Origin of the sequence: Pseudomonas sp. P7758 (genome assembly GCF_013386485.1) — a bacterium.
Taxonomy (GTDB): Bacteria; Pseudomonadota; Gammaproteobacteria; order Pseudomonadales; family Pseudomonadaceae; genus Aquipseudomonas.
On the sequence record NZ_JACARS010000023.1, the window covers coordinates 1 to 57,472 of the forward strand.

A 57,472-nucleotide genomic window follows, 5' to 3' on the forward strand; every position below is an offset into this window, starting at 1 on the left:
AACCAATAGTCGCCGTTACCCAAACAACGGATATGTACCCTCAACCGTGCTTCTTGTAACGACGAATCCGAATATCCGCCTGCTCCTTGTGCCCCGCAAACCCTTCCATCCCGCAAAGCCGCGAGCAGTATTCCCCTACCAACACCGAAGCCTCATCCGTCAGCACCCGCTGATACGTGCACGTCTTGATGAACTTGCCGACCCACAGCCCGCCGGTGTACCGCGCAGTCCCGGTGGTAGGCAATGTGTGGTTGGTCCCAATCACCTTGTCGCCATAGGAAACGTTGGTGCGCTCACCAAGGAACAACGCGCCGTAATTGGTCATGTGCTCCAGGAAATACAACGGATCGCGGGTCATCACCTGCACGTGCTCGGAGGCGATGCGATCGGCTTCCTGCACCAGCTCGTCGACGCTGTCGCACAGGATGATTTCGCCATAGTCGCGCCAGGCGACAGAAGCAACCGGTGCGGTGGACAGGATCGCCAACTGCCGCTCGATCTCCGCCGGCAGGGTTTGCGCCAACTCCGCACTGTTCGTCAAAAACACCGCAGGCGAATTAACCCCATGCTCCGCCTGCCCCAACAAATCGGCAGCGATGATTTCAACATCGCTGCTGTCATCAGCAATCACCAGTGTCTCTGTAGGCCCGGCAATCAAGTCGATACCAATCTTGCCGAACAACTGACGCTTGGCCTCGGCCACATACGCATTACCCGGCCCAACGATCATATCCACCGGCTTGAACGTATCGGTGCCCAACGCAAACGCAGCAATCGCCTGCACCCCGCCCACGCAATAGATCTCATCGGCACCCGCCAAATACATCGCCGTCACAATGGCCGGATGAGGCTTGCCATCAAACGGCGGCGCGGCCGCAACAACGCGCTTCACCCCGGCCACCTTGGCCGTCAGCACGCTCATATGCGCCGACGCCAGCAACGGGTACTTGCCGCCCGGAATGTAGCAAGCCACCGAGTTCACCGGAATATTGCGATGCCCAAGGATCACGCCAGGCAAGGTCTCGACTTCCACATCGTGCATCGAGGCTTTTTGCACCTCGGCGAAGCGCCGGACCTGGGCCTGGGCAAAGGTGATATCGCCGATTTCCTGCTCGGACAGGCTCGCCACGCAGGCGGCAATTTCTTCGTCGCTCAGCCGGAAAGATACAGGCGACCACTGATCAAACTGCTTCGAGTATTCACGTACGGCCGCATCGCCGTTACGGGCGACGTTGGCGATGATGCGCTCAACGGTATCGCGGACTTGGGCGGCAATCTCGGCTTGGGCTTCGACCGGTTTAGGCGTTTTCAGGTAACGAATCATCAGTGGCTCCAGGTGGCTCTTGAGGGCACGCGACATGCCCCCGGCATTGGCAACCATCTTTTCCTACCCCCCTGCCCCGGGCAATTTCGCAGCCTCCCTATTGGTGACGCAACCTGACGCAACACAGACGCAGTGTTGAAGCACTGCGGCGGGCTGCTGACGTTATTCGTATAACCCCCGATGAAAAACATGTAAGCCCCATTGACTTAGGGATTCGGAGTGATAGGTTAAATAAGCGGTTATACGTATAACCTAACAATCACACCCAACGTAAAGAGGTGATCAACCGTGAGTCGAGTCTTGTATCTATTCGGTGGCTGGCCCGGCCATTTCCCCTACGAAATTGCGGCATGGGCGCGCACCGTTTTCCAGGAACTGGATTTCGAGGTCGAAGAGTCCACCGACATCTTCACACTGGACAGGGACTTGACCGGTTATGACCTGATCGTGATCGGCTGGAACAACGCCGTCACCACCGAGACGCTCACCGCGTCCCAGGAAAACCGCCTGCTGGAAGCGATCGAAAGCGGCACCGGCCTGGTGGGTTGGCACGGCGCAGGCGCGGCGTTTCGCGCCAGCCTCAAATATCACTGGGTGCTCGGCGGCTCATTCCTCGAACACCCGATGGGTGAAGGCTTTCCCCACCCGTACCAGGTCAACGTCATCGACCACAGCCACGAGGTGACCCAGGGCGTCGAGGATTTCGAGGTACGGTCCGAGCAGTACTACATGCAGGTCGACCCGAACATTCATGTGCTGGCTGAAACCACCTTCGACGGCAACCCCTTCCCCTGGCTCAACGGCCATCGCAGCCCGGTGGCCTGGGTGCGCCAGTGGGGCCAGGGGCGGGTGTTCTATCACTCCATCGGGCACGACACCAGCAACCTCGCCGACCCGAATATCCGCCGCCTGACCAAGCAAGGCCTGAACTGGGCGACACGCGGGCGTGCAGCCAGTACCGCCGAGGCAACCCCCTCCGTTTCATCAACCCAAGGAGTCCTGTCATGACTAAATTGACCGGCAGCCAGATCGTGGCTCAAACCCTGAAAAACTATGGCGTCGAATACGTCGCCGGTATTCCCGGCCACGGTATCTGGACCCTGACCGACGCCTTCCTCGAAGAAGACTCCAAGCTCAAGTTCATCCAGGTGTTCCATGAGCAGAGCGCGGTGCACCTCGCCGACGGTTACTACCGGGTGAGCGGCAAGCCGATGGCGGCAGTGACGTCCATCGGTGCCGGCGCCGCCAACACGGTAATCGGCATGGCCACCGCGTTTACCGACTCCACCAGCCTGATGCTGATCACCGGCGGGCCACCCACCCACATGCGTGGCCATGGCTTGCTGCAGGAGCTGGAGCGCTACACCGACAACGACTTCCCGAAAATCGCCGAGGCCGTGACCAAGCGTCATTGGGTGGCGACCCGTGTTGAAGAGTTGCCGTTCATGATGCACCGCGCCTGGAGCGCAATGGTCACCGGACGCCCCGGGCCGGTGCACCTGGAAATCCCGATGGATGTGCAGGCCGAGGCCGCTGAAGTGACCCTGCATGCCCTCGAAGAGCGCACCCCGATCGGCAAATGCTTCCCGGACCCGGCAGCCACCGCACGCGCAGTGGAAGAGCTGAAACTGAGCAAGCGCCCGGTGCTGGTGATCGGCGGCGGCGTGATTACCGGCGAAGCCAGCGCAGAATTGTTCGCCCTGGCCGAAGCCTGGAAGATCCCGGTGGTCACCACTTGGAACGGCAAGAGCGGCTTCCCGGAAGATCACCCGTTGTTCGCCGGCAGTGTCGGCCAGACCGGCACCCTGTGCGGCAATAAAGTCGCGTCCACCGCAGACGTGATCATCGCCGTGGGCTGCCGTTTCACCGACTGGTCGTCGTCCAGCTACGCCAAGGGCGTGACCTTCGCGATCCCGCCGTCGAAGCTGATCCACATCGACATCGACCCGCATGAAATCGGCAAGAACTACCCGGTGACCGTGGGCATTTGTGCCGACGCCAAATACGCCCTCGCCGCCATTGTCGAAAGCCTGAAAGGCGAGACGGTTGAGCGCGAAGAGTACCTGAGCGACCTGCGCGGTTATCAGGAAGAATGGGAAACCAAACTGGCGGGCCGTCGTGACTCCGATCGCTTTCCGTTCACCTCGCAACGCCCCCTCGGCGCGCTGCGCAAAGTGTTCCCGCGGGACACCATCGTGGTGGTTGGCTCGGGCAACACCCAGGGCGCGGTCAAGCAGACTTTCCCGGTCTATACGCCACGTACCCACCTGACCTCCGGCGGCTTCTCGTCCATGGGCTGGGCCGTACCTGCGGCCATCGGTGCGAAGCTGGCGGCGCCTGACCAGCCGGTGGTGTGCATCCTCGGGGATGGCGATTTCCTGATGACCTCCCAGGAAATTGCGATCTGCGTGACCAACAATATCCCTGTGGTGTTCCTGATCCAGAACAACGCCGGCTACATGTCGATTCGCGGTGGCCAGCGCAAGCAGACCAGCCGCCATATCGGCACTGAATTCAACCACCCGGACGGCACGCCATACAGCCCGGACTTCAAGGCGGTGGGCGAAGCCTTCGGCCTCAAATCCTACCGTGTGGAGCGCCCGGAAGACCTTGAGCCTATCCTGCAGGAAGCGCTGGATTTGAATGTGCCGGTGCTGATCGAAGTACCCACCGACCGCGATGCGGCTGGCCCTTGGGTGCCCGGCTGGTGGGACTTCCCGATTCCGGAATACATCACCGACGAACGCCAGGATGAGTACTGGCAAATCCGTAATTCCGAACAACACCTGTAAATGCCGGAGCGGCTCACATGAGTGATGCATTGATTTCGCATCATGCAGAGCTGAATCCACAACCGGGGGCGCCGCGCGAACCGCGCGCCCTCGACGTGGTGACACCTGATGCAGATGGCACGATCAACTGTGACGTGGTGATTATCGGCTCGGGCATGGGCGGTTCGACCTTCGCCCATGCCCTGCGTGACAGCGGGCTGGATATTGTGATCGTCGAACGAGGGGATTTCCTGCCCCGGGAAATCCAGAACTGGAGCGCTGAAGCGGTGTTCGGCCAAGGACGCTATCGCAATGCCGAACCGTGGCTGGACCAGGCCAACCAAGCATTTTCGCCGGGGGTGTTTTATTACGTCGGCGGCAACACCAAATTCTACGGCGCCATGCTGCCACGGTTTCGCGAGGCGGACTTTGGCGAGATCCAGCATGCCGAGGGCGTGTCGCCTGCGTGGCCCGTCAGCTACGCCGAGTTTGAACCCTGGTACGCCGAAGCGGAAAAGCTCTACCGCGTGCATGGCCAGGCCGGCATTGACCCCAGCGAACCCTGGCGTTCAGGACCCTTCCCGCAACCGGCACTCAAGCACGACCCGGCCCTGGTTGCGCTGGAACAAAGCATGCAGCGTGCCGGACTCAAGCCGTTCGTGATGCCGGCGGCGGTGGACTATGGCGATGGCGGCGATTGCGTATTGTGCTCAACCTGCGATGGCTATCCGTGCCTGGTGGAGGCCAAGGCCGACGCTGAAGTTTCTGCGCTCAGGCCCGCCCTGCGCAGTGGCAGCATTCGGCTGATGACTCGCACCACGATCCGGCAGTTGAACACCGATAACGATGGCAAAACCGTGACTCAAGCGCGGGGTCTGTTCGATGGACGCGAGGTGACACTGCGTGCCAAACGCTTCGTGCTGGCGTGCGGCGCAGTCAACAGTGCGGCATTGCTGTTCAAGTCTGCGAACGCTCAACATCCTCATGGCCTGGGCAATAGCTCTGGGCAGTTGGGGCGTAACTACATGGTGCACAACTGCACCTTCATGCTGGCGGTGGACCCGCGACGCAAGAACAACGTGACCTTCCAGAAAACCCTGGCCATCAACGACTGGTACAGCGCCAGCCCGCACAACGCATTCCCCTTGGGTAACGTGCAGATGCTGGGGAAAATCCGCGAGCCGATGATCAGTGCCATGCGGCCCTGGCTGCCGAAATTCGCTTCACGCTATATCACTGACCACAGCGTAGACCTGTACCTGACCTCGGAAGATCTGCCGACCCAGGACAACCGCGTCACCTACGACACACAGCGCGGTGCGATCAAGGTTCACTGGACGCCGAACAACCTCAAGGCCCATGAAGGACTGGTGAGCAAGGCCACCCAAACCATGCGTGATGCAGGGTATCCGCTGATCCTCAAGGCGCGCATGGGCATCGCGACGAACTCCCACCAGTGCGGCACTGCCGTGATGGGCAAGGACCCAACCACCAGCGTGCTGGACCTGAACTGCAAGCTGCATGACATGGAGAATGTATGGGTGGTGGACAGCTCGTTCTTCCCGTCGTCGGCGGCGGTTAATCCGGCACTGACCATCGCGGCGAATGCCCTCAGAGTAGCGGCACACTTCAAGGGGCAGCCCGGGTAAAGGTGGGAGCTGGCTTGCCTGCGATGCAGTCGACTCGGTCTGTCAGTGGTATTGAGTCGATACCATCGCAGGCAAGCCAGCCCCTACAGCGATCCCTTACCAACGGGATCAGGCGTCTGCCTGCTGGATACTGCGGGTCGAGGTACGCACCACCAGCTTGGTGGCGAAAATCTTCTGCTCGGGCGCCAGCGGCGCATCAGCCGGGGCATTCAATTGCTCGGTCAGCATGCGTGCGGCGTACACGCCCTTCTCCACCATGGGTTGGGCAATGGTGGTCAAACCGAGTTGCACCGCCTCCGGAATATCGTCGAAGCCGATCACCGAAAGCGTCTGCGGGACTTGGCGACTGAGGGCGTGGGCGGTTTTCATGCAGGCAATCGCCATCACATCCGAGCACGCCACCACTGCCGTGACGTCGTTGGAGGTCAGCAATGTGAACGCTGCGGCCTGGCCGGACGTGGAATCCAGCCCACCGGCCTCGATCACGCTCAGGTCTTCAAACGCCAGGCCCGCGGCGGTGGCCGCCTCCACGTAACCGGTGAGGCGTTCGCGGACAATCCGCTCACTGGCACTTTTGAAGCGTTGCAGGTCAATCGGGCCGCGGTAACCATCCGGGTTGAGGCGGTCAATGATGACGCCGATCTTGCGGTGGCCCAGGTCCAGCAGATGCTGCATTTGCGTGCGAGCCGCACCGCGATCGTCGATGCCGACAAAAAACGAATTCTCGACCAGCGGCGAGTCGATCACCACGAACGGAATACTGTGCTTCACCACCGCCAGCACCGCCGGGTGATCATCGGGCAGGGTCGAGATAATCAGGCCATCCACTAGCCCGCGCAGGGCCAGGCTGCCGTGGCTCGCCGCCGGGCCCCGGCCTACCAGGCGGTTGTTGTTGAGCGGAAACAGTGTCAGTGCGACATTTTCCAACTCGCCCACTTCACTGATGCCGCGCAGCATGGCGATGGTGCACGGGTCGGCAAAGGCCAGGGACAACTTGTCCATCATCATCAACCCGATGGCGCCGATCTTGCCCGAGCGCAGGCTGCGGCCCAGCACATTGGGGCCCGGGTAGCCCAATGAAGCGGCCACCTCGAGGATATGCTCGCGCTGGGCCGGGGACAGTTTGGAAGGTCGGTTGTAGGCGTAAGACACCGCAGGCTGGGACACCCCTGCCGCCAGTGCTACGTCTTTCATTGAAACGGCCATCGCTTGCTTCCCAATCCTTTTGAAACCTCATGCGAGGTCATGAAAAAACAGGCGCTCAGTGTACCCGTTGAGGGGAAACCTTCGGAACCAGTCGTGTGGCACTGAACATGATTGCGACCATCAGCGAGGCAACCGCCAGCAGCGCCCAGGATAGATTCGTCGCGTGGGCGAACAAGCCGATCACCGCCGGGCCCATCAGGATACCCAGATAACCGAGGCTGGTGGCAGCGGCAATCGCCAGTTCCCCCGGCATGGTCTTTTGCGCGCCCGCCAGCGACAGGTACACCGGCGCGATGTTGGCCAAACCGATGCCGATGACCGCAAACCCCACCAGGTTCACCTGCCAGTTCGTCGCGAGCACCACCGTGAGAAAGCCCAGGATTACAATCAGGCCACCGCCCACCAGTACTAGCCGGGCGCCGAGCCTGAGCAGAATCCGGTCGCCACTCAAGCGCCCCAACGCCATCATCACGGCGAAGCAGGCGTAGCCCAGGCCTGCAATGGAAGGCTCGACATCACGCACCTGGGTCAGGAACACCGCGCTCCAGTCGAGAATCGCACCTTCGGCCAGGAACGCGAACAGGCACAGCATCCCCAGCACCAGGACTTTACGCGTGGGCCGCACAAAGATCGGGCTGCCCTCTTCGCCGCTGCGCCCGAGCATCTGGCGCCCGTAACTCAGGACAAACACAGCCAGTGCCGTCATCACCGCGCTGCTGGCCAGCAACGGCGTGGCGCCCAGCCAGAGCAGCGCGGTGATCCCCGCCGCACTGACAATCGTGCCCAGGCTGAACAAGCCATGAAAACCCGACATCAAGGACCGCCCGGTCGCACGCTCAACCATCACGCCCTGTACGTTCATCGTCACATCCACTGCGCCGCACCCTGCACCGAACACGGTCAGGGCAAACATCAAGCCCAAGAATGAATGTGTGGTCGCCAGCAGAGGCAGCGTCAGAAACACCAGGGCGATGCCGAAGTGCATGGTAAAGCGGCAACCTTTGCGGGCGTTCAGGATGCCCGCCAGCGGCATCATCACCAGTGAGCCGAGGCCCAGGCACAGCAACAGGACGCCCAATGCGCCGTCGTCCACCCCGGCCCGGCTGCGCGCATAGGGAACCAGCGGCGCCCAGGCGCCCATGCACAGGCCGGACAGCAGAAACGTCAAGCGGTAGGCCGACATATGCGGCGTGGAGCACGGCAATAACAACTCTTGAGACGACACGGAAACTCCAATACCTGGACAGCTGGAGTTATACGTATAACTTAAAACTCAAGCGCCAGCCACTGCCTTGTGACTGTTACATATTCTGGATTGATAAAGCATTGACAGCCTACAGGGTGCAGGTTTTACTTCCGCAAGGTTATTCGTATAACCCAAAATTGCATAACCACCCCACAAAAACAAAAGGGACCATGCAGCGTGATAAGCACTTTCCAGAAAACCCCGATCCCCCCGCGTATTCGCAAGGCACGTATCGCCACCTTTCTCGGCTTCATGATGATCGGCGCCATGATGTACATCTGGTCCACCGGTGTAAGCGTGTTCAGGACCCAGCTTGGCCTGACGGGAGAACTCGGGGACTCGAGTTTCGGCCTGATTGCCCTCGGGGTCGGTGTCGGTTCCGCAGCCGGTGCGCTGCTGGTCGGGCGGCTGCTGGACACCTTCGGCGCCAAGCCGGTAATTACCCTTGGCGCCCTCGCCTATCCCCTTTCGATTATCCCGCTGGGCTTCGTCAACGGTTTCTGGTTTGCGCTGTGTTTCGGCTCTGTGCTGGGGCTGTTGCGCGGCGCCCTGGATACCGCCTTGAATGCCCACGGCGTGCAGGTTGAACGGTTTTATCGACGCTCGATCATGTCCGGCTTCCATGCCTTCTATTCCCTGGGCGGCTTCCTGCTGGGCATGGCATGCAGTTGGCTGACCCGGTTCTACACCGACAGCGTGCTGGTGCCTTACACCCTACTGGGCCTGGCGATGTTCATTCTGGGCTGTGTGTTCAGCCGATGGTTGCTGGGCAAGCATGATGTGCCCGACGCCCAGCTCGACGACTGGCAAGCCGGCACCCAGTCCCGGGACGAAACCGGCAAGGGCCCTTCGGCCAAGACACTGCTGGTGATGATCGCTCTCGGCACCTTGCTGCTGGGCAGCATGATGGGCGAAAACGCAATTGCCGACTGGGGCCAGGAATACATTCGCCGGGAGTTCGCGACCACCACCTCGACCGCAGGCATGGCGGTCTCACTGTTCGTCGGTGCGTCATTCGTGGGGCGCCTTTTTGGCGACCGCCTGGCCGCTGCGTTCGGTAATGCGCAGGTGGTGTTTGGATGCGGTACGTTGTGCGTCCTCGGCATGATCACCACGATATTGGGCGGTACGGCCGTGACCGGCGTTGTCGGCTTCGCGCTGTTTGGCCTCGGCCTTTCGTGCATCGCACCGTTGATGATCTCCGCCGCCGGACGCCGGGACCCGGCACATGCCGGGCGCAATATCGGCATCGTCAACTGCATCGGATTTTCCGGGATGCTGGTGGGCCCCGCCGTCATCACCGTCATCGTCAGCAACTTCGGCCTGAGCAAGCTGATGTTCTTCCCGCTGGTGATGCTCGGTTTGCTCGCGACGTTCGGCCCACTGCTGATGCGCGCGCCGAAGAAAACCGTTGCCCGCGGCAAAGCGCAAACCGAGGTGTGAGGGAGGCACGCATCGTCACTGCACCGGCAGGAAATTCATCAGCAGCAAGCTTTGCGCGTAGTTGAGCCCGATGCGCCGGTAGCGTTCGTCGAGCATCTGGGTCAACAGGTCGAGGCGCGCGACGATCTTGCCGAACTCCACGGCAAAGCTGAGGTTGCTGCCCGCCTCCGAGATCTCGTTGGAGAACAGCAACAGCGAGCCATTGGCATCCTGGCGCTGACTGAGCAGCCAGGTGGCCTTCTCGATATTGCGCGCGGCATTGCTGACGAACTGCGGGTTGATCGAGTCCGTTATATAAAACTCGGTGCGCCCGCCGTGTGCCGTCACCAGCATGCTGCCGATCGCGTAGATGAAGGCGCCTACCCGGTCGCCGCGAAACTCCGGGCTCAGGGAATAGCTCAGCGCCGCCAGGTCGCGACGATCCCCCAGGGCAGGTAGCGGTTGGCGAAGTTCGATGGCCTGGCGGATTTGCCGGGCGGCGGTCACCGCGTCGGTGTAACCCGATTGACGCCACTGGTTGGGGTTGCGCAGGTAGAGCTTGCTCATCAGCAGATACAGGCTTTGCAGGTTGTCGCGCATGCTCAGGGTGGCCATGCGATCAACGCTGGTCTGGAAGAACTCGTCGGGCTTGCCGTTGCTGAACTGCGTGGCAATATCGCGCCCCTGCTGCTGGCTGCAACCATTGGCGCAAAGCATCAAAACGGCAGCCAGCCACAGCGGCTGACGCATCCATCGGGTGATAAAAACAGGTAACGTGCGATCCATCGGCACCAGGTCTGGGTCTGCTGTCCACGCCGGAAATTGGTGTGGTCGGGACAGAGATAGATCGGAAGAACGGGAAAAAGTGCAGTGAGGGCGGCAAACCAATAATTTTTCCAGAGGTGCATCCACTTTGATCCTTGGTACGTAGATTCAATACCCTCACCCGGAGGGCACAAGCACCAAGGAGATACATCATGCACGCCATCTACAAAAAAATTGCTGCCGTTGCCTGCTTTACGTTCCTCTCCGTCACCACATCCCTAAGTTTTGCCGCCGACACCGTAATGGTGGGCGGCGCGGCGATGTATCCGACGAAAACCATCGTCGAAAACGCAGTCAACTCAAAGGACCACACCACTCTGGTGGCGGCGGTCAAGGCAGCCGGACTGGTGGATACCCTTAACAGCAAAGGCCCGTTCACCGTATTCGCACCGACCAACGAAGCTTTCGCCAAGCTCCCCGCAGGCACCGTGGATACGCTTGTGAAACCTGAGCACAAAGCCGATCTCACAAAAATCCTGACCTATCACGTGGTGGCTGGCACTCATACCTCTGCACAACTGATGGCCGACGCCAAGAAGAACGGCGGTACCGTGATGTTGAAAACCGTGCAGGGTGAGTCGCTGACGATCAAGCTGCATGACGGCAAACTGTGGGTGGTGGATGCCAAGGGTGGCAAGGCCAGCATCAGCATTGCGGATGTGATGCAGTCCAATGGCGTGATTCATGTGGTTGATTCGGTGCTGATGCCGTAATCGTCGCTTGACACCGAAAAGCCCGACGCAGTGTGCGTCGGGCTGATTCGGATGCTTCAGTTGTCGGGGTGTTCACTCGCGACAGAATCAGCCGCATCCACATCCGACATATCCTCTTCCAGAGGGGCGTCATCGTCCGGCGGTAGAGGCGCTTCAGGTTGATCGCGCCGAGGATCATGCCCAGTTTCATTGTCTGTACCGCGCGTTACGCCTTGCTGGGATACATTCCCAGGGGCCTTCTCGTTAATTTCCATGCTGGCTCTCCGTTCTAGCGCGGGATGTCCGTGCTTGAACATGAGAAACGGTGCGGTGTCGCGAGTGCCGGACGATGGACGAACGGTGTGGATCAATTTCATAACGGCCCTAACGCTCCGAGAGACTCTATCCACCGCAGGATCGCGGGTTTCTCTGCTGGTTTTTCGCCAATGCAACACACCTCCGGGTCGGTGAGAGAACACCAGACAGACACCGGGTCTCCCACTCGCAAGCCATACGAAGCTTTACGAAGCGTCGTCGTTGACCAAGCGTCAACCGTCTCGTTGAGAGACTTGTGAAAGTGCTGCCCATTGACGCTATAGCTGAAGCTCATGAATTGGCGTCCGGCCCACGATGCCTCACGCCCGACGAAGGTTACGTAGCCAGGCACCACTTGCCCCGCGTCCATGGCACTCATGAGTTCTCTCCTGAAAACAGCCCGGAAACACGTTTGTTTTTTGTGCTTTTACACTGTTATAGCTCAGAGGCCCGCAGCGCGACAGGTCCTTGGTCGCCGCCTCCGTTGAGGCCTGAAACTGACTACCCTTTATATCTGACACACATTGACATATCGATAATTCTCGATATGATCGCGCCATGGACTTACTCGAAATATTCAAAGCCCTCTCAAACCAGACACGCCTCGAAATCCTGAAAGGTTTGAAAGACCCCGAAAAGAACTTCCCTGCACAAGATGAAGGGGACGTTCACACGGTGGGCGTGTGCGTCAGCAGTATTCAGGAAGGCATCGGGCTCTCGCAGTCGACGGTGTCCGGTTACCTGGCAACGCTGCAACGGGTGGGTCTGGTCGAGGTCAGGCGCATCGGCCAGTGGACTTACTACAAGCGCAATGAAGCCACCATCCGCAGGCTTGCCGAGATAATAGGGAAAGATTTGTAGTTTTTTTACCACAGAATATCGAGATTTCGCGATATCCCTTTTTGTCGAAACGAGGAAATGCAATGAAGGCGTTGATACTCAAGTCATTTGGCGGCCCGGAATCATTCGAACTTCGCGACGTTCCCAAGCCCGTTCCGCACACGGGGCAAGTCCTGGTCCGCGTACACGCAACCTCCATCAACCCGCTGGATTACCAGGTCCGACGTGGCGACTACGCTGACCTGGTGCCGCTACCGGCGATTACCGGGCATGACGTATCGGGGGTCGTTGAGGAAGTCGGGCCGGGGGTTACGTCCTTCGCGCCAGGCGACGAAGTCTGGTACACCCCGCAAATATTTGACGGACCCGGCAGCTATGCCGAATACCACGTGGCGGCCGAAGGCATTATCGGGAAGAAGCCCCCTGCCCTGAGTCACCTTGAAGCGGCAAGCCTGAGCCTGGTCGGCGGCACCGCCTGGGAAGCGCTGGTGGTGCGTGCAGCCCTCAGGGTGGGAGAAAGCATCCTGGTGCACGGCGGCGCGGGCGGCGTCGGCCATGTGGCGATCCAACTGGCGAAAGCCATTGGCGCCCAGGTGTTCACCACCGTACGCGACGTCAATGTCGAGTTCGCGCGAAGCCTGGGTGCGGACGTAATCATCGACTACGAAAAGGAAGATTACGTCGACGCCATCCTGCGGGAAACGGGTGGCCGTGGCGTTGATGTGGTGTTCGATACCATCGGCGGCACCACATTGTCCCGTAGCCCGGACGCGCTTGCGCAACTGGGTCGCGTGGTCACGATTGTGGACACGGCGCACCCCCAGAACCTCGTCCAGGCCTGGGGCAGGAACGCGAGTTATCACTTCGTTTTCACACGACAGAACCGCGGCAAGCTGGATGAAATGAGCGCACTGATCGCCAACGGTCAACTGCGGCCACACGTTGGCGCGGTCTATTCCCTTGCCGACATCCCGCTCGCCCATTCCCGCCTTGAAAGCCCCAACAACGGCATTCAAGGGAAAATCGCGATTGCCGTGTTTGCCGGCTTACAGGAGGATTGGCGCAACGGTGCTTGAGTTGATCGCACTGAACCACTTTTTTGGAGAGCACGGGTAAATGGCAGAACTGATGGAAATGCTCGACGGCCCAAGGACCGCACAGCAGGAACTGTTCTACGACCTCGAAGATGCGACGGCCGTTATCGCCTGGTCGGTCAATCAATTGGCCACTATCGCCGGGGTCGCCAAATCACCCGACGAAGCAGTCGCCCTGATGAAGATGGGTGCACTGCTCGCGGCTCAGCAGGAAAAGCTCAGCGGGTACGCGGATGAGGTGAAGGCCGGAAGGATTGTGCGAGGAGAGGATCACTCGTGATAAATACGCTACGCACCCAACAACCTTTCACATCCCTTTCACACTCGAGCGCTTATCGTCACTCCAGCTCCTAAGTGAACACCTTTAAGCCCGCACTCCCCATCGCGGGCTTTTCTTTGCCTGGAATTTGGTAAAAGGGATATCAAAACCTTCATCCAGTTTCATTTGTTGATGGCCTGGGCTGTCGCCTTAATGCTCCCACACGAACTCGTGCACAGGAGCAAAATATAATGAAAAAACGTCAACCGTTACTTCAGCTCAATACCTTGGCCGTGGCGCTGGCATTTGCCTTGCCGGCCATGAGCTATGCCAGCGATCAGTCCGACTCCAAGGGCTTTGTCGCCGACAGCAGCTTGAATATCCTCAACCGCAACCTGTTCTGGAACCAGAACGGCAACGGCGCCCACACCCGTGACTGGAGCCAGGCGCTGATGGCGACCTACAGCTCGGGCTTCACTCAAGGCACCATTGGCATCGGCATTGATGCGTTTGCCGACCTGGCGTTGCGCATCGACGGGGACACCGACCGCGCCGGTGGCCCGAACATACCGTCCGACGCCAATGGCAATCCGGATCATGGCTTCGCGAAGGCCGGTGGTGACGTCAAGTTCCGTATTTCCAATACCACGCTCAAGGTCGGCGACCTGCAGCCTACGTCGCCGGTGTTCGCCACCGCCGATAACTACCTGATGCCACAGACCGCAACAGGCTTCCAGATCGACAGCCATGAAATCACCGGCCTGAACCTGGAGGCCGGCCATTACACCTCCGGCACCGGTACCACCACCACCTCGCGCAGCGGCGACATTCTCGCCAGCTATGCGGGCGTGGAAGCGTCGTCGGCCAGCTTCGCGGGCGGCAAATACCAGTTCAGCAAGGAATTCACCGCGTCGCTGTACGGAGCACACCTGGAAGACGTGTGGAATCAGTACTACGTCAACCTGAACCTTGTTCATCCACTGACCGATGACCAATCCGTCGCGCTGGACTTCAACCTCTATCGCACACTGGACGACGGCAGCGCCAAGGCCGGGACCATCGACACCACCGCAGCCTCGCTGGCGGCTGCCTACACCCTGGGTGCACAGACCTTCACCCTGGCCGGGCAGAAAGTGCATGGTGACGAGCCGTTCGACTACGTCGGCTTTGGGGAGACCAATGCCGGCGTCGGTGCCGGGCGCTACGGCAACTCGATCAACCTGGCTGACTCGGTGCAATACTCCGACTTCAACGGCCCGGGCGAGCGGTCCTGGCAGATGCGCTATGACCTGGACATGGGAGCCTTTGGCGCCCCCGGCCTGAGCTTCATGGCCCGCCATATTCGCGGTGCTGGCATCGACGGTACGCATACCCCCGGCAATTCGGCCTACACCGGGTTCTATGGCGCCAACGACCAGGAACACGAAACCGACGCCGAAGTGAAATACGTCGTGCAGAGTGGCCCGGCCAAGAAGCTGTCCTTCCGCCTGAGGGAAGCCTGGCACGATGGTGATGCGTCCACCGGGGGGCATCTGGTGCAGACACGCCTGATTACCGAGTACCCGTTGAATATCTTCTAAACAGGCGGGAGTGCCCGGTTGATGGATCTACCGGGTACTCTGCGTAGCCAGGTATTGATCGGTAGGCGTTTTGATTCCACACACAAAAAAAGGCGCTACCAAGAGCGCCTTTTTTGTTACCGCTGACTTATTGCAAACTAACCTGACGCAGTTCGGGCTCTTTCCCGCTGCCAATCGTGATGCGCTTGGGCTTGGCCTCTTCAGGAACCACGCGCAGCAAGTCGATGCTTAACAGCCCGTTGTTCATCGAAGCACCGCGCACCTCGATATGATCTGCCAGCCGGAACGACAGCCGAAATGCTCGTTGCGCGATGCCCTGGTGCAGATAAGTGACTGCTTTCTCGGTTTCGCGCTTGTCGCCAACGACTGTCAAAACGCCCTTCTCGACCTGAATATCCAGATTCGCTTCAGTAAGCCCAGCGACAGCAATGACAATGCGATATTCGTCATCACCGTGCTTTTCCACATTGTGAGGCGGATAAGTGTTCGGAGCCTCGCTGCGAAGCGCCGACTCAAACAGGTCATTGAAGCGATCGAAGCCCACGGATTGACGGAACAAAGGGGCCAAGGAAAGGGTAGTAGCCATCTCAAAATCTCCTGATTAAATCCAAGTGATTAAGTGCGCGACCCGCATTCGGCGTCGCGTGATAAAAATTTATGTTCGCCGGGAAAATTTTCAAGAGGGCAGATAAAAATTTTTACATTTGAGTACCAGCCGGGAACGGCTTGCTCGGTTGGATAGACAGGCCGCCCTCAGGCTGCGATGCGTAGTCAGCCCACCTTTCTCTTGAGTGCTTGCCTGGGTCGGGTTCAGCAAGCGGTGGCTTCTTGGAACTCTCTGGCATGTTCGCCATTACTCGCGGCATGTCTTAAAATATCCGGTTGCCGAAGAACCGCCATGACATATCCATGAAGGGCTTCAATCCTTTACAAATAAGTGTGGTCAAGATGAACAAGCCTTTCATTTCGCTGTGCCCTGAAATTACGCGGGCGCACGCGCTGACGTTGGTGGATTGGTTAGAGGATGAACGCATCACCTGCTATCTGAGCGATTCGCGTCATGTCTCCCGCTCAATTGAGCAAGTCATTGATCGGACTCAGTTGCCGATCCTGACTCATCTATTCAACCAGGGCGGCAGATTCTTTATGGCCTATGACCGGCATGACGCCCCGGTGGGCTTTGTCCGTCTCATCAAGACCGGCTCAAATTGCGAGATTGTCCTGGTCATCGGAGACAGCGACAAATGGGGCCGGAACCTGGGCGCCAGCACGATCCGCGAAGGCATGAAACTGGCCTTCCTCGACATGCGGGCCGAGAAGCTCATCGCCAAGATTCACCCGGACAACTCGCGCTCGCTGAAAGCCTTTCTGCGCAGCGGCTTTATGCTGGAGAGCGAAACGCCGACATTGACGTCATTTTCCATGACGGCGGCAAGCTATTTCCAGTTCTTGCGCGAAGGCGCCGGTGGCGACTCCACCAGGATCTACATCACTGAAATCGACAAGGCCAGGCTCGAGGATCTGATCGCGTTCGAGCAAGGCCCGGCGGTTGTTGAACTCGAACATGAGCTTGAGCGGGCCATCGTCGTCAAGCCGCAGCAGGTGGCGTGCAATGTCATCACGATGAACTCCAGGGCCTTGCTGCAACTGGACGATGAAGAGTTCGAAGTGGCCTTGGTCTACCCTGAAGACGCGGACAGCAACGCAGCAAAGCATTCCGTGTATTCCGACATAGGCACCGCCATCCTTGGCTATCAGGAGGGAGACGCCATCGACTGGCGAATTGCTGACCGGACCCGCCGGATTGAGATCAAGAAAGTGCTTTACCAGCCGGAGGCTGCGGGCGACTTCCACCTGTAATTGCGCCTTTTCTCAGTAACGAATCACGCCAGTCAGCGCGCCCGGCTTGGGTGCCTGACTTCTCCGGCGTGAACTGATAACCGAGACGGTTATCGGCGCGGGGGGTGAGATCGTGAAACCTACCCGCTGACGCCCACTTTTTGCAGAGTTGCGGAAACTGCCTGAAATGATACGGAAACGATTAGAGGTGTATTCCTGAACCCCAGAAACGCAAAAGCCCCGCAATAGCGGGGCTCTTGAGTAAATCTTGGCGGGAAACCAGGGATTCGAACCCTGGAGACGCTATTAACGTCCGCCGGTTTTCAAGACCGGTGCATTCAACCACTCTGCCAATTTCCCTTGTGCAACACAGGATTAGCGTAGCTCATCCTGCCTCAGCGGGCGCCATAATACCCGAATGAAACACACTGTCAAACTCTCGCCATAGCTTGTTACAGAGCGTCTGTTATGATCCTTGCGACTGAATGTTTCAAAACTGAAGGAGTGTCGCCATGCGCGAACAAAATTACGCAGTGAATGGAAACGCGCAGGCTGAGCAGCTAGAAGTTAGCCGCGTCCTGCGCAATACGTACGGCTTGCTCGCTCTCACCCTCGCGTTCAGCGGCGTGATGGCCTTCGTAGCCCAGCAAATGCGCGTCGGCTACCCGAATATCTTCGTCGTGCTGATCGGCTTCTACGGTCTGTTCTTCCTGACCAACAAGCTGCGCGACTCGGCCTGGGGCCTGGTGTCGGCGTTTGCCCTGACCGGTTTCATGGGCTTTATCCTCGGCCCGATCCTTAACCGTTACCTCGGCATGGCCGGCGGCGCGGAAGTGGTCAGCTCGGCATTTGCCATGACTGCCCTGGTATTTGGCGGCCTGTCGGCCTACGTGCTGATCTCCCGCAAGGACATGAGCTTCCTGGGTGGTTTCATCACCGCCGGTTTCTTCGTGTTGCTGGCTGCGGTACTGGCAGGCATGTTCTTCCAGATCAGCGGCCTGCAACTGGCGATCAGCGCAGGTTTCGTGCTGTTCTCCTCGGCCTGCATCCTGTTCCAGACCAGCGCAATCATCCAGGGTGGCGAGCGTAACTACATCATGGCCACCATCAGCCTGTATGTATCGATCTACAACCTGTTTATCAGCCTGTTGCAGATCTTCGGCATCATGGGCCGCGACGACTGATCGCAGCCGCATGCAAAAAGCCCGCTTCGGCGGGCTTTTTGTTGCCTGCGGCTTTATCATTGCCACAGGTTTTGCCTTCAGAGTGTTCCATGAAGTTCGCGATTGCGCTTTTTTCCGCCGCCCATGCGCCCTCCTCGCGCCGTGCCTTGCTGTTCGCCCAGGCGGCGCTGGCGGGTGGGCATGAGATTGTGCGGCTGTTTTTTTATCAGGATGGCGTCTACAGCGCGTCCACTAACATTGTTGCGCCGCAGGATGAGCAGGATATCGCCCGTCAGTGGCGCGAGTTTGTCAGCGAGCATCAGCTCGATGGCGTGGTGTGCATCGCCGCGGCCCTGCGCCGTGGCGTGCTGAATGCCGAAGAGGCCACCCGTTATCAGCGCAGCGCGGTGAACCTGGACGCGCCTTGGGCATTGTCCGGGCTTGGGCAGTTGCATGACGCCGCCCAGTCCGCTGACCGCTTGATCTGCTTCGGAGGGCCGTGACATGTCGAAATCCTTGCTGGTGATCAGCCGACAGGCGCCGTGGTCCGGCCCCAGCGCCCGTGAAGCGCTGGATATCGTATTGGCTGGCGGCGCGTTTGATTTGCCGATTGGCCTGTTGTTTCTGGATGACGGCGTGTTTCAACTGGCCGCGAGCCAGGACGCCAGGGCCGTGCAACAGAAAGACCTGAGCGCCAACCTCCAGGCCCTGGAATTATTTGGCGTCGAAGAGGTGTTTGCCTGCAGCCATAGCCTCGCCGTGCGCGGGCTGGCCACCTCCGGCAACGCACAGCCGCTGAGCAGTGAACAAATTTCACAGATGATTGACCGTTACGACCAGGTGATTACCCTCTGATGTCGACCTTGCATGTGGTATCCCACTCGCCTTTTACCGACAGCCGGCTGGACAGCTGCCTGCGCCTCTGTGGCACCCAGGATGCGATCCTGCTGTGCGGCGACGGCGCCTACGCCCTGCAACCCGCCAGCGCGCCTTGCCAGGCCCTGCAGGCCAGGGGCGTGAAAGTGTTTGTACTGGCCGAAGACAGCCAGGCGCGTAACCTCGCCGTGCCTGAATGGGCCGGCAGTGTCGATTACCCGGCGTTCGTCCAGCTGTCGATCGACTATGACAAGGTCAACACCTGGCTATGAACACTTTGACCGTAGGTGAACGCACCCTCGAACTGGACAAGGACGGCTACCTCGTCGACCTGACCGAGTGGTCCAGCGACGTGGCCAACGCCCTCGCCACTACCGAAGCGCTGGAGCTGACCCCGGAACACTGGGAAATCCTCGAACTGCTGCGCGGCTTTTACGACGAATTCCAGCTGTCGCCCGCCACCCGCCCGCTGATCAAGTACACCGCCTTGAAGCTGGGCCCGGAAAAGGGCAACAGCCTGCACCTCAACCGACTGTTCAAAGGCACTCCCGCCAAACTCGCCGCCAAGCTGGCGGGCCTGCCCAGGCCGACGAATTGCTTATGACTGATTTTGCCCCGTTGATCACTGAAACCCCTGCCGAGCACCCGTTCGCGCCGTTCGTGCGCATCCTCGGCAAAGGCAAGCGCGGCGCCCGCAACCTCACCCGTGAGGAAGCCCGGGAAGCCATGGGCATGTTGCTGGACGAGAAGGTCGAAGACACCCAGCTCGGCGCCTTCCTCATGCTGCTGCGGCACAAGGAAGAAAGCCCGGAGGAACTCGCCGGTTTCACCGAAGCCGTGCGCGAGCGCCTGAATGCACCGTCGCTCAATGTGGATGTCGACTGGCCGACCTACGCCGGTAAAAAACGCCACCTGCCGTGGTACCTGCTGGCAGCCAAGTGCCTGGCACAGAACGGCGTGCGTATCCTGATGCACGGCGGCGGCGCGCATACGGCAGGCCGGCTCTACACCGAGCAGTTGCTGGATGGCTTGCAGATTCCGTTGTGCCGCAATTGGCAACAGGTGGAAGCGGCCCTTGAACAGGGCAACCTGGCGTTTATTCCCCTGGGGGACTGGGCGCCGCAACTGCAGCGCATGATCGACCTGCGCAACACCCTGGGCCTGCGCTCGCCGATCCATTCACTGGCGCGCATCCTCAACCCGTTGAGTGCCCGCTGCGGCCTGCAAAGCATCTTCCACCCGGGCTACCAGGGCGTACACCGCGATGCCAGCGGCTTGCTTGGCGACAACAGCATCGTGGTCAAGGGCGACGGCGGCGAGATCGAGATCAACCCGGACACCATCAGCCACCTGTACGGCACTACCGGCGGCGAAAGCTGGGATGAAGAGTGGCCCGCCCTCTCCGCCCAGCGCCACGTCAAGCCTGCGGCCCTGGAGCCCGAGCATTTGAAGGCGCTATGGCGCGGTGAGGTGCAGGACAGCTACCCGCAACTGGCACTGATCGCCACCATGGCCCTGGCCTTGCGCGGCCTCGGCCACCCGCGGGAACAGGCGTTCGAACTGGCCCAACAGTACTGGGATGCCCGGGACAAATCGATTTAGTCGATCATTAACCCCCAGCCTTTGCGCTTTTTGTTCGAACTCAGACCTTTAGACTGCACTCCAACGCTTATTAGCCAAGGAGTCAGTCATGGGTTTGCTGATCGAAGGACGCTGGCATGACCAGTGGTACGAAAGTAGCGCAGACGGCGCCTTCCAACGGGAGCAGGCGCAACGCCGCAACTGGGTGACCGCCGATGGTGAACCCGGCCCGACCGGCGAAGGCGGTTTCGCGGCTGAAGCCGGTCGTTACCATTTATACGTATCCCTCGCCTGCCCCTGGGCGCACCGCACATTGATCCTGCGCAAGCTCAAAGGCTTGGAAAGCCTGATCGACGTGTCGGTGGTCAGTTGGCTGATGCTGGAAAACGGCTGGACCTTCGACAAGGCCCATGGCTCCAGCGGCGACAAGCTTGACGACTTTACCTTCATGCACCAACGCTACACCGCCGACACCGCCAGCTACACCGGGCGGGTCACAGTGCCGGTGTTGTGGGACAAGAAGCTCAAGCGGATTGTCAGCAATGAGTCGGCGGAGATTATTCGCATGTTCAACAGTGCGTTTAATGAACTGACCGGCAATCAACTGGATTTCTATCCCGAAGCCCAGCGCTCGACCATTGATGCACTGAACGATCGAATCTATCCCGCCGTGAACAACGGTGTGTACCGCGCAGGCTTTGCCACGTCACAAAAGGCTTATGAGGCCGCATTTGATGATGTGTTTGCCGAACTGGATCACCTTGAGCAGCACTTGGGTGAGCATCGTTACCTGGCGGGAGAATACCTGACTGAAGCCGATGTAAGGCTTTTCACCACGGCGATTCGGTTTGATGCGGTGTACTACAGCCACTTCAAATGCAACCTGCGGCGAATTGCGGATTATCCGAACCTGTCGAACTGGCTAAGGGAGTTGTATCAGTGGCCGGGGATTGCCGAGACGGTGGATTTTGCTCACATCAAGGGGCATTACTACGCCAGTCACCGCACGATTAATCCGACGGGGATTGTGCCGAAGGGGCCGTTGCAGACGTTTGAGGCGGAGCATGACCGGGAGCGGTTGAGCGGGAAAGGGATTTGGAGTTGATCCAAGCCCTGTAGGAGCAAGCTTGCTCGCGAAGGTCGTCAACGATAACGCGCTCATGCTGAATGAACGCGGTGACCTTGAGTTTTTCGCGAGCAAGCTCGCTCCTACAGTTGAACATCTGTCGCGGTTATCAGACTTGCGACTGAGCGCCTTCAAACCACTTCAGCTTCTCACGCAACTGCACCACTTCTCCCACAATCACCAGTGTCGGCGCATGAACCTCATGTTCCGCCACCATGCGTGGCAGGTCAGCCAGGGTGCCGGTAAACACCCGCTGGTTGGACGTGGTGCCCTGCTGGATCAACGCCGCCGGCGTATCCGCCGAACGACCATGCTTGATCAGCTGTTCGCAGATGATCGGCAACCCGATCAAGCCCATGTAGAACACCAGGGTCTGCGAAGGGCCCACCAGGTCACTCCACGGCAGGTCCGAAGTCCCGTCCTTCAAGTGCCCGGTAATGAAGCGAACCGATTGCGCATAGTCGCGGTGGGTCAGCGGAATACCGGCATACGCCGCGCAACCACTGGCCGCGGTAATACCCGGCACCACCTGGAACGGGATGCCATGGGCCGCCAGCTCTTCGATCTCTTCACCGCCACGCCCAAAGATGAACGGATCGCCACCCTTGAGCCGCAGCACGCGCTTGCCTTGCCTGGCCAGGTCCACCAGTTGCTGGTTGATCTGGTCCTGCGGCACCGCATGGTCGGCGCGACGCTTGCCGACATACACCCGCTCGGCATCGCGACGGCACAATTCAAGAATCGCCGGCGCCACCAGGCGGTCGTACAGCACCACGTCGGCCTGTTGCATCAAGCGCAAGGCGCGGAACGTCAGCAGGTCCGGATCACCCGGGCCTGCGCCCACCAGGTAGACTTCGCCCGGTGCGTGGGGCGGCGCGCCGTTGATTTTCTCCACCAGCAGACGCTCGGCTTCATCGCCCTGCCCGGCCAGTTGCCGATCAGCAATCGGGCCCTGGAAGACATCTTCCCAGAACGCGCGACGTTGCTGCACATCCGGGAACAAGCCTTTGACCTGGCTGCGAAACCGCGCCGCCAGCCCGGCCAACTGGCCGTAAGTCGACGGAATCCAGGTTTCCAGCTTGGCGCGGATCAAGCGTGCCAGCACCGGCGCATCGCCGCCGCTGGACACTGCGATCACCAACGGCGAACGGTCGACAATCGCCGGGAAGATCACGCTGCACAAGGCCGGCGCATCCACCACATTGACCGGTACGCAACGACGCCGGGCATCGCTGGACACTTGCGCGTTCAGCGGCTCGTCGTCGGTCGCCGCGATGATCAGGGTGCAACCGTCGAGGTCGGCCTCCTGATAACCACGCAAAATCAGTTCACCGCCACTGCCCTGCACCAGTTCACGCAACTGGTCTTCAATCTGGGGAGCAACCACCCGCAACAACGCGCCGGCGTCGGCCAGCAGCCGGGATTTGCGCAAGGCAATCTCCCCGCCACCGACGACCAACACACGACTGCCGCGCAGGTTATGAAACAGCGGCAGAAATTCCATTTAGCCGATGACCTCAACGCCCGCCATGTACGGCTTGAGCACTTCAGGCACGCGGATCGAACCGTCAGCCTGCTGGTAGTTTTCCAGCACGGCCACCAGGGTACGGCCTACTGCCAGGCCCGAACCGTTGAGGGTGTGGACCAGCTCGGGCTTGCCGGTTTCCGGGTTACGGAAACGCGCCTGCATGCGACGGGCCTGGAAATCACCGCAGTTGGAGCACGACGAAATCTCGCGGTATTTGTCCTGGCTCGGCACCCACACTTCCAGGTCGTAAGTCTTCACGGCACTGAAACCCATGTCGCCGGTGCACAGCGCCAGAACGCGGTACGGCAGCTCCAGCAGTTGCAGGACGCGTTCGGCGTTGGCGGTCAGGCCTTCCAGCGCTTCCATGGAAGTCGACGGCTCGACAACCTGCACCATCTCGACCTTGTCGAACTGGTGCTGGCGAATCATGCCGCGGGTGTCGCGGCCCGATGCACCGGCTTCGCTGCGAAAGCATGGCGAGTGGGCGACAAACTTGATCGGCAACTGCTTGGCGTCGAGGATTTCCCCGGCCACGATATTGGTCAGCGATACTTCGGCGGTCGGGATCAGGTACAAGTCGGCTTCGCCATCGCGGCTGATCTTGAACAGGTCTTCCTCGAATTTCGGCAGCTGGCTGGTGCCCATCAGCGCCGGAGCCTGGACCAGGTACGGGGTGTAAGCCTCTTCGTAGCCGTGCTCGCCGGTGTGCAGGTTGATCATGAACTGCGCCAGGGCGCGGTGCATGCGTGCAATCGGGCCACGCAGCAAGGCAAAGCGCGCGCCGGACATTTTGGCCGCCGTTTCGAAGTCCAGGCCACCGGTCAGTTCGCCCAGGGCGACGTGGTCCTTGATCTCGAAATCGAAGGCTTTTGGCGTGCCCCAGCGACGGACTTCGACGTTGCCGTCTTCGTCTTCGCCGATCGGCACGGATTCGTGCGGCAGGTTCGGGATGCCCAGCAGGATCGAGTCCAGTTCGGTCTGGATAACGTCCAGCTCGACTTTGCCGGAAGCCAACTCGCCAGCCATACGCTCGACGTCCGCCATCAACGGCGCGATGTCTTCGCCGCGCTGCTTGGCCTGACCGATGGATTTGGAACGCGCATTACGCTCAGCCTGCAGTGCTTCGGTGCGGGTCTGGACGGTCTTGCGCTGTTCTTCCAGCGCTTCGATGCGCGCAACATCCAAGGCAAAGCCACGGGATGCCAGGCGGTCCGCTACGTCCTGAAGGTTGCTACGTAACAGTTTGGAATCGAGCATGTCGGTCTCTCGTTTATCAAAGTTTGGTCAAGGACAGGCCAGCCCAGGTGGCGAGCAGCCCGCCGAACACGCTGACGGCCAGGTACCCGAAGGCGACCGGTGCCTGCCCGCTTTCCAGCAGGCGTAGCGTGTCCAGTGAAAAGGATGAAAAGGTCGTCAGACCGCCTACAAAACCGACAATCAAGCCGGCACGAATCTCAATCGGCACTTCCGGGCGAAGCAGAAACCACCCGTACAACAAGCCGATGATCAAACAGCCCACCAGGTTGACCGCCAGGGTCGCCGCATAAAAATGCTTCGGCCAATTGGCGCTGACCCACGTGCTGGTGGCGAAACGCAATAATGTACCAGCGATGCCGGCCACGGACACGGCAAGAATCGTTCTGAGCACTACTTTCTCCGCTGTTTCGGACTGAGCCGGTCAAGTTGGGCGAGGTGATTGAGCTTTTCGCCGATCTTCAGCTCCAGGCCGCGGGGCACCGGCTGGTAGAACGGCTGCGGCTCAAGGTCATCCGGGAAGTAATCTTCGCCAGCCGCATAGGCGTCCGGCTCATCGTGGGCGTAGCGGTATTCATCGCCGTAGCCGAGTTGCTTCATCAGCTTGGTCGGCGCATTGCGCAGGTGCAGCGGCACTTCCAGGGAACCATGCTCGGCGGCAGCACGCAGGGCGGACTTGAAGCCCATGTACACCGCGTTGCTCTTCGGTGCGCAGGCCAGATAGGTGATGGCCTGGGCCACCGCCAACTCGCCTTCCGGGCTGCCCAGGCGTTCCTGCACTTCCCAGGCGGCCAGGCACAGGCTCAGCGCACGCGGGTCGGCATTGCCGATATCTTCGCTGGCCATGCGCACCACGCGCCGGGCCAGGTACAGCGGGTCGCAACCGCCGTCGATCATCCGCGCAAACCAGTACAGCGCGCCGTCGGGGTTGGAGCCGCGCACAGATTTGTGCAGCGCGGAAATCTGGTCGTAGAACGCTTCGCCGCCCTTGTCGAAACGCCGGCGGGTGTCGCCCAACAGGCTCTGCAGCAAGTCGACGCCGATTTCGCTGCCATCCTCGGCCAGGTCGGAAGCGTTTTCCAGCAGATTGAGAAAACGTCGACCGTCGCCATCCGCAGCAGTCAGCAGGATCTTGAAGCCTTCCTCACTGACATTCAACTGGCGCTTGCCCAGGCCCTTGTCTTCGTTCAGCGCACGCTGCAAGAGCTTCTGCATCGCGGCTTCATCGAGGCTCTTGAGCACATAGACACGCGCCCGGGACAGCAAGGCATTGTTCAGTTCAAAAGACGGGTTTTCGGTGGTGGCACCAATAAAGATCAGCGTGCCGTCTTCGACATACGGCAAGAACGCATCCTGCTGCGACTTGTTGAAGCGATGCACTTCGTCGACGAACAGGATGGTGCGCTTGCCGTACTGCCCGGCCTGCTGCTTGGCGACTTCCACCGCCTGGCGGATCTCCTTGACCCCGGCCAGCACCGCCGAGACCGTCTCGAAGTGTGCATCCGAGACTTTTGCCAGGAGCCGCGCCAGGGTGGTTTTACCCACGCCCGGCGGCCCCCAGAAAATCATCGAGTGCAGCGCACCCTGCTCAAGGGCCTCGCGCAAAGGCTTGCCGCGGGCGAGCAGGTGTTCCTGCCCGACGTACTCGTCCAGGTTGGTCGAGCGCAGGCGCGCCGCCAGAGGCTGAGCAATCGGGTCACTTCGAAACAGGTCCATGGGCAGCGTTTGAAACCTCTGGGCAGTTTATTCCTGGATCACGTCGGCACCCTTCGGGATGTCGAACTTGAACTTGGATGCCGGTACCGGCTGGTTGGCCTTGACCCCGGAGAACAGGATATCGGTGCGCTGGCCGACGCTGTCAATCAGACGCATGTTGTTGATCACGCCGTTGCCAAACGACAGGGACAGCGTGTCAAAGAGCGTGTCCTTGGATTTCGGCTTAAGGGTGAATTCAATCACGTTGCTGGTCTGCTTGGAGGTAATGTCGAAGCTGTCGTTGATCTTCGACACATCGCCCGACAGCAAGAGCGCTGGCGTCTGGTTCAGGCGCGGGTCGAGCTTCTTGATGGTCGCCTGCTCCAGGTCCGGGTCCCACAGGGTGACTTTTTGGCCGTCAGAGACGATGGTCTGCTCGGCCTTGCCTTCTGTGTGCCAGTAGAACAGCCCTGGGCGCTGCACAGCCATCTCGCCGGCGGTTTCCTGCAACTGGGTGCCACCGGCATCCAGCGTGAGCTGGGAGAAGCGCGCGGTCAGGGTCTGGGATTTGTCCAACAGGTTTTTCAGGCTGGCGACGGAAGCCGGGTCAGCATGAGCCGAAACAGCAGTCAGGGCCAATGCAGGCAACAACAGCATGCGGATAAGACGCATGGGAGTCCTCTTAGATTCGGTTGCAAGGCGTGCCGCGTGTTGCCACGCGGCACGTAATCAGTCACGCATCTGCGCTGGCGCAATCACTTCGCGCGAGCCGTTGGTGTTCATCGAGGTGACCACGCCGGCCATTTCCATGGCTTCGATCATGCGGGCAGCGCGGTTGTAGCCAATCTTCAGCTTGCGCTGTACGGCGGAGATCGAGGCGCGGCGGCTTTCAAGCACGAACTGCACCGCTTCGTCGTAGAGCGCATCGGTCTCGGCATCATCGTCGCCACCGCCGCTGCCACCGTCGAAGCCGCTGCCGGCCTCTTCGACGCCGGCGAGGATGTCGTCGTTGTATTCCGGCGCGCCACGCAGTTTCCAGGCCTCCACCACACGGTGCACCTCATCGTCGGAGACGAACGCGCCGTGGACACGGATCGGCAAACTGGTGCCCGGCGGCATGTAGAGCATGTCACCGTGGCCCAGCAGTTGCTCGGCGCCGCCCTGGTCGATGATGGTCCGGGAATCGATCTTGCTCGACACCTGGAACGCCATGCGGGTCGGGATGTTGGCCTTGATCAGGCCGGTGATCACGTCCACCGACGGACGCTGGGTCGCGAGGATCAAGTGGATCCCGGCGGCCCGCGCCTTCTGGGCGATACGGGCGATCAGTTCTTCGACCTTCTTGCCGACGATCATCATCATGTCGGCAAATTCGTCGACCACCACCACGATGGTCGGCAATTTGGTCAACAGCGGCGCTTCGTCGTGGATGCTTTCACGCTTGTACAACGGGTCGGTCAGCGGCGTGCCGGCGTCCTGGGCTTCCTTGACCTTGGCGTTGAAGCCCGACAGGTTACGCACGCCCATCTTCGCCATCAGCTTGTAGCGCCGCTCCATCTCGGCAACGCTCCAGCGCAGGGCGTTCGCCGCATCCTTCATGTCGGTCACCACCGGGCACAGCAAGTGCGGAATGCCTTCGTAGATGGACAGCTCAAGCATTTTCGGGTCGATCATGATCAGCTTGGCGTCATCCGGGCCCGACTTGAACAGGATCGACAGGATCATCGCGTTCACACCCACCGACTTACCGGAACCGGTGGTACCGGCGACCAGCAAGTGGGGCATTTTCGCCAGGTCGGTGATCACCGGCTTGCCGCCGATGTCGTGGCCCAGGGCCAGGGTGACCGGCGACTTGAAGTTGTCGTACTCCGGGGTCGACAGCACTTCGGAGAAGCGCACGATCTGCCGGTCTTCGTTGGGAATCTCGATACCGACGGTGGTCTTGCCCGGAATCACTTCCACCACCCGCACGCTGGTCACGGCCAGCGAACGCGCCAGATCCTTGGCCAGGTTGGAAATGCGGCTGACCTTGACGCCGGCAGCCGGCTGGATTTCGTAGCGGGTAATCACCGGGCCCGGGTGGATCGAATCCACCGAGACTTCGACGCCGAATTCCTTGAGCTTGATTTCCAGCAGGTGGCCGACGGCCGCCAGGGATTCAGGGGAATAATTGAGCTGTTTCTTTTCCGCAGGATCAAGAATCGAGATCGGCGGCAAGGTGCCTTCCACGGCGCTGTCGACAAACAACGGCGCCTGTTTCTCTTTCTGCACGCGGTGGCTCGGCTCGGGGGTCTTCGGCGGCGCAGGGGCAATCACCGGCGGCACTTGCTTCTCGCGGTCCGACATGTGCTTGGTCAGGGCCTGCTCGCGTTCGATCAGGCGTTCCTTGACCTTGGCCTGCTCACGCCGGTCCGGCGTGCTCGGGGCTACCACCTCGTTGACGCGGGTATCCACCTCGCGCAGTTGCGCAACCATGCGTTTGCGGTCCACCCGGGCCGACCACCAGCGATTGGCGGCGCCCTGGAACAGTTCGAGCAGGTCGAGGGTGATCTTGCCGGTCACGTCCATGACCTTGAACCAGGACAGGTCGGTAAACACGGTGAGGCCGAACAGGAACAGCGCAATAAACATCAGGGTGCTGCCCTGGATGTTCAAGGTCCTGCGGGCCAGGTCGCCGAGGCTTTCGCCCAGAGCGCCGCCGGCACCGGCCGGCAGACCGGTAGGTGCGTGGAAATGGATATGGGCCAGGGCCGCGCCGGACAACACCAGGAACACCAGGCCGATCAGGCGCCAGGAGAACAGCCAGCCGCTCCATTGCCACGGCTCGTGACGCTGGCGGAAGATCTGCCAGGTCTTGATGGCCAGCAGCAACGGGAAGATGTAAGCGAAGTAACCCAGCACCATGAACAGGATGTCGGCGCTGTAGGAGCCGGCCGGACCACCGAAGTTCTGCACGTCTTCGATCTTGCTGTTGTGGCTCCAGCCTGGATCGTCCTTGCCATAGGTGAGCAAGGCCATCATCAGGAACAGGCACAGCGCGCCGATGGCGATCAGTGCACCTTCCTTGAGTCGGTAGTGCAGGTGCTGGCGCCAGGCGGGCACGACTGCGGCTTTAGGTGTTGCGGCGGATTTCTTCAAAACGGGTCTTTTCCTGCGCCTTTAGCGCGTCCATCTGTTGAATGACTGCAAAACACTGCCCAATCCGGGCAGGTAAAAAATGAACGAGTGCCAGTGGAGCTACTTTTAACACCCTGCTACTGATTCATGAAACGGCGATAACGCCCCAATGGCCGCATTGTACGGGTTTGTGTGCGCGATGCCACGCACTTGGCCCTACGTTACACAGCATAGCCAATGTTCAATTTCATAACGTTCAATTTGAGCATGCATTGTCTTTACTGACAAAGGCTTATGAGTTGTTTTTGCCAATCCAGGCTAGCTTGCCGACCGACGTACGCGATTACGACCACGCCCCCGGCATAGAGTTGCAGAAACACCCGTTCATGCTTATCTGCACCGATCCCATGTTCGGGGTAGCCCCAGAGCGTTTCGTCGACAATAATCACAGCTCTTGCAACGGACAACATCGCCGTTACCGCCCTCCCCTTCCGTAAGCCTGGATGCCATGCTGACCTGGTTACAACGCAACACCCTGACCTTCCCACCGCTGGCCAAGGCCATGCGCGAACCCAATGGCCTGCTCGCTGCCGGTGGCGACCTGTCGGCCGACCGCCTGATCCAGGCCTACCGCCACGGCTGCTTTCCCTGGTTCTCGGAAGGCCAGCCCATCCTCTGGTGGTCGCCCGACCCACGCACCGTATTGTTCCCCGATGAGCTGCACGTTTCCCGCAGCCTCGGCAAATTGTTGCGCCAGCAGCGTTACACAGTGACCTTCGACCAGGACTTCGCTGCGGTCATCCAGGCGTGCGCGGCGCCGCGCAGTTATGCCGATGGCACCTGGATCACCGAAGCCATGCAGAACGCCTACCTGCAACTGCACCAGCGCGGTTATGCGCATTCGGTGGAGGTGTGGGACGCGGGCGAACTGGTGGGCGGCCTGTACGGCCTGGCGATGGGCCAGTTGTTTTTCGGCGAGTCCATGTTCAGTCGCGCCGACAACGCCTCGAAATACGGCTTTGCCACCCTGGTTCGGCAACTACAGGCCTGGGGCTTTGTGCTGATCGACTGCCAGATGCCCACCGATCACCTGCACAGCCTCGGCGCCCGCGCCATTCCCCGCAGCGACTTCGCCAACTACCTGCGCGACCATTTGGACCAAACCAGCTCTGCTCCGTGGGTTTCCTAGGCGACTTCCCCGCACCTGGCTTACACTTATTTCAAAGCTTATCCGAGGGTTGATCATGACCGAGCTGGCGCGTTTGAAGTTTTATGCCACTCAACCCCACTCATGCAGCTATCTGCCCGATGAGCAGGCCACCACGCTGTTCCTCGACCCCAGCCAGCCGATGGACGTGCATGTGTATGCCGATTTGTCGGAAATGGGCTTCCGGCGCAGCGGCGACCACCTTTACCGGCCGCACTGCCAGAACTGCAACGCCTGCGTACCGGCGCGCATCCCGGTGGCGCAGTTCCTGCCGGACCGCAACCAGAAACGCATCCTGAAGCGCAACGCCGACCTGACCGTTACCGCCACCAAACCCGGCTTCAGCGAAGAATATTTCGACCTTTACCAACGCTACATCGAACAGCGCCACGCCGACGGCGACATGTTCCCGCCCAGCCGCGACCAGTTTTCCACCTTCCTGGTGCGCGACCTGCCCTTCTCGCGCTTCTATGAGTTTCGGCTCGAGGGACGACTGGTGGCGGTCGCCGTGACTGACCTGCTGCCCAATGGCCTGTCGGCGGTCTACACCTTTTATGAGCCCGCCGAGGAACGGCGCAGCCTGGGACGCTTTGCGATCCTGTGGCAGATCGGTGAAGCCTTGCGCCTGGAATTGGAGGCGGTGTACCTCGGATACTGGATAAAAAACTGCAAAAAGATGAACTACAAGACCCAATATCGGCCCATTGAGCTGCTAATTAACCAAAGATGGGTCACGTTGAACTAGAACCTCTTGGCTTAAACACCCTTTTTCGGGCACAATGCACGCCGCTTTTGCCTGGCGCAGTTGCACCGGGCCATTCACTGGATACCGAGGGCTTTACTGCATGTCGAAAGAAGACAGCTTCGAAATGGAAGGCACTGTCGTCGACACCCTGCCCAACACCATGTTTCGTGTGGAGTTGGAAAATGGGCACGTCGTAACCGCGCATATCTCCGGCAAGATGCGCAAGAACTACATTCGTATTCTTACCGGTGACAAAGTGCGCGTCGAACTGACGCCCTATGACCTGAGCAAAGGGCGCATCACTTACCGCGCCCGTTAATCAAGTCAATACAAAACGCCCGGTTATGCCGGGCGTTTTTGTGTGCGCGATTTACCTGAAACCAGCAATCCCTTGTGGGAGCGGGCTTGCTCGCGAATGCAGCGTGTCAGTCACTGATTATGTCGACTGGCACACCGCATTCGCGAGCAAGCCCGCTCCCACATTTGATCTGCATCGGTTTCAAGGCAGCAAAAAGGCGCCTCTCGGCGCCTTTTTGTTTTGTTGCGTCAGCTATCAGGCCATTTCAGCCGTGGTTTCGAAGTCGAAGGTCAGCTCGCCGTCCTTCAGATCGATGTGCACCACGCCACCATGGTCTGCCAGTTCGCCGAACAGGATCTCTTCCGCCAGTGGGCGCTTGATCTTGTCCTGGATCAGGCGAGCCATTGGCCGAGCGCCCATTGCCGCGTCGTAGCCACCTTCCGCCAGCCAGTTGCGCGCCGCGTCCGAGACTTCCAGCTGCACGCGCTTGTCTTCCAACTGCGCCTGGAGCTCGGTGAGGAACTTGTCCACCACGCTTTTGATGACCTCATGGCTGAGGCGACCAAACTGGATGATGGTGTCCAGGCGGTTGCGGAATTCCGGCGTGAAACTCTTCTTGATCACTTCCATGGCGTCGGAAGAGTGATCCTGATGAGTAAAGCCAATGGAAGCCCGCGCGGCCGTTTCGGCACCGGCGTTGGTGGTCATGATCACGATCACGTTGCGGAAGTCCGCCTTGCGCCCGTTGTTGTCGGTCAGGGTGCCGTGGTCCATGACCTGCAACAGCAGGTTGAAGACTTCCGGGTGCGCCTTCTCGATTTCATCGAGCAGCAGTACGCAATGTGGCTGCTTGGTGATCGCCTCGGTCAACAGGCCGCCCTGGTCGAAGCCGACATAGCCCGGAGGCGCACCGATCAGGCGCGACACGGTGTGACGCTCCATGTACTCGGACATGTCGAAACGCACCAGCTCGATCCCCATGGCCTTGGCCAATTGCCGCGCCGCTTCGGTCTTGCCGACGCCGGTAGGCCCGGCGAACAGGAACGAACCGACCGGCTTGTCCGGCGACTTGAGGCCAGCGCGGGACAGCTTGATCGCGGTGGACAGCGAGTCGATCGCCGCATCCTGACCAAACACGGTCAGCTTGAGGTCGCGCTCCAGGTTACGCAGCAGCTCCCGATCGGAGGTGTTGACGTGTTTTGGCGGAATCCGCGCGATCTTCGCCACGATATCCTCGACCTGAGGCACGTCGATGCGTTTCACACGCTTCTCTACCGGCTGCAGGCGCTGGTAGGCACCCGCCTCGTCGATCACGTCGATGGCCTTGTCCGGCATGTGCCGGTCATTGATGTAGCGCGATGCCAGCTCGGCGGCTGCACGCAGCGCCTCATCGGTGTACTCGATGCCATGGTGCGCTTCAAAGCGCCCCTTGAGCCCGCGCAGGATGCCAATGGTGTCTTCTACCGAAGGCTCGGACACATCCACTTTCTGGAAGCGGCGCGCCAGGGCACGGTCTTTTTCGAAGATCCCGCGGAATTCCTGGAACGTGGTCGAACCGATGCAACGGATATCGCCCGAAGACAGCAGCGGCTTGAGCAGGTTCGACGCATCCATCACGCCACCGGAAGCCGCACCGGCACCGATGATGGTGTGGATTTCGTCAATGAACAGGATCGCCTGCGGGCGTTTTTTCAGCTCGCCGAGCAACGCCTTGAAGCGCTTCTCGAAATCGCCACGGTACTTGGTCCCGGCGAGCAATGCGCCCAGGTCAAGGGAGTAGACGACGCTGTTGGCCAGCAGGTCGGGCACCTGGTTATCAACAATGCGTTTGGCCAGGCCTTCGGCAATCGCGGTTTTACCCACGCCTGCCTCACCGACCAACAACGGGTTGTTCTTGCGGCGACGCGCCAGGATCTGCGCCACGCGCTCAACTTCCAGCTCACGCCCTACCAGCGGATCGATCCGCCCCTGGCGCGCCAGTTCGTTGAGGTTGCTGGCATAAGCGTCCAGCGGGTTGCTCGAAGAAGAAGACTCACCGCCCTCGTCATCCTGCATATCCTGCTCACCTTCCGAGTGATCGCCATGCCCCGGCACCTTGGAAATGCCATGGGCGATGTAGTTGACGACATCAATACGGGCAACGCTTTGCTGCTTGAGCAGGAAGACGGCCTGGCTTTCCTGCTCGCTGAAGATCGCCACGAGCACATTGGCCCCTGTGACTTCGCGCTTGCCGGAGCTCTGTACGTGGAAAACGGCACGCTGCAGTACCCGCTGGAAGCCCAGGGTTGGCTGGGTCTCGCGGTCCTCGTCATGAACGGGGATCAACGGCGTGGTGGAGTCGATAAACTCCTGCAGGTCATGCTTGAGTTTGTCGAGATTGGCACCACACGCACGCAGTACGGTGGCGGCAGCTTCGTTATCCAAAAGTGCCAGCAGCAGGTGCTCGACGGTCATGAATTCATGACGCTTCGAACGGGCCTCCTTGAAGGCAAGATTGAGGGTGACTTCGAGCTCGCGGTTTAACATAGCTTCACCTCATACCCAAGTGGTCGGAGTTAACCGTCCTTCTCGATTTCACAGAGTAGCGGATGCTGGCTTTCCCTGGCGTACTGGTTGACCTGCATGGCCTTTGTCTCGGCGATGTCGCGGGTAAACACTCCACATACTGCCCGTCCTTCTGTGTGAACGGCCAGCATTACCTTGGTCGCCAACTCGCGGTTCAGGTTAAAAAACACCTCGAGCACTTCGACGACGAAATCCATCGGTGTGTAGTCATCATTGAACAAAACCACCTTGTACATCGGCGGCGCCTGTAAAGCAGGCTTGGCCTCCTGGACAGCAATGCCTGCAGAACCGTCGTCGTCTTCTTGATGATCCGGGCGATCCTGATTGAATGTTAGTCGAATCTGGCTGATTGCATGCATGGAAAGAAAGGTTCGTCAGTGGTTCAAATACAGTGGTGGGGGCGACCTGTCAGAATTTCAACTCTGACCGACTGGTCGCCTTGACTATCGGCAAATCAGTGTTACAACCAATAGAACCCACAGTGGGTAAAAAAGGTCCGCGCAGTCAACCTTATTTATTCGGGTTAGGACGGATAAACTGGATGATACTCCAGTGATGGAGTCTGGTGCAGAGGGATATGGGCATGGCGAGCGGTAAGGTCAAGTGGTTCAACAATGCCAAGGGTTACGGCTTCATCAACGAAGACGACAAGACTGACGACCTATTTGCGCATTACTCGGCTATCCAAATGGATGGCTACAAGACACTAAAGGCAGGGCAACCGGTTTCCTTCGACATCATTCAGGGACCCAAGGGCTTGCACGCAGTGAATATCAGCGCTCCAGTCAGCGCCACTACCCCCAAAGAGGGCGTTGCTCAAAAATCAAAAAGACAACTGGCCTGATCAGCCACTGAGCAAACGCTCTAAAAAAAACCGGCCCATCAGGCCGGTTTTTTTACGCCCCTGTATCAGCTTACATATGCGAAATCAGCGCATCCCCGAACGCCGACGACGACAGCAACTTGGCGCCGTCCATCAAGCGGTGGAAGTCATAGGTCACGGTCTTGGCCGAAATTGCGCCGTTGGTGCCCTTGATGATCAGGTCGGCCGCTTCGGTCCAGCCCATGTGGCGCAACATCATTTCCGCCGACAGGATCAGCGAACCCGGGTTGACCTGGTCCTTGCCGGCATACTTCGGCGCAGTACCGTGGGTGGCTTCGAACATCGCCACGGTGTCGGACAGGTTGGCGCCCGGCGCAATACCGATACCGCCCACTTCCGCCGCCAGTGCGTCGGACAGATAGTCACCGTTAAGGTTAAGGGTGGCGATCACGTCGTATTCGGCCGGGCGCAGCAGGATCTGCTGGAGCATGGCGTCGGCAATGGCGTCCTTGACCACCACATTCTTGCCGGTGCGCGGGTTCTTGAATTGCATCCACGGGCCGCCATCCAACAGGGTCGCGCCGAACTCTTCGGCCGCCACTTCGTAGGCCCATTCCTTGAAGGCACCTTCGGTGAACTTCATGATGTTGCCTTTGTGCACAATGGTCAGCGAGTCGCGGTCGTTATCCACGACATACTGCAAGGCCTTGCGCGCCAGACGCTTGGTGCCTTCCAGGGACACCGGCTTGATGCCGATCCCGCAGTTCTGGTCGAAACGGATCTTGGTGACGCCCATCTCTTCCTTCAGGAACTTGATGACCTTGATCGCTTCCGGGGAGCCGGCTTTCCACTCGATGCCGGCGTAAATATCCTCGGAGTTCTCGCGGAAGATGGTCATGTCCACATCGCCTGGCTTCTTGACCGGGCTTGGCACGCCTTCGAACCAGCGCACCGGGCGCAGGCACACATAAAGGTCGAGCTGTTGGCGCAGGGCCACGTTCAGCGAACGGATACCGCCACCGACTGGGGTGGTCAGCGGGCCCTTGATGGAAACCACGTAGTCCTTGACCGCATCCAGGGTTTCCTGGGGCAGCCAGGTGTCCTGGTCGTAAACCTGGGTGGCCTTTTCGCCGGCATACACCTCCATCCAGGAGATTTTGCGCTTGCCGCCATAAGCCTTGTTAACAGCTGCATCGACCACCTTGATCATCACCGGGCTGATGTCGACGCCAATACCGTCACCCTCGATGAAGGGGATGATCGGGTTGTCAGGAACATTGAGAGAATGGTCTGCATTGACGGTGATTTTGTCGCCGACTGCCGGAACCTGAATCTTCTTGTATCCCATGCTGAACTCCATCTATGGATTGAACATCTGGCTGCGTTCGAGCCTACTCCAGATAAATGAGGACTGAAACCTCAGGCCCTGCACATTTGCGTCGAAAACAGCACATTTAGCGGCCTACAAGCTTGAAAGCAAAGGGAAAAGCGCCAATCTTGAGCACATCATGCGACTTTAGGCGCAACCCGCTGCCTGCGACCTTTAGACCAATGGACGACACACCTTTTGTATGAAGGCTCGGCGTAAGCATAGCGACCTATGTATAATGCCGCCGCTGACCAAAGAGTCACGACGGCCGACCGCTCTAGACAGACGCCCTCCGCCAGAAAAGCCGAGCTACTACAGTAGCTCACCCGCTTGACGCTCGACTGATGCAACCCAACATCACCGCGAAGAAACTTCGACATTTCGCTCATGGATGACTTTGAACGAACGCGCTTTACCCGGCGCATCTCGAGTTTCTGCGCATGCTTTCAGCAAAGAAGAGAGTTAATCCGAATATGCCCACCCGCTCGAAGATCATCTACACCTTCACCGACGAAGCACCAGCCCTCGCCACCTATTCACTGCTGCCTATCGTAGAGGCCTTCACCGCTTCCGCTGATATTGCCGTGGAAACCCGCGACATTTCCCTGGCCGCGCGCATCCTCGCAAGCTTCCCCGAGCAACTGGGCGCCAAGGCCGTGCCGGACCACCTCGCCGAACTGGGCGACCTGGCCGTTACCCCTGAAGCCAACATCATCAAGCTGCCGAACATCAGTGCCTCGACCCCTCAGCTGCAAGCTGCGATCAAGGAACTGCAGGCCCAGGGCTACGCCCTGCCGGACTACCCGGAAACCGTAACCACCGACGCGGAAAAAGAAACCCGTGCACGTTACGACAAGGTCAAGGGCAGCGCCGTGAACCCGGTACTGCGCGAAGGCAACTCCGACCGCCGCGCCCCGCTGTCGGTCAAGAACTACGCTCGCAAGCACCCGCACAAAATGGGTGCCTGGGCTGCCGACTCCAAGTCCCACGTTGCCCACATGAGCACCGGCGACTTCTACGGCAGCGAGAAAGCCGTTCAGATCGAAGGCGCTGATGCCGTCAAGATCGAACTGATCGCCAAGGACGGTACTGCTACCGTGCTGAAGGAAAAAACCAGCGTACAAGCTGGCGAGATCATCGACACCGCCGTGCTGAGCAAGAAAGCCCTGCGCAGCTTCATCGCCGCTGAAATCGAAGACGCCAAGAAACAAGGCGTGCTGCTGTCGGTTCACCTGAAAGCCACCATGATGAAGGTTTCCGACCCGATCATGTTCGGCCAGATCGTTGCCGAGTTCTATAAAGACGCGCTGGCCAAGCACGCTGTGGTGCTGGAGCAGATCGGCTTCAACCTGAACAACGGCATCGGCGACCTGTACGCTCGCATCAAGGCCCTGCCGGCCGATCAGCAAGCGCAGATCGAAGCCGACATCCAGGCGGTATACGCTGCTCGCCCTTCCCTGGCGATGGTCAACTCCGACAAAGGCATCACCAACCTGCACGTGCCGAGCGACGTCATCGTCGACGCATCGATGCCTGCCATGATCCGTGACTCCGGCAAGATGTGGGGCACCGACGGCCAGCTGCACGACACCAAGGCTGTGATCCCGGATCGCTGCTACGCCACTATCTACCAGGCAGTGATCGAAGACTGCAAGGCCAATGGCGCCTTCGACCCAACCACCATGGGCAGCGTGCCAAATGTTGGCCTGATGGCGAAAAAAGCCGAAGAGTACGGTTCCCACGACAAGACCTTCCAGATCAAGGCTGACGGCGTAGTCCGCGTCACCGACAGCAAGGGCAACCTGCTGATGGAACAGGCTGTTGAAGCCGGCGACATCTTCCGCATGTGCCAGACCAAAGACGCGCCGATCCAGGACTGGGTCAAACTGGCCGTCAACCGCGCCCGCGCCAGCAACACCCCGGCCATCTTCTGGCTGGACCCACAGCGCGCGCACGATGGCGTCGTGGTCGAGAAAGTTCAGGCTTACCTGAAAGACCACAACACCGAAGGCCTGGACATCCGCATCATGTCGCCGGTCGACGCGATGAAGTTCACCCTGGAGCGTACCCGCAAGGGCCTGGACACCATCTCGGTGACCGGCAACGTTCTGCGCGACTACCTGACCGACCTGTTCCCGATCATGGAACTGGGCACCAGCGCCAAGATGCTGTCGATCGTGCCGCTGATGAACGGTGGCGGCCTGTTCGAAACCGGCGCTGGCGGCTCGGCTCCGAAGCACGTGCAGCAACTGGTTGAAGAGAACTTCCTGCGCTGGGATTCCCTGGGCGAGTTCCTCGCCCTGGCCGCATCCCTCGAGCATTTGGGTGTGACGTACAACAACCCGAAAGCCCTGGTACTGTCCAAGACCCTGGACCAGGCCACCGGCCAGTTCCTCGACAACAACAAGTCGCCATCGCGCAAAGTCGGCAACATCGACAACCGCGGCAGCCACTTCTACCTGGCGCTGTACTGGGCTCAAGCCCTGGCGGCCCAGACCGAAGACACTGCACTGCAAGCGCAGTTTGGCGAACTGGCCAAGACCCTGACCGCGAATGAGGCAACCATCGTTGCCGAGCTCAACGCTGTCCAGGGCAAGCCAGTGGACATCGGTGGCTACTACGCACCGAACGCCGAGCTGACCAGCAAGGCCATGCGCCCAAGCGCCACCCTCAACGCGGCAATCGCTGCGCTGGTGTAAGGTTGTAAGGATGCAAAGAAGCCCCGGCCCTGTGCCGGGGTTTCTGTTTCTGGACATGGCGCTTTTATTGAAGAACCCCAATCAAAATGTGGGAGCGGGCTTGCTCGCGAATGCGGTGGATCAGTCAATACCTCTTTAACTGACACGCCGTATTCGCGAGCAAGCCCGCTCCCACACTGAATGCAATCGCGCCTGAAGACAGCGTTACACCTTGAATCGAGGCACTTTATGACCTGGCTACCTCACATCACCGTCGCCACCATCGTCGAAGACAACGGCCGCTTCCTGATGGTCGAAGAACTCAAGGGCGGCCGCGCCGTGCTCAACCAGCCCGCCGGTCACCTCGACCCGAACGAAACCCTGACCGAGGCCGCCGTGCGCGAAACCCTCGAAGAGACCGGCTGGGACGTCGAAGCCACCGGGATTGTCGGGATTTACCTGTACACCGCTCCCAGCAATGGCGTGACCTATCAGCGCGTATGCTTCATCGCCAAGGCCCTGCAACACCACCCGGACTACCCACTGGACGACGGTATTCTGCGCGCCCGCTGGCTGACCCGTGACGAATTGATGGCCCTGCGCGAAGACTGGCGCAGCGAGCTGATTATCCGCTGTATCGATGATTATCTGGCCGGCCAACGCCACAGCCTCGAATTGATCCGCCCTTCTCTTTAGCCTTGCAGACGCGAGCCTGCTAGAATCGCGTCCTTTTTAAAGACTCCCGTTGAAATCCTATGCGTGATCCAGCCCCTTCTGACACACAAAAGAAGCGCGTCATCGTCGGTATGTCCGGCGGCGTGGATTCTTCCGTTTCCGCCGTTCTGCTCATGGAGCAGGGTTATGAGGTGGAAGGCCTGTTCATGAAGAACTGGGAAGAAGACGATGGAACGGAATATTGCACCGCCATGGACGACCTGGCGGATGCCCAGGCCGTCTGCGACAAAATCGGCATCAAGCTGCACACCGCCAACTTCGCCGCCGAGTACTGGGACAACGTGTTCGAGCACTTCCTGGCCGAATACAAGGCCGGCCGCACGCCGAACCCGGACATCCTGTGTAACCGCGAGATCAAGTTCAAGGCGTTCCTCGACTACGCGATGATCCTCGGTGCCGATCTGATTGCTACTGGCCACTACGTGCGCCGTCGCGACATCGATGGCCGCACCGAACTGCTCAAGGGCCTGGACGCCAACAAGGACCAGAGCTACTTCCTGCACGCCGTCGGCGGCGAACAGATCGCCAAGACACTGTTCCCGGTGGGCGAGCTGGAAAAGCCCGAAGTGCGCGCCATTGCCGAGAAACACGGCCTGGCCACCGCCAAGAAGAAGGATTCCACCGGGATCTGCTTTATCGGCGAGCGCCGTTTCAGCGACTTCCTCAAGCAGTACCTGCCGGCGCAACCGGGCGAGATCAAGACCACCGAAGGCGAGATCATCGGCCGTCACCACGGCTTGATGTACCACACCATCGGCCAGCGCCAGGGCCTGGGCATCGGCGGCTTGAAAGACGCCGGCGAAGAGCCGTGGTACGTGCTGGTCAAGGACCTGGAGCACAACGAGCTGATCGTGGGCCAGGGCAATGACCACCCATGGCTGTTCTCCCGCGCCCTGCTCGCCTCGGACATCTACTGGGTCAACCCGGTGGACCTCAGCAGCCCGCGCCGCCTCACGGCCAAAGTGCGCTATCGCCAGAGCGACCAGCCCTGCACCCTGGAAAAAACCGCCACCGGCTATCGCGCCACCTTCGACGACCCGCAGCGCGCCGTAACACCGGGCCAATCGGTAGTGTTCTACGACGGAGAGATTTGCCTGGGGGGCGGTGTGATCGAAGTTGCCGAACCCTGGAGCAGCCAGGCATGAGCCCGACCCAGGAGCAACTGACGGCACTGGGCGGCGTATTTCTCGCCGCGGTGCTGGTGGACAAGATCGCCAAGACCGGCCAGGTCACCGAGGCCGGCCTGACCTGCATGCTCGGCAGCCTGCTGATCCGCGACCCGAAGGACACCCTGGAAGTCTACGGCGGCGACGACCTGGCCCTGCGCGAAGGTTATCGCGCACTGGTCGGTGCCCTCGAGCGCGACCCAAGCACCTTGCAGCGCGAGCCGCTGCGCTACGCCCTGTCGATGCTCGGCCTGGAGCGTCAATTGGCCAAGCGCGACGACCTGCTGGACACCATCGGCAAGCGCCTGCCGCAGATCCAGTCCCAGGTCGAGCATTTTGGCCCGGCCCACGAAAACGTGATCGCAGCCTGTGGCGCCCTGTACCAGGACACCCTGAGCACCTTGCGCCAGCGGATCCAGGTGCACGGCGATATGCGCAACCTGCAACAACCAAACAACGCCTCGAAAATCCGCGCCCTGCTGTTGGCCGGTATTCGTTCGGCGCGGTTATGGCGCCAATTGGGCGGTCATCGCTGGCAGTTGGTGGTCAGCCGACGCAAATTGCTGAAAGAGCTTTACCCGTTGATGCGCAACGAATAAGTCGCAGCAACCGATTTTTTTATAGCCCCACGCGTAATACGCCGGTCAGTTGGCAACGGACCGGCGGATTTTTTCATGTATGATACGCGCCCCATTTCGTTGCCCGACTGTCCGAGAACACCCCATGCAGCTTTCTTCGCTCACTGCGGTTTCCCCTGTTGACGGCCGCTACGCCGGCAAAACCCAGGCCCTGCGCCCTATTTTCAGCGAATACGGCTTGATCCGTGCTCGTGTTCTGGTTGAAGTGCGCTGGCTCCAGCGCCTGGCCGCTCACCCTGGCATCAGCGAAGTGCCGGCGTTCTCTGCCGAAGCCAACGCTGTGCTGAACGCCCTGGCGGAAAACTTCGCTCTGGAGCACGCCGAGCGTGTCAAAGAGATCGAGCGCACCACCAACCACGACGTTAAAGCCATCGAATACCTGCTCAAAGAGCAAGCGGCCAAGCTGCCGGAACTGGCCAAGGTCAGCGAGTTCATCCACTTTGCCTGCACCAGCGAGGACATCAACAACCTGTCCCACGCCCTGATGCTGCGCGAAGGCCGTGATGACGTGATGCTGCCACTGATGCGCCAGACTGCCGACGCCATCCGCGAACTGGCGATCCGTTTCGCCGACGTTCCGATGCTGTCGCGCACCCACGGCCAGCCGGCTTCGCCGACCACCCTGGGTAAAGAACTGGCCAACGTGGTGTACCGCCTGGAGCGCCAGATCGCTCAAGTCGCGGCCGTACCGCTGCTGGGCAAGATCAACGGCGCCGTAGGCAACTACAACGCCCACCTGTCGGCCTATCCTGAGATCGACTGGGAAGAAAACGCCCGCGCCTTCATCGAAGACGAACTGGGCCTGGGTTTCAACCCGTACACCACGCAAATCGAACCCCACGACTACATCGCCGAGCTGTTCGACGCGATTGCGCGCTTCAATACCATCCTGATCGACTTCGATCGCGATATCTGGGGCTACATATCCCTGGGCTACTTCAAGCAGCGCACCATTGCCGGCGAAATCGGTTCATCGACCATGCCGCACAAGGTCAACCCGATCGACTTCGAAAACTCCGAAGGCAACCTCGGGATCGCCAACGCCCTGTTCCAGCACCTGGCCAGCAAGTTGCCAATCTCCCGCTGGCAGCGCGACCTGACCGACTCCACCGTACTGCGCAACCTCGGCGTGGGCTTCGCCCACAGCGTGATCGCGTACGAAGCCAGCCTCAAAGGCATCAGCAAACTGGAGCTCAACGAGCAGAAGATCGCCGCTGACCTGGACGCTTGCTGGGAAGTGCTGGCCGAGCCGATCCAGACCGTGATGCGCCGCTACAACATCGAAAACCCGTACGAGAAGCTCAAAGAGCTGACCCGCGGCAAAGGCATCACCTCCGAAGCGCTGCAAACTTTCATTGACGGCCTGGACATGCCAGCCGCCGCCAAGGCCGAGCTGAAACTGCTCACCCCGGCCAACTACATCGGCAACGCTGTGGCTCAAGCCAAACGCATCTGATAGAAGCTTGACCCCTTGAGACGCCCGGCAGCGCCGGGCGTTTTTATTCCCGTCTGAAAAGTGCTTTTTTTCAATAGGTTACACATGAATCCTGACATTCCTCTTCAACTTCTGGGCGGCATCACGGCACGGGAATTCCTGCGCGACTACTGGCAGAAAAAACCCCTGCTGATCCGCCAGGCCATCCCTGACTTCGAAAGCCCGATCGACGCCGACGAACTGGCCGGCCTGGCGCTGGAAGAAGAAGTCGAGTCGCGCCTGATCATCGAACACGGCGAACGCCCGTGGGAGTTGCGCCGCGGCCCGTTCGCCGAAGATGCCTTCAGCACCCTGCCCGAGCGCGAGTGGACCCTGCTGGTGCAGGCGGTCGACCAGTTCGTGCCGGAAGTGGCCGAACTGCTGGAAAACTTCCGCTTCCTGCCAAGCTGGCGCATTGACGATGTGATGATCAGCTACGCCGCCCCGGGTGGCAGCGTGGGCCCGCACTTCGACAACTACGACGTGTTCCTGCTGCAAGGTTCCGGCAAGCGCAACTGGAAGATCGGCCAGATGTGCAACTCCGAAAGCCCGCTGTTGCAACACGCGGACCTGCGCATCCTCGCCGAATTCGAAGAAACCGCCGAATGGGTGCTGGAACCGGGCGACATGCTCTACCTGCCGCCACGCCTGGCCCACTGCGGCGTGGCCGTGGATGATTGCATGACCTACTCCGTAGGCTTCCGCGCCCCGAGCGCCGCTGAAGTGCTGACCCACTTCACCGACTTCCTCAGCCAGTACCTGACTGACGAAGAGCGCTACACCGACGCCGATGCCCAGCCGGTCAGCGACCCGCACCAGATCCAGGGCGACGCCCTCGACCGCCTGAAAAGCCTGTTGGCCGAGCACATGAGCGACGAGCGCATGCTGCTGACCTGGTTCGGCCAGTTCATGACCGAGCCGCGCTACCCGGAACTGGTCGCCGGCCCGGAAGTGGAAGAAGAAGACCTGCTGGGCAGCCTGGAAAACGGCGCCGTGCTGATCCGCAACCCGAGCGCCCGCCTGGCCTGGTCCGAAGTCGACGACGACCTGCTGCTGTTCGCCAGCGGCCAGAGCCGCCTGTTGCCGGGCAAGCTGCGGGAACTGCTGAAGCTGGTGTGCGCCGCCGACGCCCTGCACATCGACAACCTCGGCCCATGGCTGGCGGATGAAGATGGCTGCGCCCTGCTGTGGGAACTGGTCAAGCAAGGAAGCCTGGGGTTTGCCGATGAATAAGATTCACGTAAGTGTCGCGGACTGGCAAAAGGATATCGCCGAGATACGGCGCATTCGTGAAGCGGTATTTATCGCTGAACAATCGGTTCCACCGGAGCTGGAATGGGATGCAGACGACGCGAGTGCCGTGCATTTCCTGGCGTTCGAAGGCGACTTTCCCATCGGTACTGCACGCCTGCTGCCTACCGGCGAGATCGGCCGCGTGTCGGTTCTCAAAGACTGGCGCGGCCTGAAGGTCGGCGACAAGCTGATGGAAGCGGTGATCGGCGTGGCCGAGAAACGCGGCCAGACCCGGCAGATCCTCAGTGCACAGGTCCATGCGGCGCCGTTTTATGAGCGCCTGGGCTTCAAGATTGTCAGCGATGAGTTCCTGGAAGTCGGGATTCCTCACGTTGATATGGTGCGCGAGGGCTGATCCGAGACCGAGTCGCGCCCTTCGCAGGCAAGCCAGCTCCCACATTCGATCCAGCACATCCTTTGGAATGAGGTCAAATGTGGGAGCGGGCTTGCTCGCGAAGGCGCCATCAGCAACACCTCAAAAGGCCCTGCCATCCCCCGATGCCAGGGCCTTTTGCCGTCCAGGATTCAACTTGCACCCCGCCAGGCCGACAAACTGGCAATATCTAGCCTAAATGACTCGCAGAGATAACGGACATGTCCCTACGCACCCTGCTCACCCTGTTGCTCCTGGCCACCAGTTTCTCGGTGATGGCCGCCACCGAAGTCGTGCCCCTGAGCAACCGCACCAGCGCCGACCTGCTGCCGGTGGCGCAGAACTTTATCGGCAAGGACGGCACCGTCAGCGCCTACGGCAACCAACTGATCGTGAATGCCGAGCCCGACAAGATCCAGGGCCTGCGCGCCCTGCTCGCGCAACTGGATACGCCCTCCAAACGCCTGTTGATCACCGTCGACACCAACGAAAACAACCAGCAGAGCAACGGCAACAATCAAACACAGGTCATCACCTACAGCACCGAAAGCCGTGACGGCGGGATCCAGCAGATCCAGGCCAGCGAAGGCGTGCCCGCGCTGATCCAGATCGGCCAGAGCGTGCCCCTCACCACCACCCAGCCCGATGCCTACGGCCGCCCGCAGAACCAGACCCAGTATCGCAACGTAACCCAGGGCTTCTACGTGACGGCCAGCGTCACCGGCGAGACCGTTCACCTGAGCATCAGTACCAATCGTGACCGCATGAGCCAGGAACGTCCCGATGTAGTGAACGTGCAAAGTACCGACACAACTGTCAGCGGACGCCTGGGCGAGTGGATCACCCTGGCCGGTATCAACCGCCAGACCCAGGCCGACAAAACCACTACAACCCGCAGCTACTCTACTCAAGGGCGCGATGACCTGACATTGCGGGTCAAAGTCGACACGCTGAACTGAAGCACCAAAAACTGACTGGCGAGTCGTATTAGACTAAAGATGTAGTGCTTGAAAAAAAGCACTACAAAACATTTGACGATCCAAAAAAGCATGGGCATGATGGCCTCGCTCCCGCTAATCAGGGGCCCTGGCAAGGGCCTTCGGATCGTCGCTCAAAGCCACCCACCTGAGCCGATTCGTGTCTGTACCGCCCACAAGGTGTGTTTGACGAGGTTGCGACTGGAACGAAGTTGTCCCGAGGGACGGAAGCTAACCAGGTAACCCGGCAACACACTGATGGATCGTACAAAGGCCCACGACGCCCGAAGACTGTTCGCAGTTCGCCCTTACCTGCTCAACTCCCCCTTGAGCCTATCGTTCATCCCGTCGCCTTCCCCGCCAAGCCTGACTTGACCGCCTAAGCTTCTGGTCAGCGAGCAGCCATAACCACGCACTGATTACGTGGCTGGCAAATGGAATTTTCCACCTAGACCTATGCGACGAGGTTTTTCCCCATGGCACTGACACGCGAACAGCAAATTGCAGCCCTTGAAAAAGACTGGGCTGAAAACCCACGCTGGAAAGGCGTGACCCGCGCTTATTCCGCTGCTGACGTCGTCCGCCTGCGTGGCTCGGTTCAACCTGAGCACACCTTTGCAAAACTCGGCGCCGAGAAGCTGTGGAAGCTGGTCACCCAGGGTGCCAAGCCGTCCTTCCGTCCCGAAAAAGATTTCGTCAACTGCATGGGCGCCCTGACTGGCGGCCAAGCGGTTCAACAGGTCAAAGCCGGTATCCAGGCGATCTACCTGTCTGGCTGGCAAGTGGCAGCGGACAACAACTCCGCTGAATCCATGTACCCCGACCAATCGCTGTACCCGGTGGACTCCGTGCCAACCGTGGTCAAGCGCATCAACAACTCGTTCCGCCGTGCCGACCAGATCCAGTGGAAAGCCGGTAAAGGCCCGGGCGATGAAGGCTACATCGACTACTTCGCACCGATCGTTGCAGACGCTGAAGCCGGTTTCGGTGGCGTACTGAACGCCTACGAGCTGATGAAGAGCATGATCGAGGCAGGCGCTGCCGGCGTTCACTTCGAAGACCAGCTGGCTTCGGTGAAGAAATGCGGCCACATGGGCGGCAAGGTACTGGTTCCAACCCAGGAAGCTGTTCAAAAGCTGACGGCTGCTCGTCTGGCTGCTGACGTTGCTGGCACTCCGACCATCATCCTGGCCCGTACCGATGCCAACGCGGCTGATTTGCTGACCTCGGATTGCGACCCGTACGACCAGCCGTTCGTGACTGGCGAACGTACCCAGGAAGGTTTCTATAAAGTGCGCGCCGGTCTCGACCAGGCGATCGCTCGTGGCCTGGCCTACGCGCCGTACGCCGACCTGATCTGGTGCGAAACCGCCAAGCCGGACCTGGACGAAGCTCGCCGCTTTGCCGAAGCCATCAAGAAGGAATACCCGGATCAACTGCTGTCCTACAACTGCTCGCCTTCCTTCAACTGGAAGAAGAACCTGGACGACGCGACCATCGCCAAGTTCCAGCGTGAACTGTCTGCCATGGGCTACAAGCACCAATTCATCACCCTGGCCGGCATTCACAACATGTGGCACAGCATGTTCAACCTGGCGCACGACTACGCCCGCAACGACATGACTGCCTACGTGAAGCTGCAGGAACAAGAGTTCGCTGATGCTGCCAAGGGTTACACCTTTGTGGCGCACCAGCAGGAAGTGGGCACCGGTTACTTCGACGACATGACCACCGTGATCCAGGGCGGCACCTCGTCCGTGACTGCGCTGACCGGTTCGACCGAAGAAGAGCAGTTCCACTAAGTACTGAGTACACGGCCACTGCGGCCCCACGGAAGACCTAACCGCAGTGCCGCACGATCTGACGCCCCGACTGGTTCGGGGCGTTTTTTTGGGCGCCTGAAAAGCACTGGAGTGTGAGAGCAGCCACGGTCAACTGTAGGAGCTGGCTTGCCTGCGATGCCGACAACTCGGTTTCTGCGATACACCGAGGCGATGCTATCGCAGCCAAGCCAGCTGCCACAGGAAAGCAGAGCGGCACGCGCCTTGGCCCAGCCTTTGATTGGGCTTTTGAATATGTGCCCCTGCGCGCCCTCGCCAGCCGATTTCGATCAAAACATTGATCCAGAGCGCTATTCCCATCTGCAAAACCAGTTAAAAGATCCGCTTTACCAACTAGCATCACCCGCACAAGTAACAACAACTTCCCGCGCTAAACCCCGAACAGTTGTTTAAAACCCACGCAAACAATATTCATTATCATTTAGAGCATGAAAACTTCTTTACCGGTTAAACAAAACACAATTCATGAAAAGCCCGCTAATGCCCGCAGCACAAGGGCTACAGCCCCAAGAAGGTGCACTATGTCCTTATTCCAACGAATAATTTCGCTATAGGAATTTTACTTGCCCGGTGTTTAGCCATAAAATCACCGCGATTGATTGCGCTGCGACATATCGTCACTGCATCGTTACTTTTTCGAGCTCAGAGACCTTTGCTCTCTGTTAAGGATTTCCAGCATGACCGAAGCGACAGGACTCATGGCCCACAACTGGGGCTTTGCCATTTTCCTCCTCGGTGTAGTCGGCCTTTGCGCCTTCATGCTCGGCGTCTCCAGCCTCCTCGGGTCAAAAGCCTGGGGCCGCAGCAAAAACGAACCGTTCGAGTCCGGCATGCTACCTACAGGTGGCGCCCGCTTGCGGCTCTCAGCCAAATTCTATCTGGTCGCGATGCTCTTCGTGATCTTCGACATCGAAGCCCTTTTTCTCTTTGCCTGGTCTGTGTCCGTCCGCGAAAGCGGCTGGACCGGATTCGTCGAAGCCCTCGTTTTCATAGCAATTCTGTTGGCAGGCCTTGTCTACCTATTTCGAGTGGGCGCCCTTGACTGGGCTCCGGAAGCTCGTCGCAAGCGGCAAGCGAAGCTGAAACAATGAGGCTTTGGCGATGCAATACAATCTCACCAGGATCGACCCGGATGCTCCTAACGAGCAGTACCCAATCGGCGAACGGGAAACCGTTTCCGACCCGTTAGAAGACCAAGTCCACAAAAACATCTACATGGGCAAGCTGGAAGACGTGCTGAGTGGCGCGGTCAACTGGGGACGTAAGAACTCCCTGTGGCCGTACAACTTCGGTCTGTCCTGCTGCTACGTGGAAATGACCACCGCCTTCACGGCGCCCCACGACATCGCGCGCTTTGGCGCCGAAGTTATCCGGGCATCGCCGCGTCAGGCGGATTTTATGGTTATCGCCGGTACCTGCTTTATCAAGATGGCGCCGATCATTCAGCGTCTCTACGAGCAAATGCTCGAGCCAAAGTGGGTTATCTCCATGGGTTCGTGCGCCAACTCCGGTGGCATGTACGACATCTACTCCGTGGTTCAGGGGGTGGACAAGTTCCTGCCCGTGGACGTCTACGTGCCTGGCTGCCCGCCCCGCCCTGAAGCATTTCTGCAAGGCTTGATGCTGTTGCAGGAATCGATTGGCAAGGAGCGTCGCCCACTTTCCTGGGTTGTCGGAGATCAAGGCGTATACCGCGCCGAGATGCCGTCACAAAAGGAACAGCGCCGCGAACAGCGTATTCAGGTAACCAACCTGCGCAGCCCCGACGAAGTCTGATCCAGAACCGCTTCTTTTATAGAACGAAAACCTGGCTTCATTCTTTACGTTGACCGAAAGCGATAAAAAACCATGACTACAGGCAGTGCTCTGTACATCCCGCCTTATAAGGCAGACGACCAGGATGTGGTCGTCGAACTCAACAACCGTTTTGGCCCTGACGCCTTCACCGCCCAGGCCACACGCACCGGCATGCCGGTGCTGTGGGTGGCGCGTGCCAGGCTCGTCGAAGTCCTGAGCTTCCTGCGCAACCTGCCCAAGCCGTACGTCATGCTCTATGACCTGCATGGCGTGGACGAGCGCCTGCGCACCAAGCGCCAGGGGCTGCCGAGCGGCGCCGACTTCACCGTGTTCTACCACTTGATGTCGCTGGAACGTAACAGCGACGTGATGATCAAGGTGGCCCTCTCCGAGAGCGACCTGAGCGTTCCGACCGTGACCGGTATCTGGCCCAACGCCAACTGGTACGAGCGTGAAGTGTGGGACATGTTCGGCATCGATTTCCCGGGCCACCCGCACCTGTCGCGCATCATGATGCCGCCGACCTGGGAAGGTCACCCGCTGCGCAAGGACTTCCCTGCCCGCGCCACCGAATTCGATCCATTCAGCCTGACCCTCGCCAAGCAACAGCTTGAAGAAGAGGCTGCGCGCTTCCGTCCGGAAGACTGGGGCATGAAGCGCTCCGGCACCAACGAGGACTACATGTTCCTCAACCTGGGCCCGAACCACCCTTCGGCTCACGGTGCCTTCCGCATCATCCTGCAACTGGACGGCGAAGAAATCGTCGACTGCGTACCGGACATCGGCTACCACCACCGTGGTGCCGAGAAGATGGCCGAGCGTCAGTCGTGGCACAGCTTCATCCCGTACACCGACCGTATCGACTACCTCGGCGGCGTGATGAACAACCTGCCGTACGTGCTCTCGGTCGAGAAGCTGGCCGGCATCAAGGTGCCGGACAAGGTCGACACCATCCGCATCATGATGGCCGAGTTCTTCCGGATCACCAGCCACCTGCTGTTCCTGGGTACCTATATCCAGGACGTCGGCGCCATGACCCCGGTGTTCTTCACCTTCACCGACCGTCAGCGTGCGTACAAGGTCATCGAAGCCATCACCGGTTTCCGCCTGCACCCGGCCTGGTACCGCATCGGCGGCGTCGCCCACGACCTGCCGCGTGGCTGGGAACGCCTGGTCAAGGAATTCATCGACTGGATGCCCAAGCGTCTGGACGAATACCAGAAAGCCGCCCTGGACAACAGCATCCTCAAGGGCCGGACCATCGGCGTCGCCCAGTACAACACCAAAGAGGCCCTGGAATGGGGCGTCACCGGTGCTGGCCTGCGTTCCACCGGTTGCGATTTCGACCTGCGTAAAGCACGCCCGTACTCCGGCTACCAGAACTTCGAATTCGAAGTGCCGCTGGCGGCCAACGGCGATGCCTACGACCGCTGCATCGTGCGCGTCGAAGAAATGCGCCAGAGCCTGAAGATCATCGAACAGTGCATGCGCAACATGCCGGAAGGCCCGTACAAGGCGGATCACCCGCTGACCACGCCGCCGCCGAAAGAGCGCACGCTGCAACACATCGAAACCCTGATCACGCACTTCCTGCAGGTTTCGTGGGGCCCGGTAATGCCGGCCAACGAATCCTTCCAGATGATCGAAGCGACCAAGGGTATCAACAGTTATTACCTGACGAGCGATGGCGGCACCATGAGCTACCGCACCCGGATTCGTACGCCAAGCTTCCCGCACCTGCAGCAGATCCCTTCGGTGATCAAAGGTGAAATGGTCGCGGACTTGATTGCGTACCTGGGTAGTATCGATTTCGTTATGGCCGACGTGGACCGCTAAGCATGAATAGCACGCTTATCCAGACAGACCGTTTCACCTTGAGTGAAACCGAGCGCTCGGCCATCGAGCACGAGCTGCATCACTACGAAGACCCGCGCGCGGCGTCGATCGAAGCCTTGAAGATCGTCCAGAAGGAACGTGGCTGGGTGCCGGACGGCGCCCTCTACGCCATCGGCGAGATCCTCGGCATCCCCGCCAGCGACGTTGAAGGCGTGGCGACGTTCTACAGCCAGATCTTCCGCCAGCCGGTCGGCCGCCACATCATTCGCGTGTGCGACAGCATGGTCTGCTACATCGGTGGCCACGAGTCCGTGGTCAGCGAGATCCAGAGCAAGCTGGGCATCGGCCTGGGCCAAACCACTCCGGACGGGCGCTTCACGCTACTGCCGGTGTGCTGCCTGGGCAACTGTGACAAGGCGCCGGCGTTGATGATCGACGACGACACATTCGGCGACGTGCAGCCTGCTGGCGTCACCCAATTGCTCGAGGGCTACCCATGACCCTGACTTCCTTCGGCCCTGCCAACCGCATCAAGCGGTCGGCCGAGACTCACCCGCTGACCTGGCGCCTGCGTGACGACGGCGAGCCTGTATGGCTTGACGAGTACCAGGCCAAGAACGGTTACGCGGCCGCGCGCAAAGCCTTTGCCGACATGGCCCAGGACGACATCGTCCAGACCGTGAAAGACGCAGGCCTTAAGGGCCGTGGCGGTGCAGGCTTCCCCACGGGTGTCAAGTGGGGCCTGATGCCCAAAGACGAATCCATCAACATCCGCTACCTGCTGTGCAACGCGGATGAAATGGAGCCGAACACCTGGAAAGACCGCATGCTGATGGAGCAACTGCCCCATCTGCTGATCGAAGGCATGCTGATCAGTGCCCGCGCGTTGAAAACCTACCGTGGCTACATCTTCCTGCGTGGCGAATACACCACCGCCGCCAAGCACCTGAACCGTGCCGTGGAAGAAGCCAAGGCCGCTGGCCTGCTGGGCAAGAACATCCTTGGTTCGGGTTTCGACTTCGAACTGTTCGTGCACACCGGCGCCGGGCGTTATATCTGCGGTGAAGAAACCGCACTGATCAACTCCCTCGAAGGCCGCCGCGCCAACCCGCGTTCCAAGCCGCCCTTCCCTGCCGCCGTGGGCGTGTGGGGCAAGCCGACCTGCGTGAACAACGTTGAAACCCTGTGCAACGTGCCGGCAATCATCGGCGACGGCGTGGAGTGGTACAAATCGTTGGCCCGCGAAGGCAGCGAAGACATGGGCACCAAGCTCATGGGCTTCTCCGGCAAGGTCAAGAACCCGGGCCTGTGGGAACTGCCCTTCGGCGTGACCGCACGCGAGCTGTTCGAGGACTACGCCGGCGGCATGCGCGATGGCTACACCCTCAAGGCCTGGCAGCCAGGTGGCGCCGGTACCGGTTTCCTGCTGCCTGAGCACCTCGACGCACAAATGTACGCTGGCGGCATCGGCAAGGTGGGCACCCGTATGGGTACCGGCCTGGCCATGGCCGTGGACAACACCGTGAACATGGTGTCGTTGCTGCGCAACATGGAGCAGTTCTTCTCCCGTGAATCCTGTGGCTTCTGCACCCCGTGCCGCGACGGTTTGCCGTGGAGCGTCAAGCTGCTGATGGCCCTGGAAAACGGCGAAGGCCGCGAGGGCGACATCGAGACCCTGCTGGGTCTGGTCGGTTTCCTCGGCCCAGGCAAGACCTTCTGTGCTCACGCACCGGGCGCCGTGGAGCCATTGGGCAGCGCGATCAAATACTTCCGCTCGGAGTTCGAAGCCGGCATCGCGCCTACCAGCGCCGCCGTCCCGCCTCTGGCAAGGCCGATCGTAGTCGGCGCGTAACGCTTAAAAAGGCGAAGGGTCCGTGCCCTTCGCTTTCTCATGTGCTGACGCCTTCAAGGCTGTGTTGATGCACATGAATAACAAGATTCCATTAGCCACGCCCGCTGACACCGGGCCAACGAAGAACTTTGAACCATGGCCACTATCCACGTAGACGGCAAAGAGCTCGAAGTCGATGGGGCAGACAACCTGTTACAGGCGTGTCTGTCGCTAGGCCTCGACATTCCATATTTCTGCTGGCACCCCGCCCTTGGCAGCGTTGGCGCTTGCCGCCAGTGCGCGGTCAAGCAGTACACCGACGAGAACGACACCCGTGGTCGTATCGTCATGTCCTGCATGACCCCTGCCACCGACGGCAGCTGGATCTCCATCGAAGACGAAGAAGCGAAAGTGTTTCGCGCCAGCGTCGTCGAATGGCTGATGACCAACCACCCGCACGACTGCCCTGTGTGCGAGGAAGGCGGCCACTGCCACCTGCAAGACATGACCGTGATGACCGGCCACAACGAGCGCCGGTATCGCTTCACCAAGCGTACTCACCAGAACCAGCAACTGGGCCCGTTCATCTCCCACGAGATGAACCGCTGCATCGCTTGCTACCGCTGCGTGCGCTTCTATAAGGACTACGCCGGCGGCACCGACCTCGGTGTGTTCGGCGCCCACGACAACGTGTACTTCGGTCGCGTTGAAGACGGCACCCTCGAAAGTGAATTCTCCGGCAACCTCACCGAGGTCTGCCCGACCGGTGTGTTCACCGACAAGACTCACTCCGAGCGCTACAACCGCAAGTGGGACATGCAGTTCTCGCCGAGCATCTGCCATGGCTGCTCCAGCGGTTGCAACATCTCCCCGGGTGAGCGCTACGGCGAACTGCGTCGGATCGAAAACCGCTTCAACGGTTCGGTCAACCAGTACTTCCTGTGCGACCGTGGCCGTTTCGGCTACGGCTACGTCAACCGCGAAGACCGCCCGCGTCAGCCACTGCTGGCCGACGGCGCCAAGCTGAGCCTCGACGAAGCACTGGATAAAGCCGCTGACCTGCTGCGCGGTCGCAACATCGTCGGTATCGGTTCGCCCCGCGCCAGCCTCGAAAGCAACTACGCGTTGCGCGAACTGGTGGGTGCCGAGCACTTCTACTCGGGTATCGAAGCCGGTGAACTGGAGCGCATCCGCCTCGTGCTGCAAGTCTTGAACGACAGCCCGCTGCCGGTTCCGAACATGCGCGACATCGAAGACCATGACGCGATCTTCGTCCTCGGTGAAGACCTGACCCAGACCGCTGCCCGTGTCGCCCTGTCCCTGCGCCAGTCGGTAAAAGGCAAGGCCGAAGACATGGCCGACGCCATGCGCGTCCAGCCATGGCTCGACGCTGCGGTGAAAAACATCGGCCAGCACGCGCTGAACCCGCTGTTTATCGCCAGCCTGACCGCCACCAAGCTCGACGACATCGCAGAAGAATGCGTACACGCCGCGCCTGACGACCTGGCCCGCATCGGTTTCGCCGTGGCCCACGCCCTCGACGCCAGCGCGCCTGCCGTAGAAGGCCTGGACGCTGAAGCCGCTGAACTGGCCAAGCGCATCGCCGATGCCCTGCTGGCCGCCAAGCGTCCATTGATCATCGCCGGCACCTCGCTGGGTTCCAAGGCGCTGATCGAAGCCGCGGCCAACATCGCCAAAGCCTTGAAGCTGCGCGAGAAGAACGGTTCCATCAGCCTGATCGTGCCAGAGGCCAACAGCCTCGGCCTGGCCATGCTCGGTGGCGAGTCCCTGGACGCCGCCCTGCAAGCCGTGACCGACGGCAGCGCCGATGCGATCGTGGTACTGGAAAACGACCTGTACACCCGCACTGATTCGGCCAAGGTCGACGCAGCGCTGAACGCGGCCAAAGTGGTGATCGTTGCCGACCACCAGAAAACCGCCACCAGCGACCGTGCCCACCTGGTACTGCCCGCCGCCAGCTTTGCTGAAGGCGACGGTACCCTGGTCAGCCAGGAAGGCCGCGCCCAGCGCTTCTTCCAGGTGTTCGATCCGAAGTACATGGACGCCAGCATCCTGGTTCACGAAGGCTGGCGCTGGCTGCATGCCCTGCGCGCCACCCTGCTGAACCAGCCGATCGACTGGACCCAGCTCGACCACGTGACCGCTGCCGCCGCTGCCGCTGCACCGCAACTGGCACGCATCGTCGACGCTGCACCGTCCGCCGCGTTCCGCATCAAGGGCATGAAACTCGCCCGTGAACCGTTGCGTTACTCCGGCCGTACCGCCATGCGGGCTGACATCAGCGTGCATGAGCCACGTACACCGCAAGACAACGACACCGCGTTTGCCTTCTCCATGGAAGGTTACTCGGGTTCTGTCGAGCCACGTCAGCAGGTGCCTTTCGCCTGGTCGCCGGGCTGGAACTCGCCGCAGGCCTGGAACAAGTTCCAGGACGAAGTCGGTGGCCACATTCGTGCCGGCGACCCGGGCACCCGCCTGATCGAAAGCACCGGTGACTCGCTGAACTGGTTCGCCAGCGTTCCGCGTCCGTTCAACCCGGCCCAGGGTACGTGGCAGGTTGTGCCGTTCTTCCACCTGTTCGGCAGCGAAGAGACTTCTTCCAAAGCCGCGCCGGTACAAGAGCGCATTCCAGCCGCCTACGTGTCCGTAGCCAAGTCCGAAGCCGACCGCCTGGGCGTCAACGACGGTGCCCTGCTCAGCGTGGACGTCGCCGGCAAGACCCTGCGTCTGCCGCTGCGCATCGACGAAGAGTTGGGTGCTGGCCTGGTTGCATTGCCAAAAGGCCTCGCAGGGATTCCTCCGGCGATCTTCGGCCTTACCGTTGACGGTCTGCAGGAGGCAGCTCAATGACCTGGTTCACCCCTGAAGTGATCGACGTGATCATCGCGGTGGTCAAGGCCATCGTGATCCTGTTGGCCGTGGTCGTGGCGGGCGCCCTGCTCAGCTTCGTCGAACGTCGCCTGCTGGGCTGGTGGCAGGACCGTTACGGTCCGAACCGCGTTGGCCCGTTTGGTATGTTCCAGATCGCCGCCGACATGCTGAAAATGTTCTTCAAGGAAGACTGGACCCCGCCGTTTGCCGACAAGGTGATCTTCACCCTGGCACCGGTCGTGGCCATGAGCGCCTTGCTGATTGCCTTCGCAATCATCCCGATCACCCCGACCTGGGGCGTGGCGGACCTGAACATCGGCTTGCTGTTCTTCTTCGCCATGGCCGGCTTGTCGGTCTACGCGGTGCTGTTCGCCGGTTGGTCGAGCAACAACAAGTTCGCCCTGCTGGGCAGCTTGCGGGCCTCGGCCCAGACCGTGTCCTACGAAGTGTTCATGGGCCTCGCGCTGATGGGCATCGTGGTGCAGGTGGGCTCGTTCAACATGCGCGACATCGTCGAGTACCAGGCGCAGAACCTGTGGTTCATCATTCCGCAGTTCTTCGGCTTCTGTACGTTCTTCATCGCTGGCGTCGCCGTGACTCACCGTCACCCGTTCGACCAGCCGGAAGCGGAACAGGAACTGGCCGACGGTTACCACATTGAATACGCCGGCATGAAATGGGGCATGTTCTTCGTTGGTGAATACATCGGCATCATCTTGATCTCGGCCCTGCTGGTCACGCTGTTCTTCGGCGGCTGGCACGGTCCGTTCGGCATCCTGCCGCAGCTGGCGTTCTTCTGGTTCTTCCTGAAGACCGCGTTCTTCATCATGCTGTTCATCCTGCTGCGCGCTTCCATCCCGCGTCCACGGTATGACCAGGTGATGGATTTCAGCTGGCGATTCTGCCTGCCGCTGACCCTGATCAATTTGCTGGTGACTGCTGCCGTTGTGTTGTTGAACACGCCAGCGGGCGCGGTTCAGTGAGGATTTGACCCATGTTCAAATATATTGGCGACATCGTTAAGGGTACCGGTACCCAGTTGCGAAGCCTGGTGATGGTGTTCGGTCACGGCTTTCGCAAACGCGACACCCTGCAATACCCGGAAGAAGCGGTGTACCTGCCGCCGCGTTATCGCGGCCGCATTGTCCTGACCCGCGACCCCGACGGCGAAGAGCGCTGCGTGGCCTGCAACCTGTGCGCCGTGGCGTGCCCGGTGGGTTGCATCTCGCTGCAGAAAGCTGAAACCGAAGACGGTCGCTGGTACCCGGACTTCTTCCGCATCAACTTCTCGCGCTGCATTTTCTGCGGCCTCTGCGAGGAAGCTTGCCCGACCACCGCGATCCAGCTGACACCGGATTTCGAGATGGCCGAGTTCAAACGTCAGGACCTGGTGTACGAGAAAGAAGATCTGCTGATCTCTGGTCCCGGTAAAAACCCTGATTACAACTTCTATCGTGTTGCAGGTATGGCCGTTGCCGGTAAGCCGAAAGGCGCCGCACAAAACGAAGCCGAGCCGATCAACGTGAAGAGCT

General features: G+C 60.1%; 53 protein-coding genes and 1 tRNA gene (1 of these 54 cut by a window edge). 38 read left to right on the top strand and 16 right to left on the bottom strand.

Going from position 1 to position 57,472, the window contains the following annotated elements:
• Positions 1-40: 40 nt before the first annotated feature.
• On the bottom strand, positions 41-1,324 hold the full coding sequence (hisD, locus tag HX873_RS06030) for a histidinol dehydrogenase (protein ID WP_008431521.1): 1,284 nt from the start codon (positions 1,322-1,324) through the stop codon (positions 41-43).
• Between the two features lie 288 nt (positions 1,325-1,612).
• Between hisD and HX873_RS06035 the strand changes: the two genes are divergently transcribed.
• Genes HX873_RS06035 through HX873_RS06045 form a run of 3 tightly spaced genes read left to right on the top strand, consistent with a single transcriptional unit; the run spans position 1,613 to position 5,744 of the window.
• A complete protein-coding gene (locus tag HX873_RS06035) occupies positions 1,613-2,332 on the top strand; it encodes a ThuA domain-containing protein (protein ID WP_032898774.1) in 720 nt (239 codons plus the stop codon).
• Entirely contained in the window at positions 2,329-4,116 is a 1,788-nt protein-coding gene (locus HX873_RS06040) for a thiamine pyrophosphate-binding protein (RefSeq protein WP_102604522.1), read from the top strand. Before HX873_RS06035 ends, HX873_RS06040 begins: the two co-directional genes overlap by 4 nt.
• A gap of 17 nt (positions 4,117-4,133) precedes the next feature.
• Positions 4,134-5,744, top strand: coding sequence for a GMC oxidoreductase (locus HX873_RS06045; RefSeq protein ID WP_177122475.1), 1,611 nt, complete (start codon positions 4,134-4,136; stop codon positions 5,742-5,744).
• A gap of 108 nt (positions 5,745-5,852) precedes the next feature.
• On the opposite strand, the gene HX873_RS06050 is transcribed toward HX873_RS06045, so the two are convergent.
• Together HX873_RS06050 and HX873_RS06055 are read right to left on the bottom strand one after the other, a co-directional pair.
• Positions 5,853-6,950 (bottom strand): LacI family DNA-binding transcriptional regulator, encoded by a 1,098-nt coding sequence (locus tag HX873_RS06050; protein ID WP_008431528.1) that lies wholly within the window; start codon positions 6,948-6,950, stop codon positions 5,853-5,855.
• Positions 6,951-7,005: 55 nt separating this feature from the next.
• The gene (locus tag HX873_RS06055; RefSeq protein ID WP_177122482.1) at positions 7,006-8,133 is read right to left on the bottom strand and encodes an MFS transporter; all 1,128 of its coding nucleotides are present in this window, start codon (positions 8,131-8,133) and stop codon (positions 7,006-7,008) included.
• A gap of 243 nt (positions 8,134-8,376) precedes the next feature.
• Between HX873_RS06055 and HX873_RS06060 the strand changes: the two genes are divergently transcribed.
• A complete protein-coding gene (locus HX873_RS06060; RefSeq protein WP_177048463.1) occupies positions 8,377-9,639 on the top strand; it encodes an MFS transporter in 1,263 nt (420 codons plus the stop codon).
• A 15-nt stretch (positions 9,640-9,654) separates the two neighbouring features.
• Here the strand turns inward: HX873_RS06060 and HX873_RS06065 are convergent, their stop codons facing one another.
• The gene (locus HX873_RS06065) at positions 9,655-10,404 is read right to left on the bottom strand and encodes a hypothetical protein (protein WP_032898777.1); all 750 of its coding nucleotides are present in this window, start codon (positions 10,402-10,404) and stop codon (positions 9,655-9,657) included.
• 191 nt (positions 10,405-10,595) lie between these two features.
• On the opposite strand from HX873_RS06065, the gene HX873_RS06070 reads away from it, so the two are divergent.
• Positions 10,596-11,156 (top strand): fasciclin domain-containing protein, encoded by a 561-nt coding sequence (locus HX873_RS06070; RefSeq protein WP_087693043.1) that lies wholly within the window; start codon positions 10,596-10,598, stop codon positions 11,154-11,156.
• 56 nt (positions 11,157-11,212) lie between these two features.
• Here HX873_RS06070 and HX873_RS06075 read toward each other — a convergent pair whose 3' ends face one another.
• Positions 11,213-11,410 (bottom strand): hypothetical protein, encoded by a 198-nt coding sequence (locus tag HX873_RS06075; protein ID WP_023658951.1) that lies wholly within the window; start codon positions 11,408-11,410, stop codon positions 11,213-11,215.
• Between the two features lie 598 nt (positions 11,411-12,008).
• On the opposite strand from HX873_RS06075, the gene HX873_RS06080 reads away from it, so the two are divergent.
• From HX873_RS06080 to HX873_RS06095, 4 genes are all read left to right on the top strand, one after another.
• Positions 12,009-12,311, top strand: coding sequence for a helix-turn-helix transcriptional regulator (locus HX873_RS06080; RefSeq protein WP_003219649.1), 303 nt, complete (start codon positions 12,009-12,011; stop codon positions 12,309-12,311).
• A 62-nt stretch (positions 12,312-12,373) separates the two neighbouring features.
• The gene (locus HX873_RS06085) at positions 12,374-13,366 is read left to right on the top strand and encodes a zinc-dependent alcohol dehydrogenase family protein (RefSeq protein ID WP_087693044.1); all 993 of its coding nucleotides are present in this window, start codon (positions 12,374-12,376) and stop codon (positions 13,364-13,366) included.
• Positions 13,367-13,406: 40 nt separating this feature from the next.
• Positions 13,407-13,664 carry a hypothetical protein gene (locus tag HX873_RS06090; RefSeq protein ID WP_003219645.1) on the top strand — a complete coding sequence of 86 codons (258 nt, stop codon included), beginning with the start codon at positions 13,407-13,409 and terminating at the stop codon, positions 13,662-13,664.
• Positions 13,665-13,894: 230 nt separating this feature from the next.
• Entirely contained in the window at positions 13,895-15,223 is a 1,329-nt protein-coding gene (locus HX873_RS06095) for an OprD family porin (RefSeq protein ID WP_003219643.1), read from the top strand.
• 127 nt (positions 15,224-15,350) lie between these two features.
• Here the strand turns inward: HX873_RS06095 and HX873_RS06100 are convergent, their stop codons facing one another.
• Positions 15,351-15,809: an Hsp20 family protein gene (locus tag HX873_RS06100; protein ID WP_177122476.1), complete on the bottom strand. Its 459-nt coding sequence runs from the start codon at positions 15,807-15,809 to the stop codon at positions 15,351-15,353.
• Positions 15,810-16,171: 362 nt separating this feature from the next.
• On the opposite strand from HX873_RS06100, the gene HX873_RS06105 reads away from it, so the two are divergent.
• The gene (locus HX873_RS06105; RefSeq protein WP_008431545.1) at positions 16,172-17,083 is read left to right on the top strand and encodes a bifunctional GNAT family N-acetyltransferase/nucleoside diphosphate kinase regulator; all 912 of its coding nucleotides are present in this window, start codon (positions 16,172-16,174) and stop codon (positions 17,081-17,083) included.
• Positions 17,084-17,331: 248 nt separating this feature from the next.
• Here the strand turns inward: HX873_RS06105 and HX873_RS06110 are convergent.
• Positions 17,332-17,422: transfer RNA gene (locus HX873_RS06110), tRNA-Ser, on the bottom strand.
• A gap of 152 nt (positions 17,423-17,574) precedes the next feature.
• On the opposite strand from HX873_RS06110, the gene HX873_RS06115 reads away from it, so the two are divergent.
• From HX873_RS06115 to HX873_RS06145, 7 genes are all read left to right on the top strand, one after another.
• Positions 17,575-18,246 (top strand): Bax inhibitor-1/YccA family protein, encoded by a 672-nt coding sequence (locus tag HX873_RS06115; RefSeq protein ID WP_003219636.1) that lies wholly within the window; start codon positions 17,575-17,577, stop codon positions 18,244-18,246.
• 89 nt (positions 18,247-18,335) lie between these two features.
• A complete protein-coding gene (gene tusD, locus HX873_RS06120) occupies positions 18,336-18,728 on the top strand; it encodes a sulfurtransferase complex subunit TusD (protein WP_003219632.1) in 393 nt (130 codons plus the stop codon).
• A 1-nt stretch (position 18,729) separates the two neighbouring features.
• A complete protein-coding gene (gene tusC, locus HX873_RS06125) occupies positions 18,730-19,080 on the top strand; it encodes a sulfurtransferase complex subunit TusC (RefSeq protein WP_087693046.1) in 351 nt (116 codons plus the stop codon).
• Positions 19,080-19,373, top strand: a complete 294-nt coding sequence (gene tusB, locus HX873_RS06130) for a sulfurtransferase complex subunit TusB (protein ID WP_003219628.1) — start codon at positions 19,080-19,082, stop codon at positions 19,371-19,373. The genes tusC and tusB overlap by 1 nt, the downstream gene beginning before the upstream one ends.
• A complete protein-coding gene (locus HX873_RS06135) occupies positions 19,370-19,705 on the top strand; it encodes a TusE/DsrC/DsvC family sulfur relay protein (protein WP_087693047.1) in 336 nt (111 codons plus the stop codon). Before tusB ends, HX873_RS06135 begins: the two co-directional genes overlap by 4 nt.
• Positions 19,702-20,703, top strand: a complete 1,002-nt coding sequence (locus HX873_RS06140; protein WP_087693048.1) for a glycosyl transferase family protein — start codon at positions 19,702-19,704, stop codon at positions 20,701-20,703. The genes HX873_RS06135 and HX873_RS06140 overlap by 4 nt, the downstream gene beginning before the upstream one ends.
• Before the next feature lie 88 nt (positions 20,704-20,791).
• Positions 20,792-21,787, top strand: coding sequence for a glutathione S-transferase family protein (locus HX873_RS06145; RefSeq protein WP_177080931.1), 996 nt, complete (start codon positions 20,792-20,794; stop codon positions 21,785-21,787).
• Between the two features lie 130 nt (positions 21,788-21,917).
• Here the strand turns inward: HX873_RS06145 and cysG are convergent, their stop codons facing one another.
• The 6 genes from cysG to HX873_RS06175 are packed head-to-tail and all read right to left on the bottom strand — an operon-like array spanning position 21,918 to position 29,423.
• Positions 21,918-23,312 carry a siroheme synthase CysG gene (cysG, locus tag HX873_RS06150; protein ID WP_003219620.1) on the bottom strand — a complete coding sequence of 465 codons (1,395 nt, stop codon included), beginning with the start codon at positions 23,310-23,312 and terminating at the stop codon, positions 21,918-21,920.
• A complete protein-coding gene (gene serS / locus HX873_RS06155; RefSeq protein ID WP_003219618.1) occupies positions 23,313-24,593 on the bottom strand; it encodes a serine--tRNA ligase in 1,281 nt (426 codons plus the stop codon).
• Between the two features lie 16 nt (positions 24,594-24,609).
• Positions 24,610-24,984: a fluoride efflux transporter CrcB gene (crcB, locus tag HX873_RS06160; protein WP_003219617.1), complete on the bottom strand. Its 375-nt coding sequence runs from the start codon at positions 24,982-24,984 to the stop codon at positions 24,610-24,612.
• Entirely contained in the window at positions 24,984-26,306 is a 1,323-nt protein-coding gene (locus HX873_RS06165; protein WP_177122477.1) for a replication-associated recombination protein A, read from the bottom strand. The genes crcB and HX873_RS06165 overlap by 1 nt, the downstream gene beginning before the upstream one ends.
• A gap of 27 nt (positions 26,307-26,333) precedes the next feature.
• Positions 26,334-26,957, bottom strand: a complete 624-nt coding sequence (lolA, locus tag HX873_RS06170; RefSeq protein ID WP_003219615.1) for an outer membrane lipoprotein chaperone LolA — start codon at positions 26,955-26,957, stop codon at positions 26,334-26,336.
• 57 nt (positions 26,958-27,014) lie between these two features.
• A complete protein-coding gene (locus tag HX873_RS06175; RefSeq protein ID WP_177122478.1) occupies positions 27,015-29,423 on the bottom strand; it encodes a DNA translocase FtsK in 2,409 nt (802 codons plus the stop codon).
• A 487-nt stretch (positions 29,424-29,910) separates the two neighbouring features.
• Here HX873_RS06175 and aat point away from each other — a divergent pair, with 487 nt between their 5' ends.
• From aat to infA, 3 genes are all read left to right on the top strand, one after another.
• Positions 29,911-30,591 (top strand): leucyl/phenylalanyl-tRNA--protein transferase, encoded by a 681-nt coding sequence (aat, locus tag HX873_RS06180; protein ID WP_003219611.1) that lies wholly within the window; start codon positions 29,911-29,913, stop codon positions 30,589-30,591.
• Between the two features lie 55 nt (positions 30,592-30,646).
• Positions 30,647-31,354 carry an arginyltransferase gene (locus HX873_RS06185; protein ID WP_003219609.1) on the top strand — a complete coding sequence of 236 codons (708 nt, stop codon included), beginning with the start codon at positions 30,647-30,649 and terminating at the stop codon, positions 31,352-31,354.
• Between the two features lie 100 nt (positions 31,355-31,454).
• Entirely contained in the window at positions 31,455-31,673 is a 219-nt protein-coding gene (gene infA, locus HX873_RS06190; RefSeq protein ID WP_002553999.1) for a translation initiation factor IF-1, read from the top strand.
• 234 nt (positions 31,674-31,907) lie between these two features.
• Here the strand turns inward: infA and clpA are convergent, their stop codons facing one another.
• Both clpA and clpS read right to left on the bottom strand, forming a co-directional pair.
• A complete protein-coding gene (gene clpA / locus HX873_RS06195) occupies positions 31,908-34,178 on the bottom strand; it encodes an ATP-dependent Clp protease ATP-binding subunit ClpA (RefSeq protein WP_003219606.1) in 2,271 nt (756 codons plus the stop codon).
• A 29-nt stretch (positions 34,179-34,207) separates the two neighbouring features.
• A complete protein-coding gene (gene clpS / locus HX873_RS06200; protein WP_003219604.1) occupies positions 34,208-34,576 on the bottom strand; it encodes an ATP-dependent Clp protease adapter ClpS in 369 nt (122 codons plus the stop codon).
• 224 nt (positions 34,577-34,800) lie between these two features.
• On the opposite strand from clpS, the gene cspD reads away from it, so the two are divergent.
• Positions 34,801-35,061, top strand: coding sequence for a cold shock domain-containing protein CspD (gene cspD / locus HX873_RS06205; protein ID WP_023658953.1), 261 nt, complete (start codon positions 34,801-34,803; stop codon positions 35,059-35,061).
• A 70-nt stretch (positions 35,062-35,131) separates the two neighbouring features.
• On the opposite strand, the gene icd is transcribed toward cspD, so the two are convergent.
• Entirely contained in the window at positions 35,132-36,388 is a 1,257-nt protein-coding gene (gene icd / locus HX873_RS06210) for an NADP-dependent isocitrate dehydrogenase (protein ID WP_003219599.1), read from the bottom strand.
• A 494-nt stretch (positions 36,389-36,882) separates the two neighbouring features.
• Between icd and HX873_RS06215 the strand changes: the two genes are divergently transcribed.
• The 17 genes from HX873_RS06215 to nuoI form a co-directional block, all read left to right on the top strand.
• Positions 36,883-39,108: an NADP-dependent isocitrate dehydrogenase gene (locus tag HX873_RS06215; protein ID WP_008431567.1), complete on the top strand. Its 2,226-nt coding sequence runs from the start codon at positions 36,883-36,885 to the stop codon at positions 39,106-39,108.
• 228 nt (positions 39,109-39,336) lie between these two features.
• On the top strand, positions 39,337-39,783 hold the full coding sequence (locus HX873_RS06220) for an NUDIX hydrolase (RefSeq protein ID WP_008431568.1): 447 nt from the start codon (positions 39,337-39,339) through the stop codon (positions 39,781-39,783).
• Positions 39,784-39,842: 59 nt separating this feature from the next.
• Positions 39,843-40,967, top strand: coding sequence for a tRNA 2-thiouridine(34) synthase MnmA (gene mnmA / locus HX873_RS06225; protein ID WP_003219588.1), 1,125 nt, complete (start codon positions 39,843-39,845; stop codon positions 40,965-40,967).
• Entirely contained in the window at positions 40,964-41,587 is a 624-nt protein-coding gene (hflD, locus tag HX873_RS06230) for a high frequency lysogenization protein HflD (RefSeq protein WP_003219586.1), read from the top strand. Before mnmA ends, hflD begins: the two co-directional genes overlap by 4 nt.
• A gap of 124 nt (positions 41,588-41,711) precedes the next feature.
• Positions 41,712-43,082 carry an adenylosuccinate lyase gene (gene purB / locus HX873_RS06235; protein WP_003219584.1) on the top strand — a complete coding sequence of 457 codons (1,371 nt, stop codon included), beginning with the start codon at positions 41,712-41,714 and terminating at the stop codon, positions 43,080-43,082.
• Positions 43,083-43,166: 84 nt separating this feature from the next.
• Positions 43,167-44,333 (top strand): cupin domain-containing protein, encoded by a 1,167-nt coding sequence (locus tag HX873_RS06240; protein WP_003219582.1) that lies wholly within the window; start codon positions 43,167-43,169, stop codon positions 44,331-44,333.
• Positions 44,326-44,748, top strand: coding sequence for a GNAT family N-acetyltransferase (locus HX873_RS06245; RefSeq protein ID WP_003219580.1), 423 nt, complete (start codon positions 44,326-44,328; stop codon positions 44,746-44,748). Before HX873_RS06240 ends, HX873_RS06245 begins: the two co-directional genes overlap by 8 nt.
• Positions 44,749-44,987: 239 nt before the next feature.
• Entirely contained in the window at positions 44,988-45,725 is a 738-nt protein-coding gene (locus HX873_RS06250; RefSeq protein WP_008432800.1) for a secretin N-terminal domain-containing protein, read from the top strand.
• Between the two features lie 494 nt (positions 45,726-46,219).
• Positions 46,220-47,545 carry an isocitrate lyase gene (gene aceA / locus HX873_RS06255; protein WP_003219577.1) on the top strand — a complete coding sequence of 442 codons (1,326 nt, stop codon included), beginning with the start codon at positions 46,220-46,222 and terminating at the stop codon, positions 47,543-47,545.
• A gap of 716 nt (positions 47,546-48,261) precedes the next feature.
• Positions 48,262-48,675, top strand: a complete 414-nt coding sequence (locus HX873_RS06260) for an NADH-quinone oxidoreductase subunit A (protein WP_003219575.1) — start codon at positions 48,262-48,264, stop codon at positions 48,673-48,675.
• 10 nt (positions 48,676-48,685) lie between these two features.
• Complete coding sequence (locus HX873_RS06265) at positions 48,686-49,360, top strand: NADH-quinone oxidoreductase subunit B family protein (RefSeq protein ID WP_003219572.1); 675 nt, start codon at positions 48,686-48,688, stop codon at positions 49,358-49,360.
• Between the two features lie 72 nt (positions 49,361-49,432).
• Entirely contained in the window at positions 49,433-51,217 is a 1,785-nt protein-coding gene (nuoC, locus tag HX873_RS06270; RefSeq protein WP_003219570.1) for an NADH-quinone oxidoreductase subunit C/D, read from the top strand.
• Positions 51,218-51,219: 2 nt separating this feature from the next.
• Entirely contained in the window at positions 51,220-51,717 is a 498-nt protein-coding gene (gene nuoE, locus HX873_RS06275) for an NADH-quinone oxidoreductase subunit NuoE (RefSeq protein WP_003219568.1), read from the top strand.
• Positions 51,714-53,069: an NADH-quinone oxidoreductase subunit NuoF gene (gene nuoF / locus HX873_RS06280; protein WP_003219566.1), complete on the top strand. Its 1,356-nt coding sequence runs from the start codon at positions 51,714-51,716 to the stop codon at positions 53,067-53,069. The genes nuoE and nuoF overlap by 4 nt, the downstream gene beginning before the upstream one ends.
• A 135-nt stretch (positions 53,070-53,204) precedes the next feature.
• Complete coding sequence (gene nuoG / locus HX873_RS06285; protein WP_177122479.1) at positions 53,205-55,919, top strand: NADH-quinone oxidoreductase subunit NuoG; 2,715 nt, start codon at positions 53,205-53,207, stop codon at positions 55,917-55,919.
• Positions 55,916-56,923, top strand: a complete 1,008-nt coding sequence (gene nuoH, locus HX873_RS06290; RefSeq protein WP_003219563.1) for an NADH-quinone oxidoreductase subunit NuoH — start codon at positions 55,916-55,918, stop codon at positions 56,921-56,923. The genes nuoG and nuoH overlap by 4 nt, the downstream gene beginning before the upstream one ends.
• Positions 56,924-56,934: 11 nt before the next feature.
• Positions 56,935-57,472 carry the 5' portion of an NADH-quinone oxidoreductase subunit NuoI gene (gene nuoI, locus HX873_RS06295; protein ID WP_003174725.1) on the top strand. The gene runs 11 nt beyond the window's last position, so the window shows 538 of its 549 coding nt (coding positions 1-538); its start codon is at positions 56,935-56,937; the stop codon falls past the right edge of the window.

What these genes read in the sequence shown, in the direction of transcription:
- HX873_RS06075 (WP_023658951.1), bottom strand. Translation starts at nt 11,410, where the DNA reads ATGGAAATTAACGAGAAGGCCCCTGGGAATGTATCCCAGCAAGGCGTA.
- HX873_RS06145 (WP_177080931.1), top strand. Translation starts at nt 20,792, where the DNA reads ATGGGTTTGCTGATCGAAGGACGCTGGCATGACCAGTGGTACGAAAGT.
- lolA (WP_003219615.1), bottom strand. Translation starts at nt 26,957, where the DNA reads ATGCGTCTTATCCGCATGCTGTTGTTGCCTGCATTGGCCCTGACTGCT.
- tusD (WP_003219632.1), top strand. Translation starts at nt 18,336, where the DNA reads ATGAAGTTCGCGATTGCGCTTTTTTCCGCCGCCCATGCGCCCTCCTCG.
- HX873_RS06245 (WP_003219580.1), top strand. Translation starts at nt 44,326, where the DNA reads ATGAATAAGATTCACGTAAGTGTCGCGGACTGGCAAAAGGATATCGCC.
- cysG (WP_003219620.1), bottom strand. Translation starts at nt 23,312, where the DNA reads ATGGAATTTCTGCCGCTGTTTCATAACCTGCGCGGCAGTCGTGTGTTG.
- nuoF (WP_003219566.1), top strand. Translation starts at nt 51,714, where the DNA reads ATGACCCTGACTTCCTTCGGCCCTGCCAACCGCATCAAGCGGTCGGCC.
- HX873_RS06085 (WP_087693044.1), top strand. Translation starts at nt 12,374, where the DNA reads ATGAAGGCGTTGATACTCAAGTCATTTGGCGGCCCGGAATCATTCGAA.
- HX873_RS06185 (WP_003219609.1), top strand. Translation starts at nt 30,647, where the DNA reads ATGACCGAGCTGGCGCGTTTGAAGTTTTATGCCACTCAACCCCACTCA.
- infA (WP_002553999.1), top strand. Translation starts at nt 31,455, where the DNA reads ATGTCGAAAGAAGACAGCTTCGAAATGGAAGGCACTGTCGTCGACACC.
- hisD (WP_008431521.1), bottom strand. Translation starts at nt 1,324, where the DNA reads ATGATTCGTTACCTGAAAACGCCTAAACCGGTCGAAGCCCAAGCCGAG.
- HX873_RS06050 (WP_008431528.1), bottom strand. Translation starts at nt 6,950, where the DNA reads ATGGCCGTTTCAATGAAAGACGTAGCACTGGCGGCAGGGGTGTCCCAG.
- aat (WP_003219611.1), top strand. Translation starts at nt 29,911, where the DNA reads ATGCTGACCTGGTTACAACGCAACACCCTGACCTTCCCACCGCTGGCC.
- nuoG (WP_177122479.1), top strand. Translation starts at nt 53,205, where the DNA reads ATGGCCACTATCCACGTAGACGGCAAAGAGCTCGAAGTCGATGGGGCA.
- HX873_RS06215 (WP_008431567.1), top strand. Translation starts at nt 36,883, where the DNA reads ATGCCCACCCGCTCGAAGATCATCTACACCTTCACCGACGAAGCACCA.
- HX873_RS06070 (WP_087693043.1), top strand. Translation starts at nt 10,596, where the DNA reads ATGCACGCCATCTACAAAAAAATTGCTGCCGTTGCCTGCTTTACGTTC.
- HX873_RS06100 (WP_177122476.1), bottom strand. Translation starts at nt 15,809, where the DNA reads ATGGCTACTACCCTTTCCTTGGCCCCTTTGTTCCGTCAATCCGTGGGC.
- HX873_RS06260 (WP_003219575.1), top strand. Translation starts at nt 48,262, where the DNA reads ATGACCGAAGCGACAGGACTCATGGCCCACAACTGGGGCTTTGCCATT.
- HX873_RS06080 (WP_003219649.1), top strand. Translation starts at nt 12,009, where the DNA reads ATGGACTTACTCGAAATATTCAAAGCCCTCTCAAACCAGACACGCCTC.
- nuoE (WP_003219568.1), top strand. Translation starts at nt 51,220, where the DNA reads ATGAATAGCACGCTTATCCAGACAGACCGTTTCACCTTGAGTGAAACC.
- HX873_RS06065 (WP_032898777.1), bottom strand. Translation starts at nt 10,404, where the DNA reads ATGGATCGCACGTTACCTGTTTTTATCACCCGATGGATGCGTCAGCCG.
- cspD (WP_023658953.1), top strand. Translation starts at nt 34,801, where the DNA reads ATGGCGAGCGGTAAGGTCAAGTGGTTCAACAATGCCAAGGGTTACGGC.
- HX873_RS06105 (WP_008431545.1), top strand. Translation starts at nt 16,172, where the DNA reads ATGAACAAGCCTTTCATTTCGCTGTGCCCTGAAATTACGCGGGCGCAC.
- HX873_RS06135 (WP_087693047.1), top strand. Translation starts at nt 19,370, where the DNA reads ATGAACACTTTGACCGTAGGTGAACGCACCCTCGAACTGGACAAGGAC.
- serS (WP_003219618.1), bottom strand. Translation starts at nt 24,593, where the DNA reads ATGCTCGATTCCAAACTGTTACGTAGCAACCTTCAGGACGTAGCGGAC.
- HX873_RS06095 (WP_003219643.1), top strand. Translation starts at nt 13,895, where the DNA reads ATGAAAAAACGTCAACCGTTACTTCAGCTCAATACCTTGGCCGTGGCG.
- clpS (WP_003219604.1), bottom strand. Translation starts at nt 34,576, where the DNA reads ATGCATGCAATCAGCCAGATTCGACTAACATTCAATCAGGATCGCCCG.
- HX873_RS06265 (WP_003219572.1), top strand. Translation starts at nt 48,686, where the DNA reads ATGCAATACAATCTCACCAGGATCGACCCGGATGCTCCTAACGAGCAG.
- nuoH (WP_003219563.1), top strand. Translation starts at nt 55,916, where the DNA reads ATGACCTGGTTCACCCCTGAAGTGATCGACGTGATCATCGCGGTGGTC.
- purB (WP_003219584.1), top strand. Translation starts at nt 41,712, where the DNA reads ATGCAGCTTTCTTCGCTCACTGCGGTTTCCCCTGTTGACGGCCGCTAC.
- HX873_RS06140 (WP_087693048.1), top strand. Translation starts at nt 19,702, where the DNA reads ATGACTGATTTTGCCCCGTTGATCACTGAAACCCCTGCCGAGCACCCG.
- HX873_RS06165 (WP_177122477.1), bottom strand. Translation starts at nt 26,306, where the DNA reads ATGGACCTGTTTCGAAGTGACCCGATTGCTCAGCCTCTGGCGGCGCGC.
- HX873_RS06055 (WP_177122482.1), bottom strand. Translation starts at nt 8,133, where the DNA reads ATGTCGGCCTACCGCTTGACGTTTCTGCTGTCCGGCCTGTGCATGGGC.
- tusB (WP_003219628.1), top strand. Translation starts at nt 19,080, where the DNA reads ATGTCGACCTTGCATGTGGTATCCCACTCGCCTTTTACCGACAGCCGG.
- hflD (WP_003219586.1), top strand. Translation starts at nt 40,964, where the DNA reads ATGAGCCCGACCCAGGAGCAACTGACGGCACTGGGCGGCGTATTTCTC.
- HX873_RS06220 (WP_008431568.1), top strand. Translation starts at nt 39,337, where the DNA reads ATGACCTGGCTACCTCACATCACCGTCGCCACCATCGTCGAAGACAAC.
- HX873_RS06045 (WP_177122475.1), top strand. Translation starts at nt 4,134, where the DNA reads ATGAGTGATGCATTGATTTCGCATCATGCAGAGCTGAATCCACAACCG.
- nuoC (WP_003219570.1), top strand. Translation starts at nt 49,433, where the DNA reads ATGACTACAGGCAGTGCTCTGTACATCCCGCCTTATAAGGCAGACGAC.
- icd (WP_003219599.1), bottom strand. Translation starts at nt 36,388, where the DNA reads ATGGGATACAAGAAGATTCAGGTTCCGGCAGTCGGCGACAAAATCACC.
- tusC (WP_087693046.1), top strand. Translation starts at nt 18,730, where the DNA reads ATGTCGAAATCCTTGCTGGTGATCAGCCGACAGGCGCCGTGGTCCGGC.
- HX873_RS06040 (WP_102604522.1), top strand. Translation starts at nt 2,329, where the DNA reads ATGACTAAATTGACCGGCAGCCAGATCGTGGCTCAAACCCTGAAAAAC.
- clpA (WP_003219606.1), bottom strand. Translation starts at nt 34,178, where the DNA reads ATGTTAAACCGCGAGCTCGAAGTCACCCTCAATCTTGCCTTCAAGGAG.
- mnmA (WP_003219588.1), top strand. Translation starts at nt 39,843, where the DNA reads ATGCGTGATCCAGCCCCTTCTGACACACAAAAGAAGCGCGTCATCGTC.
- HX873_RS06090 (WP_003219645.1), top strand. Translation starts at nt 13,407, where the DNA reads ATGGCAGAACTGATGGAAATGCTCGACGGCCCAAGGACCGCACAGCAG.
- HX873_RS06240 (WP_003219582.1), top strand. Translation starts at nt 43,167, where the DNA reads ATGAATCCTGACATTCCTCTTCAACTTCTGGGCGGCATCACGGCACGG.
- HX873_RS06115 (WP_003219636.1), top strand. Translation starts at nt 17,575, where the DNA reads ATGCGCGAACAAAATTACGCAGTGAATGGAAACGCGCAGGCTGAGCAG.
- aceA (WP_003219577.1), top strand. Translation starts at nt 46,220, where the DNA reads ATGGCACTGACACGCGAACAGCAAATTGCAGCCCTTGAAAAAGACTGG.
- HX873_RS06250 (WP_008432800.1), top strand. Translation starts at nt 44,988, where the DNA reads ATGTCCCTACGCACCCTGCTCACCCTGTTGCTCCTGGCCACCAGTTTC.